The following is a 55,999-nucleotide window of genomic DNA, read 5'->3' as shown; positions in this document are numbered from 1 at the left end:
TGCGGCAGCCCGCCCGCGTTCTGCGCGTTGTACTTGGCGGTGTCCATCCGGTACGGCAGCATCGCGCCGCCGTCGCTGCGGCCGGCGTCGGGCTGACGGAACACGTCGGTGCCGTCGGGGAACTGCAGCGCCTGCCGGTCCCCGAAGCCGCGCACGCCGTTCAGGGTGCCGAAGTAGTGGTCGAAGCTGCGGTTCTCCTGCATCAGGACGACGACGTGCTTGACGTCGGCGATGGTGCCGGTGGCGCCGGCTGCGGCTGCGGCGGGGGTGGCCTCGGCGCGGGCGCCGGACAGGCCGGTGAGGGCGGTGGCGCCGGCGGCCGCGGTGGCGCCGACGAAGGTACGGCGGGAGAGCTCGGTCATCGCGAACTGGCCTCTCAGAGCTGGAAGGTGGCGACGGCGGCGGCGCAGTCCGAGGGCCAGCCGTTGCCGGCGGCGCTCGGCTCGGGCTGCGGCCAGCCGGTGGCGAGCGTGTGGGCCTCGACCAGGGTGAGCGGCCCGGCGAAGTGCACGGCGGCGATGCGGTCCTGCGGCTCGGCCTTCCCGGCGGCGCGCTGCTTGCGCGTCGGCGACCAGGTGGCGCCCGGGGAGGCGACCGGGTCCGGGTGGGCGGCGCGGTGGGCGTCGGTCAGGCCGGCGCCCTGGATCGCCACCGTGACGGGCCAGTTGAGCGGGCCGGCCCCGCTGTGGGCGGGCGCGGCGGCCGCCGTCCAGTCCAGGTGGGACGGCGAGGCGAGGTCCGCGCCGAGGACGACGGCGCGCCCGGCCGCCACGTCGGCCTGGACGGCCGCCGCCAGCGCCCTGGCCTGCTGGAGGCGGAGGGACGCGTTCTCGGTGGCCGTGATCTGCGCGGCGCTCTGGCCGTCCTGGGCCGCGTACGGGCCGTAGTTCGCCTCGTCCAGGTGGGCGGCCCAGACCCGGACGGCGCGGCCCCCGGGGAGCTGGACGGTGACCCCGGCGGCGGGGAGGGCGGCGGTCGGTGCGGTGGCGGAGGCCAGCGGGTGGCGGCTCAGGACGCCGACGCTGCCCGGGCTCTGGTAGGCGTACCAGCCGAGCGCGGTGGCGAGGGTCTGGGCGGCGCTGCCGGCGGTCTCCTGCAGGGCCAGCACGTCCAGGCCCTGGGTGAGCACGACGCGCAGCTGCTTCTCCACGGCGTCGGTGAAGGCGGCGCCGGCGTTGGCGAGGTTCCAGGTGGCGGCCTTCAGGCGCGGCGCGGCGGCCGGGTCGGTGACCGGAACGGTGAGGGTGAGCGCGTCGGCGGCGCCGGCCGCGTCCTTGACGCCGACCAGGAGCTGCACCTCGCCGGTGCTCGCGGGCGCCGTGCCGGTGACGGTGCCGTCGGCGGCGACGGAGAGCCAGGAGGGTCCGCTGATCTTGCGGAAGACGGGCGTGCCTGCCGGGCGGCACCAGAGCCCGCCGAGCCTGACGGTCACGGTGCCGCCGGGCGCGACGGCCGTGGCGGTGAGCGCGTCCACGGCCAGGTGCGGGCGGACCGGGGCGGGCTTGGCGCGGAAGGTGAACGGCGCGGTCTGCGCGAGGACGCCGTAGCCGTCCTTGGCCAGCAGGTACGCGGTGTACGGGCCGCCGGTGAGTGCGGAGGTGTCGAGCTGGACGTCACCGGAGGCGCCGGGCGTGTACTTCCAGAGCAGCGAGGCGCCGTTGCCGGGCTGCCGGGTGCCGTCGTAGACGCCGACCCAGTTCTTGGCGTCGGGGGCGGAGGTGGTCCAGTGGAAGGTGATCTTGTCCCCTTCGGTCGGACTGGTGGGGGACGAGAGGGCGAGGGTGCTTCCTGCGGCCACGGGGGTCCTTCGGGTCGGGGGTGGGCGTCGAGTTGGCTGGACAACTGGACGCCCCATTGACCCGGAGGGCGGAGTACGCGGCGTGAACGAGACATGACCGGTCGCCGGAAGGAGGGCCAACTCGCCGTTGAGCGTCGGTCGTTGGCGAACGGCGTCGGCGAACGGTCGCGTCGGACGGTCCCGGCGAACCGCATCGGCGAACGGTCGCGGTGAACGGTCCCGGCGAACCGCATCGGCGAACGGTCCGGGTGAAACGGCGTCGGAGCGCGCGGTCGACGGCCGTGGTGGTGGCGGGAGGGCGGCGGCCGTGGTGGTGGCGCGGGCGTCGGGAATCGTTCCGGACGTGAAACGCCGACCGTGAACCGGACGTTCTTCACCCGGCCAGAATGCGTGCAGGTCAGGCCGGGACAATCGGCCGAAATGCAGCGGCGGAACGGATCGTTCCCGCGAATTGCCGCCACGCGGCCGGCGTGGCCGGAATTCTTCCCTTTCCGGCCGCCGACAGGCCGTGGTACGAATGATCGGCCGGTTCGCGCATGCGGCGGCCGATCCGCCGACCGGTCGGGGGGCCCGGGCCGACGGTCGTCGTACCTCTGCCATTTGCGCTGGTCGGCCGCATCGGTGGGGTCGGCGGGGTCGGCGGGTCACGGGCCGGACACGCTTTTCGCCGGGACGCGGATGCTGCGGGAATGGGGGGAAGAATCGCCGTGGGGGAATTGTCCGAACCGGGCCTGGTGGGAGCGGCGGCGCTCACCGTCGCCGCTTTCGGCGGCCGCCGATACCGACGGGCCCGGGCTGTTCAGGGTGAAGGGTGAAATCGCTGCGGCACCCCCCGCCCCTCTGTCGAATGTCCGAATTTCCTCGACCAGCAAAGGCGGGAATCACCATGTCCCTTTCGCGTTCACGTGCCGCACGGCTGACCGCGCTGTTCGCGGCCGCCGCCGGTGTCCTGCTGGCGGCCCCCACCCGGGCCGGCGCCGTCGTCGGCGAGGCGGCGCCGAGCGGCTTCCACGCGTTCACCGCCAGGATCGACATCGGCGATGGCAAGCGCGCCTGCACCGGAGCCCTGGTCGACCCGTTCTGGGTGGTCACGGCAGCCGGCTGCTTCGCCGACGACCCGGAACAGCCGTCCACCGTCCCCGCGGGGAGGCCGGTACTGCCGACCACCGTCACCGTCGGCCGCACCGACCTGACCACCACCGCGGGTCAGGTGCGCGACGTCGTCGAGCTCGTCCCCCGCGCCGACCGCGACCTCGTCCTCGCCCGCCTGGTCAACCCGGTCACCGACGTCGCCCCGCTGGCCGTCGCCACCACCGCGCCCGCCCCCGGCGAGGAGCTCCGGGTGCCCGGCTACGGCCGCACCAGGACGGAGTGGGTGCCCGACAAGCTGCACAGCGCCGCGTTCACGGTCGGCGCCGTCCGGCCGACCGGCCTGGACCTCGCACCCAAGGCCGGCACCGACGCGGCCCTCTGCAAGGGTGACACCGGCAGTCCGGCCGTCCGCACGGTCGGCGGCAGGCCGGAGCTGGTCGGCATCGCCACCCGCTCCTGGCAGAACGGCTGCCTCGGCAGCACCGAGACCGCGCACAGCGGTGCCGCCGGCGTCCGCGTCGACGACCTCGGCACCTGGATCCGGCAGGTCCGTGCGACCGAATGGAAGACCCCGCTGGTCAACGCCAACAGCCACAAGTGCCTGGAGATCGAGGACTCGCAGCTGGTCGACGGTGCCAGGGCGCAGCAGTGGACCTGCTACGACATGGCCACCTCGCGCTGGATCTTCCGCTGGGCCGGAGACAGTTGGGAGATCGTCAACGCCAACAGCGGCAAGGCGCTGGAGATCGCGGACTTGCTGGTGACGGACGGCGCCCCGGCCCAGCAGTGGGCCTACGTCGGCATCGCCTCCCAGCAGTGGGAGCTCGTCAAGGGCACGGCCGGGTACGTCCTGAAGAACCGCGGTAGCGGCAAGGTGCTGGAGATCGACGACTCGCTCGCGACGGACGGCGCCGCCGCCCAGCAGTGGGGCTACGTCGGCATCCCGACCCAGCAGTGGGTGTTCTCCTACTGACGCCGTGCAGCAACCGAGGCCGACCGGTCCCCGACCGGTCGGCCTCGGCGCCGAGCGTTGGATCGCCGCGGAACGTCGGTCCGGCGATCCGACGCTCCGTCGGCCACGGCCACGGCCTCGTCCGGTGCAGGGCGTCGGCCCGGCCCCGGCCACGACGAGGAACACCCTCCTGACCACCGAGCCCTGCTGCACCCCCGGATGCGGCGCGGACGCCGGCGTGCCCGCCGCTGTGACCGTGCTGCCGCTCGCCGATCCCCGGGCGCTGCCGTCGTCCACGGGACCCGGCGTGACGTGCAGGCGTACCGCGCCCGGTCCGGCGGCTCGGCGGCTCAGAGCCCGAGGATCTCGCGGATCAGGCCGAGCTTGCGCTCGGGGGAGAGGTCTTGGGGGCGGTCGGCCAGCAGCCCGTTCAGGATGGTGGGGACGTCGGAGCCCTCGGGCGCCTGGATGGCGTCGATGACCTGGCACCGGAGGCCACCGTCCCGGAGGAACACCCACACCTCGTGCTCCTGGCGCGGTTCGCCGTTCTCCCTCGGCGAGAGCCGCCAGGCCGGAAACCAGCCGAGCCCCTCCTCGGTGAGGGTCTCGGCCACCTCGTCCAGGACGTACTTGCCGAGCCTTCGGTAGCCGAGTTCCTCGCGCAGGTCGCCGAGGGTGACTCTGAGCAGGCCACCTGCGAGACGGCAGCGCTCGGCCACGCTGCCGGCGTTGCCGTCGGTTGCGGCGAGGACCCCGCCCTGCGGATACGTTGGGTTGTTCATGCTCGGGCCAACGACTCCATCCCCCGAGCGATACGTCATTTCACCAGCCTGGACGAGGCCGAGAGAAGAAACGGTACTTCCCGGAGCCTTGGCGGCGATCCGCCAGGGTTGTGGTGCGGTCGGGCGGACGGCTCCTGCCGAGAGCGCTGCCGGGCTCCACGGGTCCGGCCGAATCCTCGGGAGCCGGCCGCAGCCGAAGCCCGGGGCTTCGCGTGCGGCCTTGAGTGCGTGGACAAACGACACGCCGGAGCCGGGGGGAATGTGCCCTGTTCGCGTCGGCACGTCACCCGAGTGCATCTTTATTATTCTTTCCTTTTCATGTTGTTGTTGCACGGTGTACTGAGTAGGTGACTGTGCATCACCACCCCTGGCGGGTGCCGCTCTGCGGCCCGCCGGAGTGGTGCCCGAGGCGCCTCGGCGCGTGCACGAGGGCTCGTGGTCCGACCAGAACTCACCATCGGCGCTCCGAAATCCTCTTTTCGAGTGACGGAGCTCAACGGCGACAAGAAAGGGTCCTGTCCTATGGCAGTCGATGCCATTCCGCCCGCCCCACCTGAGAGAGGGCGTAAACGCTCCCGGCTCACGGGCGCGCTCGTCCTGCTGTCCGGACTGACGTTGCTTGCGACGGCAGGTCTGGTCACGAGTCCCGCGCACGCCGCGGAGGCACCGGTGATGCTGGGGACCGACGCCAGCTATGCCATCCTGGCCGCCTCTACTGTCACCAACACCGGTCCCAGCGTGATCAACGGGGACCTGGGCCTCAGTCCGGGCACCAGTGTGACGGGCTTCCCGCCCGGAATCGTGAACGGCGTCCAGCACGTCAACGACGCCCAGGCCGCCCAGGCTCAGTCGGACCTGGTCATCGCCTACAACGACGCCGCAGGCCGGGCCCCCACCGCCAGCCTGACGTCTCCGGGCGACATCGGTGGACTGACGCTGACGCCCGGCGTCTACAAGGCCACGTCGTCGCTGAACCTCACCGGGACCGTCACCCTCGACGCCTTGGGCGATCCCAGCGCCGTCTTCATCTTCCAGATCGGCTCCACCCTGATCACGGCCCCGTCGAGCGTCGTCAGCCTGGTCAACGGGGCGCAGCCCTGCAATGTGTTCTGGCAGGTGGGCAGCTCGGCCACCATCGACGTCAACTCCTTCTTCAAGGGCAACATCCTGGCGATGACGTCCATCACGGTGAACACCAACTCGGTGATCGAAGGCCGTGCCCTGGCACGCACGGGGGCCGTCACGCTGGACGACAACACCATCACGAGGGCGGCCTGTACTGTCGGCCCGCCCGGACCGAGTGGGCCGCCCGGACCGAGTGGGCCGGCGGGGCCGAGTGGGCCGGCGGGTCCGAGCGGGCCGGCGGGGCCCGGCGGTCCGGCCGGCTCTCCCGGTGCTCCCGGCCCCAACGGTGCTCCCGGTCCGGCGGGCTCTCCCGGTGCTCCGGGTGCCCCGGGTCCCAACGGCGCTCCCGGCGTGCCCGGCGCGCCTGGCTCTCCGGGCGCCCCCGGCCCCAACGGTGCGCCCGGTGCTCCGGGTGCTCCGGGTGCTCCCGGCCCCAACGGCGCTCCCGGTGTGCCCGGCGCGCCTGGCTCTCCGGGCGCCCCCGGCCCCGACGGTGCTCCTGGTGCTCCGGGTGCTCCCGGCCCCAACGGCGCTCCTGGTGCCCCCGGCGTTCCTGGTGCCCCGGGTCCGAACGGCGCTCCCGGTGTGCCCGGCGCGCCCGGCTCTCCGGGCGCCCCGGGTCCGAATGGCGCCCCGGGAGCTCCCGGTGCCCCCGGGGCTCCCGGCGCCAACGGTTCACCCGGCGCTAACGGACTGCCTGGCACTAACGGCTCGCCCGGGGCCAATGGGCTGCCTGGCGCTAATGGTTCGCCCGGCGCCAACGGTTCACCCGGCGCTAACGGACTGCCTGGCACTAACGGCTCGCCCGGGGCCAATGGGCTGCCTGGCGCTAATGGCTCGCCCGGCGCCAACGGTTCACCCGGCGCTAACGGACTGCCTGGCACTAACGGCTCGCCCGGGGCCAATGGGCTGCCTGGTGCTAATGGCTCGCCCGGCGCCAACGGTTCACCCGGCGCCAACGGTTCGCCCGGTGCACCAGGCCCTGCGGGGCCTGCGGGACCTGCCGGACCTGCGGGGCCTGCCGGACCATCCCAGTCTCCAAGTGGTCACGGCGGCCAGGGCCACGGCGGCCATGAGCAAGATGATCACGGACATGGCCCGGGCAACCATGGCAATGTGCAGGCCGGTCCCGTTCACGGCGGCAATGCGCAGGGCGGCCCCGTTCAGGGCGGCAACGTGCAGGGTGGCCCCGTTCACGGTGGCAATGCGCAGGGCGGCCCTGTGCAGGCCGGTCCCGTTCACGGCGGCAACGTGCAGGGCGGCAACGTTCACGGCGGCAACGCGCAGGGCGGCCCTGTTCAGGGCGGCAACGTGCAAGGCAGCCCCGTTCAGCACCTGAACGAGTCGGGGCAGGCGCTCGCTGCCACCGGCGCGGGCGGATCGATCGGCATCGTGGCCGGCTCGGCGGCCGCCATTGCCCTGGGAGGCGCACTCGTCATCCTCGTGAGGCGAAGCGGACGAGCCGCAGCCCGCCGACGGCACTAGGCGCGTCTCTCCGGTGAGCTGAGCAGTCGATCGGATGCGTCTGTCCGGTTGGTGATCAGCGGGGGATGTGTGACCGGATCGGCCGTTGACACCGGCCGATCCGGTCCGCGTGCGGCGGTGGGCGGACTACCGTCGCACGCTTGAAAGCCTTGGCCGGCCCCGTCGTCCCCCAGGGGCCTCGTACACGTCGAGGCCCGGCTGTTCTCTCGCCGACCCGAGGGCGTCGCGCGCCAGTTGACTGGCCTGCCCGGCGGGCGGTTCCTGACGGGCCGTTCCGGACAGCTCAGGGCACGGTGACGAACGTCGCGTTCGCGACCTTCGCGAAGGCGACCGGCCCACCGGACCGAGGCCGAGTCCTTCGGCTTCTCCTACGTCTTCGAGGACGTCCTGCCCGGGGAGCCCGCCGCCTCCCCGCCCGCGGTGGCCGCCGTGTCGTGGTGGCGAGCGGGCAGGGCTCACGCCGAAGCCCCGGAATCCGCCCTACGAGGCGAACCCGGCCTCGCGTTCGGCGAATACGCCCATGGCGGCACCCAGGAATTCCACCATCCCGGGGTGGTAGGAGCTGTGGAACTCCCTCATGGCGTCGTCCTCCGCGTACAGGAGCGCCATGCCGAGATAGGCCTCCCTGGTGGGGACGAAGAATCGGGAGACTATGTCGAAGTGCCGGTGAACGAGCTCCTGGATCCCTTGGTCCCCGGGCAGGGAGTCGTCCAGGCGGGCCGCGATCTCCCGGTACAGCACGTCCCAGTCCTGGTGGACCCGGGTCCTGTCCACGTGCTCCCAGTCGTTGGTCTCGGCGAGGCTCTTCGCCTGCTCCTCAGCCAGCGACCGGCGACACTCGTCCTCGTGCTGATTGCCCATGGCACCAATTCCGATGGTTCTCATGCCTCTTCGGTGGATCCCTCAAGAGGCGTCCGACTTGCGGTCTTTGACCGACTGTCGATCCAGGCGGAACAGTGGCACACGTCCGATGGGTCGGCAAGCTGTTTATCGAGCCCCGGTCCGGGTCTTCGGAGCAGGAAGTCGGACCGGCCGACTTCCTGCTCCGCGCGGTCCTCTGCCCGTTCCGGCGGTCCGGTCGTCGGGGAGTGGCGCCGGATCGCCCTGTCGGTGGCAGTGGTGAGGAGCGTGCGAAGGCGATGTCGTCACCGGCACGTGGGTCGGGTAGACCGCGGTGGACGGGTACTGCCAGGGCGCCCGCTACCACGGGGCCAAGTGTGGCGGGGCGGGCCCGAGTTCGGCCCGCCCCGCCTCTCGCTCCCGGGTCAGCTCGCCGGGCCGTCGGCCTCGACCTCGTCCCAGTAGCCGTCCTCCTCGGGGAACGGGATCGGGAACGGCGACGGGAAGACGCCCTCCAGCCGGACCGCTCCGTTGTACTCCGCGACCTCCTTGATCGCCGCCGCCTCGCCGACGACGAACGCGTCCAGCACGGCGAACAGCGCGATCAGTTCCGGGAACGCCTCAAGAGCCTCGCTGAGCGCCCGGTCGAAGCCCGACGAAGCGGCTTCGAGCAGGGGGATCGCCTCCGGGCTCAGGTGGATCGTGTAGCAGAGGTCGAGGAAGCCGTGCACGTCGGCGGTGATCAGCGGCCAGTCGTCGAACTGCGCGGCGACCGCCTCCAGATGCTTCTCGTCCACCGCGACGCCCTGCTCCGCGGCCTTGGCCTCCCACTTCGGGCGGACCCGCTCCACGCGGGACCGGATCAGCGCCTCGGGGATCTCGGCCGCCGCCGTCCGCGCCTCCAGGTGCTTCCGGGTGGCGGTCTCCAGGTTGAAGCGCCCCTCCAGGTCGAGCTTCGGTCGGGCCCTGCGCTCGAACGCGGCCCGGATCTCCAGGGCCTTGGCCTCCACCTGCTCGGCCGTGACCTCGGCCGTTACCTCGGCCGTTACCTCGGCCGTGACCTCGGCCGTGACCTCGGCCGTTACCCCGGCCGTGGTCTCGGCATCGTTCTCGGTCATGTCGTGCTCCCTCCCACTGTCGCTACGACTGCTCCACCCCGCGTTCCATTAACTCCGGGCGAGGGGTCGCTCACCTAGCGTGTGATCGGCCAATCGGGGAGGTCCGGGTGTCGGGCACCGTGGGGCACGTCAGGAGCAGGAATCCCCGCGCTCCCGTGGCTTTCGGCGGGGGAGGCGGGGAGCGGGGCGCGGTGTGCCTGGGCGGGCGCACGGGGGTCGGCGGTGGCGGGTCCGGTGGCTCGTCCGGCCTCTCGTCCGGGCCGAAAGCGGAACGGAGCGGGAAGTCGGACCGGCCGACTTCCCACTCCGCGGGAGGCTGTGCGTCAGTGGCTGCCCTTCAGGTTGAGCACCACCACGCCGATGACGACCAGGGCGAGCCCCAGCCACTGCAGCCGCCCCAGCGATTCACCGAAGGCCACCACGCCGATGCCGGCGACCGCCGCCGTCCCCGCCCCGGACCACACCGCGTACGCGACCGACACCGGGATGTGCTTGAGCGCCTTCCCGAGCAGGTAGAACGAGAGCACGTAGCCGATGGCCACCCCCACGCTCGGCCAGAGTCTGGTGAAGCCCTCCGTCAGCTTCAGGCAGCTGGTGGCGCAGACTTCGCTGAGGATCGCCAGGGCGAGGAGTAGGTAGGGCACGGGAGCTCAAACCCCGGGCGCGGTGGTGAGCTTCCCGAGCAGCGCGACGTCGGCGTGCTCCAGGCTGTCCAGCAGCGTCACCCGCGAGCCGCCCGGGATGCGGGCGGCGCTGGACGGGACGGCGAGCACCGCGCAGCCGGCGGCGGTGGCGGAGGCGACGCCGGTCGGGGTGTCCTCGACGGCGACGCAGAGCGCCGGGTCGAGGCCGAGGCGTTCGGCGGCGGCGAGGTAGGGGTCGGGCGCGGGCTTGGTGCGCGGGGTGTCCTCGGCGGCCAGCGTGACGGCGAACCAGTCGCGGCCGATGGTGCCGAGCACCATGTCGACCACCCGGCGCGGCGAGGCCGACACCAGGGCGGTGGGCACGTGGGCGTCCCGGAGGGAGGCGAGCAGGGCGAGCGCGCCGGGCCGGGGGACGGTCTCGGCGGCGACCTTGCCGGCGAAGGAGTCGCCCAGCCGGTCGGCGAGTTCGGCCTCGCTCAGCGACGTCCCGCTGACGCGGTGGAGGTGGGCGGCGGTGTGCTCGATGGCCTGGCCGAGGACCTCGGGGGCGTCCTGGTCGGTGAGCGAGTGGTGGAGCTCGTCGGCGAGTTCGGCGGCGGCCTGCCACCAGAGGTGCTCGGTGTCGACCAGGGTGCCGTCCATGTCGAAGAGGACGGCGGCGGGAGTAACGGGAGCGACAGGTGCAGCAGGAGCAGCGGGAGCGGCGGCAACGGCGGCGGCGGGGACGACGGATTCAGCGGATGCAGGCATGGCGGTACCTTCGGTGGTTCAAGAAGAGGAAGCAGACGGGTCAGACCGCGCGGCGGTCGACCAGCACCGGGCGCTCCGGCAGGGTCAGCGCGGCGCGCGAGCCGACGGGCAGCTGGGCCGCGGCCTCGGTCGGCAGGTCGGCCTTGACCTCGGTGCCGTCGGCGAGCCGGACGGTGAGGCGGGTGACGGCGCCCAGGAAGGACGCGGAGACCACCTGCGCCGGGCCGTCCACCGCCGGGGTGAGGGCGACGTTCTCCGGGCGGACCAGCACCTCCAGCGAGCCGTCCGACGGCAGCGTGCCGTCCACGGCGTGCCGGCGGCCGAGGACCTCGACGCCGTCGCCGGTCCGGACGCACGGGATGCGGCTCATGGTGCCGACGAACTCGGCGACGAAGGCGGTGGCCGGGCGGGCGTACAGCTCGGCGGGCGCGGCGCACTGCTCCAGCCGGCCGGCGCGCAGCACCGCGACCCGGTCGGCCATCGACAGCGCCTCCTCCTGGTCGTGCGTGACGAACAGCGTGGTGATCCCCAGCTCCTGCTGGAGGCGCCGGATCTCCTCGCGCAGCGACAGCCGCACCTTGGCGTCCAGGGCGGAGAGCGGCTCGTCGAGCAGCAGCACGCGCGGCTGGAGGGCGAGCGCGCGGGCGAGCGCGATGCGCTGCTGCTGGCCGCCGGACAGCTGGTGCGGGTAGCGGTCGGCGTGCTGCGGCAGGCCGACCAGCTCCAGCAGCTCCTTGGCGCGCTTGAGGCGCTTGGCCTTGCCGGTGCCGCGCATCCGCAGGCCGAAGGCGACGTTGTCGGCGGCGGTCAGGTGCGGGAAGAGGCTGTACGACTGGAACACCATGCCGGCGTCGCGCTTGTGGGCCGGGATCGCGGTGATGTCCTGGCCGTCGACCAGGACCTGGCCGGAGTCGTGCTGCTCGAAGCCGGCGAGGATGCGCAGCGCGGTGGTCTTGCCGCAGCCGGACGGGCCGAGCAGGGCGAGGAGTTCGCCCGGCTGGACGGTCAGGTCGAGGCCGTCGAGTGCGGTGGTGGCGCCGAAGGTGCGGCGCAGCGAGCGGAATTCGACGGTGGCGCCGCCCGAGCGGGTGGCGGTCTTCTCAACGGCGAGGGAGGTCACGGGAGTTCTCCGGAGGTGCGGGGGAGGCCGGCGGGGCGTTCGGGGGGTGGTCAGGACGTGGTCTTGGCGTGGCGCTCGCGGCCGAGGGTGGCCAGCAGGAGCAGCAGCAGCCAGGTGATCAGCAGGCTCAGGATGGAGACCGCGACCGACATGTGGGCCTGGCTGTTGCCGACCGTGTAGATCCAGACCGGGAAGGGCTGGTAGCCGAGGATCGAGGCGGCGGTGAACTCGCCGAGGACCAGGGCCAGGGTGAGGAAGGAGGCGTTGAGCAGTGCCCCGCGCAGATTGGGCAGGACGACGGTGAACACCGCGCGCGGCCAGCTCGCGCCGCAGTTGCGGGCGGCCTCGACCAGGGTGCGGACGTCGACGGCGCGCAGGCCGGCGTCGAGCGCGCGGTAGGCGAGCGGCAGGCCCATCAGCACGTAGGCGATGACCAGGACGAGCGGGAAGTCCGGGTCCTGGACGAACACGAAGGTCTGGAAGAACGGCGTGTCCATCAGGTAGTCCGGGCCCCAGCGCAGCACGCCGATCAGGCCGGCGGTGAGCGCGACGGGCGGGACGACCAGCGGCAGGGTGCAGAGCACGTCGATCACCGGGCGCAGCTTCGGGGCGCCGAGCCGGACCGCGATCAGGGCGGGCACCAGCAGGAGCAGCAGCACCAGGACGGTGACGACGGCGAGTCCGAGGGTGAGCCAGAGGCTGTCGAGGAAGCCGGGGGCGGAGAGCAGTCCGGTGTACGCCTCGAAGGAGTAGCCCTTGGGGTCGTCGATCGAGAAGTAGCCGGCGGCCGCGAGCGGGACGACGAAGTAGACGGCGGCGATCCCCAGGACGGCGCCGCGCCACCAGCGCACCTTGGTGCGGTCGGTACGGGCGGGGGTCAGCTGAGCCATCGGGCGCTCCGGCGCTGGAGGGGGAGGTACACGGCCATCACGAGGACGGCCACGACGATCATGTTGAGGCTGAGGGCGAGGGCGAGGTTGCCCTGGCCGACCAGCACGTTGCCGGAGAGCGCGTCGGCGATCGAGCGGCTGACCAGCGGGACGGTCGCGCCGACCATCGCGGCGGCGGTGGCGTACGCGGCGAAGGCGCTGCCGAACAGCAGCACGAAGCCGCCGAGCAGGGAGGGCAGCAGGATCGGCAGGGCGACGTGGCGCCAGTACTGGACGGTGGTGGCCCGGTTGTTCTGCGCGGCCTCGCGCCACTGCACCCGCAGGCCGTCCAGGGCCGGGGTGATGGTGAGGACCATCAGGGGGATGAGGAAGTACAGGTAGACGATGGTGAGGCCGGTGAACGAGTAGAGCGACCAGCCGTGGTCGGTGAGGTTCAGCAGCTTGGTGACCTCGCCCGCGTTGCCGAGGGTGGCGACGAACGCGAACGCGAGCGGCAGGCCGCCGAAGTTGGCGAGCACGCCGGAGGCGGTGAGCACGGCCTGGCGCAGCCAGGTGTGCCGGGAGGTGACCACGGCCTGGGCGATCGGCAGGCCGATCAGGGTGGAGAGCAGCGCGGTCAGTGCGGAGAGCTTGAGGCTGCTCAGCATGGCCGTCCAGTAGGCGCCCTGGACGGAGGCGGTGACGTTGTCGAACGTGAACTGTCCGCCGCCGCCCTCCGCGTCGGTGGAGGTGGTGAACGCGCCGATCACGATGGCGACGGCGGGGAGGCCGAAGCCGATCAGGAAGAAGAGCAGGAGCGGCACGGTGGCGAGCCAGGAGGCGCCGCCGAGCCGGGCGAGCGGGCGCCGCCGGGGGGTGGGGGTGGTCGTCGTGGCGGTGCGGGACGCCCCCGCGCCGCCACCGAGGTCGGTGGCGGCGGGGGAGGTCGGCACCGGGGTGGGAGCCGTGGTCATGAGTGCCTTTTCGCGGTGTGGCGGTTTCGCGGTGGGTCGGCCCGAACTGCGGTGCTCGGCCGGGGTGTCAGCCCGCGATGGCCTTGGTCCAGTTCTCGGTCACGACCTTCTTGGCGGCCGTGATCTGGTCCTGGGTCGGGAAGGTGGTGAAGGGCTTCTCGACGGTCGGCAGCTTGGCGGCGGCCGCGGCGTCGAGGGTGCCGTCCTTCTTCAGGGCCTCGAAGGTGGACGGGGTGGCGTAGCCGCCGAGGAAGAGGTTCTGGCCCTCGGCGCTGAACAGGTACTCCTGCCACAGGCGCGCGGCGGCCGGGTGCGGGGCCCACTTGTTGATGCCCTGGTTGTAGAACTGGGCGTAGCTGCCGTCGGAGGGGATGGAGACCTTCCAGTCGACGCCCTTGTCCTTGAACTGGTCGCTGTAGCCGGCGTTCAGGTAGGACCAGTCGATCGAGATCGGGGTCTCGCCCTTCTCGATGGTGGCCGGGGTCGACTCGACCGGGTTGAAGTTGCCGGACTGCTTGAGCTTGCCGAAGTAGTCGATGCCGGGCTGGATGTTGTCCAGCGAGCCGCCGTTGGCGAGCGCGGCCGCGTAGACGCCGCCGAAGGCCGAGCCGGACTTGGTCGGGTTGCCGTTGAGCGCGACCTGGCCCTTGTACTCGGGCTTCAGCAGGTCGGCGAAGGTCTTCGGGCAGTTGGCGATCTTCTTGGCGTCGCAGCCGATCGAGATGTAGCCGCCGTAGTCGTTGACGCGGGCGCCGCTCGGGTCCTTCATGGTCTCCGGCACCTTGTCGAAGGTGGCGACCTTGTAGGGGGCGAGCAGGCCGTCCTTGACCGCCTGGAGCGCGAAGGCGCTGCCGAGGTCGACGACGTCGGGGGCGCGGTCCTGGCCCTTGCGGGAGGTGATCGCGTTGATCTCGTCCTGGCTGGAGCCGTCCGGGTTCTCCTCCTCGACCTCCAGGCCGTACTTGGCCTTGAAGCCGTCGATGATCTTGCCGTAGTTCGCCCAGTCCCGGGGCAGCGTGATGACGTGCAGCTTGCCCTCCTTCTTGGCGGCGGCGACCAGGCCGTCGATGCCGCCGAGGTCGGCGGCGGAGGTGGCCTCCTTGGCGTCCTTGGCGCCGGCCTTGGCGGCGTCGCCGGCCTTGGTGGTCGAACCGGCGGAGCCGCAGGCGGTGAGGGAGAGCGCGGCGGCGGTCAGTACGGCCGCGAAGGCGGCGGCGCGGGCACGGTGCACGGTCACGGGTCAGTCTCCTGAATCAGGGCGTACTGCGAGGGGTGCGTATCGAGGGGATGCGTCGGGCGAGTGGGGTGGCCGGGGGCGGCCGGGCCGGGTGAGCGGTCGGTCATCGGCGCCCGAGTTGACTAGCCAACTTCGCTGACGGGGGTAAGTACGCCGGAGTCCGGTGACGGGAAGGTGAACGGATGACCCAGTCCCGGGGTCGGCTGCGGGAACGGTCGAATCAGGTCGCCGGCGGATGATCGGCGGAGTGCGATGCTTCGGGAGCGCAGCGGGATAAGGTCGGGCTGTCCGCGCCGGTACGGCTGCGCAGGACACCGCCCCTGGAGGGACATTGACTGACGTGGCAGTTGAGTCGGGCCGTCCGGCCACCGAGGACCGCGCCACCGGAGCGCTCTACCGCAAGGTCGCCGCAGACCTGCGCGAGGCGATCACCACCGGCGCGTTCGGCGAGGCCGGCCGGCTGCCCGCCGAGGGCGCGCTCGCCGAGCAGTACGGCGTCTCGCGCGGCACCGTCCGCCAGGCGCTCGCCGTGCTGCGCTCGGACGGGCTGGTCACCTCGCGGCGCGGCACCCGCCGGGTGGTGCTGGGCACGGCCCGGGTGCAGAGCTTCTCCGAACTGCTCAGCTTCACGCACTGGGCGTACTCGATGGGCGAGGAGCCCGGCGGCATACTCGACTCGCTGGTCCGCCGCCCGGCCGACGCCGCCGAGCGCGAGCAGCTCCGCCTGGAGGCCGGCGCCGACGTCTACGTGACGGTCCGGCTGCGCACCCTCTCCGGGAAGCCGGTGATGGTCGAGCGCACGGTCTACCCGCCGCGGGTCGGCGAGATCGTCGCCGAGCTGCCGCCGGACGTCGTCTCGCACACCGAAGTCCTGCGCGAGCACGGCATCCTGTTCACCGACGCCGACCACACCATCGACATCGTCGCCGCCAACGCGGACGACGCCCGGCTGCTCGGCTGCCGCCGGGGCGGCCCGCTGCTGCGCGAGCGGCGCCGGACCACCGACCCGACCGGTACGCCGGTGGAGTGGTCCCAGGACCGCTACCTGCCCGGCACGGTGGCGTTCAGCGTGCACAACTCCCTCGCCACCTCGGCGCTTTCGCGCCACGCCCGGGAGCTGGACTGAACCCCTGGCGGGGGGAGGCGGATTCGGAGAGCGGGCGGGGGAGCGCGCCCGCCGGGGGCGGGGCGCAGCACCGCGGGGCGGGAGGCCGGCAGGCCTCCCGCCCCGCTTCGTGTGCGCCGGTCGCCGGCCGCCCCCTCGTCCGGGGTCAGTGCATCAGGGCGGCCAGCAGTGGGCGGAAGTGGTCGAAGCCCGGGGTGTCCGCGTCGGCCTCCTTGGCCTGCTCGTCCCAGCGGCGGACGGCCACCGCGTCCCCGGCGCCCGGGTGCGCGGCGAAGGCCGCCGCCTGCTCGGCGGACATCGGGCCGCCCTGCACCTGCAGCGTGAACTCGGAGGCCTCGGACAGCCGCGCCCGGTAGTCCGGCTCGACCGCGCACAGGTAGCGCTTGGCGGCCACGTGCAGGCGGACCGGTTCGGTGACCTCCGGGCCGAACCAGCGGGCCAGCCAGTCCGCGCCCGTGTCGCTGTGCCGGTTGTCCTGACCCTCCATCAGATCCCGTCCGTGCAGGGCGCCCTGGAAGTGCCCGACGTCGTGCAGCAGTGCCGCGGCGACCAGGTGCGGCTCCGCCCCGGCGGCCTCGGCGAGTGCGCCGGCCTGGAGCATGTGCTCGGCCATCGTCACCGCCTCGCCCAGGTACTCCCCGGCGCCCTCGCCCTCGAACAGTGCGGCGATCGCGTCCAGCGCGGCCGCGCGGCGCTGCAGCACGGCTAGGGTGCTGGTCAGCGAGTCCAGGTCGGCGTAGCAGCCCTGGAGGTGGCGGTGGCCGTCCTTCTCGAAGGCCGTCCGGGCGTGCAGCAGGCGGACGTTGTCGAAGATCAGGCAGTCGCCCCGGTCCAGCCGGAACTCCAGCCGCAGCTCCGGGCGGAGGGTGATCGCGGCGAACCGGCGGTAGGCGGCGTAGAACGCCTCCAGCTCGGCGGCGCCCCCGCGCAGGGTGCCGATCGAGCGGTTGTTGAACCGCACCTCGCGGATCCGGCCCAGCGGGTCCACGTCGATCAGCGGCCGCTCGGCGCGCAGTTCGGTGCCCCGGTCGCGGAACACGAACGGGACGGGCGTGCGGGTCAGGACGGCGAAGTCCTCCGGCGCCTCCTCGCGCAGCACCGCCGCCGCCTTGAACCCGTCCACCAGGCCGGAGTCCCCGCCGGTCGCCGAGTTGTCGAGGCAGTGCAGCAGCTGGAGGGTGGGGACCGGGTCCCGGTACGGGTTGTCGGTGTGCGGGGTGATCGCGACGCTGGTGAACGCCAGGTTGTTGGGGTCCGGCTCCACCCGGACGTCGAACAGCTCGCCGTAGTTGGTGACGCGTACGTACCCGAAGGTCCCGGCGACGGCGAGCACCTGCCGCTCGACCGCCGGCACCCCGCGCAGCACGGCGAAGCCGGAGCGGAGCACCGCCCCCAGGACGGCGGCCTGCTCCGCCGGGTCGGCCAGGTAGGCCTCCCACCGGGCCTCCGGGATGCCGTGCGCGAAGTCCGCCGCCGCCCAGAGCCGCTTGTCGGCCTCCGTCCGCCCGTCGCCCTCCGCCGCCCCGGCCAGCCACTCCAGCGGGTAGCGCGACCGGTGCCCGTCCGACCAGAGCACCTCCAGGTGCCCGTTCAGCTCGGCCTGCGCGGCGACCGCGAGGTCGTCCGGCAGCTCGGTGATCTGGAACAGCTTCTGCCCGTTCCGCTGGTCGCGGCAGTCGGCGCAGGGGCAGTTGTCGCGCAGCCAGTACGGCGGCAGGTGGGTGGTCATGGGCTCCTCCTCGGCGGGGCGATGGGCGCCAAGTTGTATAGCCAACTTGGCGCTGTGGGGAGCCTTGCGGGTGGTGGTGAGATCCGGGTGGCGAAACGATGAACCCCTCGGGAACAGAAGCTCCCGAGGGGTTGCGAGGGTTGCGGCGGCGGGGCGGCGCCGGGCCGGGCCGGGGTGCGGCGCGGCGGCGACCGGGTGGCCGCGGCGGTCAGCGGCCCGCTGTCGTCCAGGCCTCGTCCGCGGCCTTGAGGGCCGGGGCGGCGTCGGCGCCGGTGGCGGTGGCGAGGGCGGTGAGGGTGGCGCGGACCGTCTCCGGGGAGGCCGCCGGGCCGTAGTGGTTGACCCGGAGCATCCCGGCGGCCAGCGCGCCGCCGCCGGCCTGGACGGGGAGGGACGGGTCGAGGCGGCGGAGTTCGGCGGCCAGTCCGGCGGCGTCCAGGCCGGCCGGGGTGCGCAGGGTGGTGGCCACGGGCGCGGCGTGGGCGTCCTCCGGGACGAACGGGCTGAGGGTGCCGAGCGCGCGGACACCGGCCCGGGTGGCGGCGGAGGCCGCGCGGTGGCGGGCGATCACCGCGGGCAGGCCGTCCGCCTCGATCCGGTCCAGGCAGGCGCCGAGCGCGAGCATCTCCAGCTGGGCCGGCGCGTGCGGCAGGACCGCCCGGCCGGCGTCCGTCCAGCGCTCCTTCCAGTCCAGCAGGGAGAGGTAGGAGCGGCGCGGGGCGGCCGGGTTGGCGGCGATCCGCTCCCAGGCCCGCTCGGAGACCGAGACGGCGGAGACGCCGGCCGGCCCGCCCATCGCCTTCTGCCCGCCGATCACGCACAGGTCGACGCCCCACGCGTCGGTGAGCAGCGGCTCGGCGGCCACCGAGGCGACGGCGTCCAGCATCAGCAGCGCCCCGTGCTCGCGCACCACGGCGGCGATCTCCGCGACCGGGTTGGTGTTGCCGGTGGCCGCCTCGGCGTGCACCAGGGAGACGAAGTCGACGGCCGGGTTCGCGGCCAGCGCCTCGGCGACCTGCCGGGCGGTGACGGCGCTGTCGAACGGCACGGCGAGGTCGACGACGTCCGCTCCGCAGTCGCGCAGCCAGTTGCCGAAGGTCTGCCCGTACGGCCCGGTGACGATGTTGAGCGCGGTCGAACCCGGGTGCGCGGCGCCCCGGATCGCGGCCTCCAGCGGGAGCAGCGCCTCGCCCTGGGTGACGATCACGTCGGCGGTGGTGTGCAGCAGCGCGGCCACCTGGTCCTCGATGGCCGCGAAGTCGGCGGCGCTGAGCGGGGGCAGGTCGAGGAAGGGGCTCACGGGCTGGGCCTTTCACGGTGCGGGAAGGGTGGCCGGACGGGGTCCGGAACGAGTCTGCCCCATCGGTGGTCCTTACAAGGAATGCCGCCGTCGGTAGAGTGCGGGCCATGAGCGATGGCACGGTGCTGCACGTCCGGGGTCGGGTGCTGGTCGGTCCGGAGGACGTCCGGGACGAACTCTGGGTGGTGGACGGCCGGGTGACCTTCGACCGCCCGGCGGCCGCGGACGCCGCCGGCGACGTCCGGACGGTGGACGGCTGGGTGCTGCCCGGCCTGGTGGACGCGCACTGCCACGTCGGACTGGACGCGCACGGCGCCGTCGACGCCGCCACCAGCGAGAAGCAGGCGCTCACCGACCGCGACGCCGGCACCCTGCTGATCCGCGACGCCGGATCGGCCGCCGACACCCGGTGGATCGACGACCGGGAGGATCTGCCCCGGATCATCCGGGCCGGCCGGCACATTGCCCGCACCCGCCGCTACATCCGCAACTACGCGCACGAGATCGAGCCCGGCGACCTCGCCGCGTACGTGCGGGCCGAGGCGCGGCGCGGCGACGGCTGGGTGAAGCTGGTCGGCGACTGGATCGACCGCGAGCGCGGCGACCTCGCCGCCTGCTGGCCCGGCGACGCGCTGGCCGAGGCGATCGCGGCGGCGCACGAGGAGGGCGCGCGGGTCACCGCGCACTGTTTCGCCGCCGAGTCGCTGCCGGACCTGCTGGCGGCCGGGATCGACTGCGTCGAGCACGCCACCGGACTGACCGAGGAGCTGATCCCGGCCTTCGCCGAGCGCGGCGTCGCGATCGTCCCGACGCTCGTCAACATCGCCACCTTCCCGGGCCTGGCGGACGGCGGGGAGTCCAAGTTCCCGGCCTGGTCCGCCCACATGCGCCGGCTGCACGCCCGCCGCTACGACACGGTGGGCGCCGCGCACGACGCCGGCATCCCGGTCTTCGTCGGGACGGACGCGGGCGGCTCGCTCGCCCACGGCCTGGTCGCGGAGGAGGTCGCCGAGCTGGTCAAGGCCGGGCTGAGCCCCGCCGAGGCGCTCTCGGCGGCCACCTGGTCGGCGCGGGAGTGGCTGGGCCGCCCGGGCCTGGAGGAGGGCGCGTCGGCCGACTTCGTGGTGTACGCGGAGGACCCGCGGGCGGACGTGCGGGTGCTCGCCGACCCGCGGCAGGTGGTGCTGCGCGGGCGCCCGGTGGTGGGGTGAGGCCCGGGGTGGCGGGCCCCCGGGGCGGCCGGGTGCGGGCGGGGCGGCGAGTGGCGCGGTGAGTGGTGCGGGCGGGGCGGTGAGTGGCGCGGGCTGAAGATCATCCGGGTGAACGGGCTGTCCGTGTAGGCCGATAGGGTTACGCCCATGGCACCGCGTCCACTGAATGAGATCGTCGAGCCCGGGTGGGCCACCGCGCTGGAGCCGGTGGCCGGGCGGGTCGCCGCGATGGGTGACTTCCTCCGCGCCGAACTGGCGGCCGGCCGCACGTACCTGCCCTCCGGGCCGAACGTGCTGCGCGCCTTCCAGCAGCCCTTCGCCGACGTGCGGGTGCTGATCGTCGGGCAGGACCCCTACCCCACCCCCGGCCACGCCGTCGGCCTCAGCTTCTCGGTGGGGGCGGACGTCCGCCCGATCCCGGCCAGCCTGATCAACATCTTCCAGGAGTACGGGAACGACCTCGGCCTCCCGCAGCCCTCCAACGGCGACCTCACCCCCTGGACGCAGCAGGGCGTCCTGCTGCTGAACCGCGCCCTCACCACCGCGCCGCGCAAGCCCGCCGCGCACCGGGGCAAGGGCTGGGAGGAGGTCACCGAGCAGGCGATCCGCGCCCTGGCGGCGCGCGGCGGCCCGCTGGTGGCGATCCTCTGGGGCCGTGACGCGCGCAACCTGCGCCCGCTGCTGGGGGAGATCCCGGCGATCGAGTCCGCGCACCCGAGCCCGTACTCGGCGAACGGCGGGTTCTTCGGTTCGCGCCCGTTCAGCCGGGCCAACGAGCTGCTGGTGCGGCAGGGCGCACAGCCGGTGGACTGGCGCCTGCCGTAGGTACCGTGCGGCGCGTTGTCCCGTGTCGCCGCAGGGCGTCAACCTCACCCGAATGAGTGAAATGACGTTCTGTGTGACTCATGTGACGGATTGTTCGAGAAGACTGGCGGCTCGTCGTTCGGAGCGCCAGCCCCTTTGCCCCGCCCCTGCGGGTGGGTGATGTCGGAGGCGCGCTCCGCCTCGCCAGCACCCGTGGGGGTACCGCCATGTCCTCGTCCCGTTCCGTGTCCGTCCCCGCCGTCGGCGCCGCCGCCCTCGCGGTGGCGGCGCTGATAGTGCCGCCGTCCGCCGCCCACGCCACCGCGCCGACGGCCTCACCCTCCTCCTCCCCGGCGCCGTCGGCCGGCAAGGCCCGCGCCGTCACCGTCGAACTCGACCTGGACGTCAGCCTGTTGAACAAGGCCGTGGACGTCCCCGTGAACATCGCGCTCAACAAGGTCGAGACCCCCGCGCAGCGGGACGGCTCCGTCCTGACCGCCACCGTCGACGGCGTCGACCAGCAGGGCCCGGTCACCCTGGTCAAGGCCGACATCGGCAAGTCCGTGACCAGGGCCGACGCCGAGGGCGCCGCGGCCTCCGTCCGACTGGTCAACGCCGACGTCCACGCCCCCGGCCTCCCGGCCACCACCCTGCTCGGCCTGGAGGCGCTCAGCGCCACCGCGACCTGTCCGGTCGACGGGCAGCCGACCGCCGACGTGGTCGCGCCCGCCAGGCTGACCGTCCTCGGCAAGCCCGTCACCGTCGGCCTGTACGGGCCGACCAAGGTGGACGTGCCGCTGGTCGGCAGCGTGTCGGTGGAGTTCTCCAAGAAGACCACCACGTCGACGACGGCCGCCGCCTCGGCCCTGGAGGTCCGGGTCGAGGTCAACCCGCTCAACCTGAACGTCGCCAAGGTGACGGGCACCGTCACGGTCGCCTCGGTGAGCTGCGAGAAGCCGGTGCCGGCTCCCACCACCGCCCCGGCCGTGGCCCCGTCGAGCGGGGTCCCGACCACCGGGGCCCCGGCCACCGCGCCGCCGTCGGCGCAGCCGGTCGTGGACAGCACGCCCACCGGCGCCCCCGGCACCGGCCGCGCCGCCGCCCCGCAGGCCGCCGCCGGCACCCCGGCCGCCCGCCGCACCGCCGCCGGAGCCGCCCCGGCCTCCGCCCCCGGCGACCACCTCGCCGCGACCGGCGGCAGCGACTCCACCGCCCCGCTCGCCGCCGGTGCCACCGCCCTGGTCGCGGCCGGCGCCTGCGCCCTCTGGGCCACCCGCCGCCGCCGGGCCGCGACCGCCGCCCACGCCCGCCGGCACTGACCCCGCCCCTCCCCGGTGCGGGAGTGCCACCCGCGGCACTCCCGCACCGTGACCGTGCCGACGCGGACGGTTGGTTCACATGGGCGTTACATGAGAGGAACAACCGGGAAACGGCGGCTTGCGACGCTACGCGGGCACCCACCACTCAGTTTGCGAGGTACACCGCCGTGGCAATCAAGGCCGAGTACATCTGGATCGACGGCACCAAGCCGACCGCCAAGCTCCGCTCCAAGACTCGGGTCCTGCCGAACGCCGACAAGATCCCCACCTGGGGCTTCGACGGTTCCTCGACCAACCAGGCCGAAGGCCACGCCTCGGACCGAGTGCTGGAGCCGGTCAAGGTCACCAAGGACCCGATCCGCGGCGGCGACAACATCCTCGTCCTCTGCGAGGTCCACGAGACCGACGGCACCCCGCACGAGTCGAACACCCGCGCCCTGCTGCGCACCGTCGCCGAGCAGTACGCGGCGCAGGAGTCGATCTTCGGCATCGAGCAGGAGTACACCTTCTTCAAGGGCTCCCGCCCGCTCGGCTTCCCCGAGGGCGGCTTCCCGGCCCCGCAGGGCGGCTACTACTGCGGCGTCGGCGCCGAGGAGGTCTTCGGCCGCGAGATCGTCGAGCTGCACCTCGACCGCTGCATCGACGCCGGCCTCGCCATCTGCGGCATCAACGCCGAGGTCATGCCCGGCCAGTGGGAGTTCCAGATCGGCCCGGTCGACGCCCTGACCGTCTCCGACGACATGTGGATCGCCCGCTACCTGCTCTACCGCACCGCCGAGGAGTTCGGCATCGACGCCACCCTCGACGCCAAGCCGGCCAGGGGCGACTGGAACGGTGCGGGCGCGCACACCAACTTCTCCACCCGGGCGATGCGCGAGGGCTACGACGCGATCATCACCGCCTGCGAGTCGCTCGGCGCCTCCCAGGAGATCGTCCTGGAGCACGTCAGCCAGTACGGCGACGACATCCAGTCCCGCCTCACCGGCAAGCACGAGACCGCCCCGTGGAACGTCTACTCCTACGGCGTCTCCAACCGCGGCGCGTCGGTCCGCATCCCGTGGCAGGTCGAGGTGGAGCAGAAGGGCTACATCGAGGACCGCCGCCCGAACGCCAACGTCGACCCGTACGTGGTCACCCGCCTGCTGATCAACACCTGCTGCGCCGCCCTGGAGAAGGCCGGCCAGGTCTGAGCCACCGCTCGCCGGTGACGGCGAAGCGCCCGCCGGGCCTCCCCCTGCTGCACGGGGGAGGCCCGGCGGGCTTTCGTGTGCCCGGGGTCAGTCGGGGTGGATGACGTCGGCCAGTTCGTGGGCGAGGGGGGCCAGTTCGGGGATGCGCCGGGCCAGGTTGCGCAGGTGGACGGCGTACGCCTCGCGCTGGACGTCGGCGCCGTGCTCGATGATCACCGCGGCGATCTCCCGGGTGGCGTCGGCTCTGCCCAGGCCGAGCAGGATGACCAGGGCGAACAGTCCGCCGTGGGTGTGGTCCAGTAGACCCGGACAGGCGGCTTCGACGGCGCCGAGACGGTCGAGGTCTGCGGCTTCGACGGCCGCGAGGGCCTCGTCGACCGCGAGATCGGGGTCGGCGACGATCCCGTAGACCTGCCGCAGCGGCATGACCCGGGCCAGGCGGACGATCGCGAGGTGCCGGCGGACCTCCGGGTCGTCCACCTGCGAGAGCACCTCGGAGAACCGGGGGTCGTGCAGTTCCGACCGGTGCGCGGCGTGGAACGCCTGGGACTCGGGCCAGGAGGGGACGGCCGTCCACGCGGCCGCGAGGGCCAGCGCGTCGTGCTCGCGCCGGCCGGCGGCGAGGACTGCCGGGAGGCCGAGGGCGTCGACGTCGTCGAGCACCCGGGTGAGGTCGGTGATGTCCGCGTCCTCGGGGAACATCTCGCCGGCCAGCCGCAGGTGCTCCCGGCCGGCGGGCGTCCGGAGCCGGTCGGCATGGTCGTGCAGGAACCGCTCGACGTCGGGCCAGCCCTCCTGGCCGCCCCAAACGTCGAGCAGGCCGATGAAGTCCTTCGGAAGGGGGTCGGTGGCCCAGCCGGGCAGGCCGCCGATGGTCAGGGTGGCGGGGAGGTTCGAAACCAGCGTGCGGATCTCCAGCCGGGCGGCGCCCAACTGCTGCGGCTCGCCGTGGGCGGCGGCGCCAGTGGCTTCGACGAGCAGTTCGAGGGCGCGCCGGTGGTCGCCCCGTCCGGCGAGCCAGTAGGCGTAGTGGGCCCGCAGGACGGCCTGGGGGAGGGGGTGGCCGCGGAGCGCGGCCAGGGCGTCCTGCCAGGCGGTGTGCACCGGATCGCGGTCGGTGTGCAGCGCGGCGAGGGAGTGTAGGGCTCTGGTGAGGCCGGTGAGGAAGACGGCGGGATCGGCTTCGGAGAGTCGGAGGTGGTGGCCGACGGCTTCGGCGGTGGAGTCGAGGGCCCCGGCCCGGTTCCCGCTGTCGAACTGCTGGAGGGCCAGGTTGTCGAGGGCGCGGGCGAGGTTGGGGAGGTGGGCGACGGGGTCGGCTCCGGCGAGTCGGCGGTAGTAGGTGACGGCCTCGGTGACGGAGGCCAGGGCCGCCGCGTGGTCGCCCATCCTGGATTGACGGATGGCCAGGTTGTTGAGGGCGCCGGCGAGGTGGGGGAGGTGGGCGGCGGGGTCGGCTTCGGCGAGTCGGCGGTAGTGGGTGACGGCCTCGGTGGCGGAGGTCAGGGCCGCTTCGTCGCTGCCAGTCCTGGATTCCTCGGTGTCGAGGGTGGCGAGCTTGTTGAGGGCTTCGGCGAGGTGGGGGGCGAAGGCGGCCGGGTCGGCTTCGGCGAGTCGGCGGTAGTGGGTGACGGCCTCGGTGACGGAGGCCAGAGCCGCCGCGTCATCGCCGGACCTTCGCTGATGGATGCCCAGGTTGCTCAGCGAGTAGGCGAGGTGGGGGAGGAAGGCCTCCGGTTCGGCGTCGGCTAGCTGACGGCAGATCGCGGTGGCCTCCGAGCCGGTGGCGAGTGCGGCTGCCCGGTTGCCGTTGTCGGCCTGCCTGCCGGCGAGGCCGTTGAGGGCGTCGGCGAGCAGGGGGAGGAAAGCGGCGGGGTTGGTGTCGGCGAGATCGAGGTAGTGATCGACGGCCTCGGTGGCGGTGGTGAGTGCGGCCTCCCGGTCGCCGTTGTCGGCCTGTCCGGTGGCGAGGTTGGTGAGGGCACCGGCGAGGTGGGGGGCGAAGGCGTCGGGGTCGGCTTCGGCGAGAACGCGGTAGTGGGTGACGGCCTCGGCGACGGTGGTGAGTGCGGCCGCCCGGTCGCCGTTGTCGGCCTGCCTGCCGGCGAGGTTGTTGAGGGCGTCCGCGAGGTCGGGGAGGTGGGCGGCGGGGTCGGTTCCGGCGAGCCTTCGGACGAGGACGACGGCCTCGGTGGCGGAGGCGAGGGCCGAGCTCAGGTCCCCGCAGGCGGACTGGTGGACGGCGAGGTTGTTGAGGGAGCGGGCGAGGACGGGGAGGTGGATGGCGGGGTCGGTTCCGGCGAGCCTTCGGACGAGGACGACGGCCTCGGTGACGTCGGCGAGGGCACCCGCCCGGTCGCCCTGGTCGGAGCGGCGGTTGGCGAGGGTGTGGAGGGAGCGGACGAGGCCGGGGAGGTGGGCGATGGGGTCGGCTTCGGCGAGTCGGCGGGAGAGGGTGACGGCCTCGGTGGCGGAGGCGAGGGCCGAGGCCCGGTCCCCGAGCCCGGACTGGTGGACGGCGAGGTTGTTGAGGGCGTTCGCGAGGCCGGTGAGCTGGGTGGCCCGGTCGGCTTCGGCGAGTCGGCGGGCGAGGGTGACGGCCTCGGTGGCGGCGGCGAGGGCACCGGTCCGGTCGCCGATGTCGGAGCGGTGGACGGCGAGGTTGTCGAGGCCGGCGGCGAGGTCCGCGAGGAAGACGGCAGGGTTGGCGCGGACGAGCCGGCGGATGAGGGTGACGGCCTCGTTGGCGGCGGAGAGGGCGCCGGTCCGGTCGCCTTGGCCGGAGCGGTGCTTGGCGAGGTTGCGGAGGCTGGTGGCGAGGCGGGGGAGGTGGGCGGCGGGGTCGGCTTCGGCGAGTCGGCGGGCGAGGGTGACGGCCTCGGTGGCGGTGGTGAGTGCGGCCGCCCGGTCGCCGTTGTCGGCCTGGTCGGCGGCGAGATTGGTCAGGGCACCGGCCAGGTCGGGGAGGTGGGCGGCGGGGTCGGCTTCGGCGAGTCGGCGGGAGAGCGTGACGGCCTCGGTGACGGAGGCCAGGGCGCCCGGCTTGTCACCGGCCGTCGACTGCTGGACGGCGAGGTTGCTGAGGGAGCCGGCGAGGGCGGGACGGTAGGCGGGGTCGGCTTCTGCGAGTCGGCGGTAGTGGGTGACGGCTTCGGTGACGCTGGCGAGTGCGGCCGCCCGGTCGCCGACTTCGAACTGCTGGACGGCGAGGTTGTTGAGGGCGGCGGTGAGGTTGTCGAGGAAGGCGGGGTCGACGACCGCGAGTCGGCGGTAGATGCCGACGGCTCGGGTGAAGGCGGTCAGCCCCGCGGCCTGGTCCCCGGTGTGGTGCCGGCGCTGCCCCAGGCGGTTGAGGAGGACGCCGATCTGGTGGTCCGTCGTTCCGGCGGCCGCGAGGGCCGCGTCCAACCGGCGCTGTTCCGCCCGGAGCGCCAGGTGCGGCAGGCCGAAGGAGGTGAACGGGATCGCCTCGGCGAGTTCCTCCAGCCAGACCGGTGCCTCCGGCGCGTCGACGAGTCGTTCGAGCGCCTCCAGGAGCGCTCCGCCCTGTTCCGAGGCCACCGCCAGGGCGGGACGCCAGCGTTCCGCCCCGTCGGCGGTCCATGCGGCGGCCATGCGCGCGGCGGCGGCCTGGTCGGCCGCCGCCGCGCGGTTGAACTGGCGCAGTGCACCCAGGATCTGCTTCTCGTCCAGGCCGTCCAGCGCCGCCGTCAGCAGCTCCTCGTCCTCCCGGAGCGTGCGCAGCGTCAGGTGGTCGGCGATCGGGTCGGGTCGGAGGGCGAGCGGTTCGCCGGGGGCCGGCTGGAGGCAGTCGGTGAGCGCGCCGCGGATCTGTTCCCGCCATCGTGCGTCGTCCGCGAGCTCCTCGACCGCGCGCAGGGCGGCGGCGGTCGCCTTCCGGCCGGTCGGCGCGCGCAGGGTGAGGCAGGTGACGGCGCGGTCCAGGACGTCGAGCGGGACGTCCCCGGTCGTGCCGGTGGCCCGCCGGTAGACCTGGGCCCAGTACGAGCGTTCGTGGTCGAGCACCTCCTCGTACAGTTCGGCTCGGGTGGTGGGGAGCCGGTCCCGGTCCGGGGTGCGGGAGGCGAGGAAGGCGAGCAGCAGGCGGTCCAGGGTGGTCCACTCCTGCGGTGCGGCGTCGGCCAGGTCCTCCGGGGCGAGCGGTCGGCCGCCCGGCAGGAACGCCTCGACGGCGCGCCGTGCCAGCGCCCGCCCGTCGGGGTGCTCGGGAGGCAGCAGCATCGGCGGGCGTTCGCGGCAGAGGTGGCCGTCGCCGTGCCACGCCCGGCGCAGCTCGGGCAGCCACTGCCCGTCGGTGGAGCGGGCGGTCATGAGGACCACGGCGGGAGCGGCGCCGCGTTCGGCGCGGCGGCGCAGCACCCTGAGCAGCTCGCGGGACTCGGCGGGCCGGGCGTCGGCGTAGTCGAGGACGACGAGCGTGGGCGAGGTGACGACACCCAGCCAGTCGAGGCCGGGCGTGTCCTTGCGCAGGTAGCCGGCGTACCAGCCGTGCTGCTCGGAGAGCCGGTGGGCGACTTCGAGGGCGAGCCGGGTCTTGCCCGCGCCGCCGACGCCGTGGACGACGGCGACGCCGGTGTGCTGCCCCTCGGCGACCGAGCGGCACCAGTCGGTCAGGACGGTGAGTTCGTCGCGGGCCTGGAACCGCACCGCGTTGTGCTCGGGTCTCAGCAGCCGCAGCGGGCGGTGGACCTGCGGGTCGAACGGCAGGTACGGCGCGCGCAGCGGGTCGTCGGCCCGGTGCACCGCCGGGGTGTGGGCGTCGTCGGCGCGCCAGAGCCGTGCGATGTCGACGGCGGTGCGCCACTGCCAGTCCGCCGCGTACCGGGCGCCGGTGCGGGCGGCGTCCTCGAAGGCGGCGCCGGTGCCGGTGATCGGCGAGGTGGGCAGGGCGTGGGCGAGGCCGACCGGGTCGAGGACCAGCAGGGGTCGGGCCGGGCCCCGGACCTCGCTGCGGACGAGGTCGTCCCAGTCCTCCGGCCGGTCGGTCCACAGGTCGGTGTCCGGCGGGCGCGGCTCGCCGGGCTCGGGGTCGTCGACGCGGATGCCGAGCAGGGCGTGGCCGGCGCCGCCGTTTCCGGGCGGGTCGACGAGGAGCACGAACGGGTGCAGGCCGGCGTGCAGGCAGGCGGCGGCGAGGGTGACCGCGAGGTCGAGGCAGGTGGCGTGCCGGGGGCTCCACAGAACCTCGGCCGGCTGCCGGACGACCTGCCGTCCGGCCTCGTCGCTCGGTGCCTCGTACGAGTAGGTGATGCCGGCGCCCGCCAGGGCCTCGTACACGGCGCGGGCCTGGTCGAGGCGGCTGCCGCCGGCCGGTCCGGGGAGGCGGACGAGGGCGGCGACCTCGTCGGGGCGGACGTACTTGGCGAGGGCGGCGTCCTCGCCCTCCTGGTTCCAGCGGGGCCAGCTGTTCACGGGCTCACCACGGCGAGGCTGTCCGTCACGGTGAGGTCGCCGGCGCCGGGGACGGCGCTCGCCGTCACCTTGAGGTCGTACAGGCCGGGCGACTGACCGGGCAGGTGGGCGCGGTAGCAGCCCTCGGCGGTGTCCCAGTCCAGCTTCACCTCGGCGGTCCGCTTCCCCGGGGCCTCGGCCTGCCGGAGGGCCGCCCACACCTCGGGCGGCTCGCCGTCGGGGAGGGCGTCGCCGCGCAGCCGGACCCGCAGGGGGACGGGCGCGTCGGCGGGGTGGAGCTCGTCGAGGTCGATGCCCAGGGAGGTCTGCCGTTCCTCGCCGCGGACGGCGGTGAGCGCGGCGCGCTGCTCGTAGGCCTCGACCAGGGCGGGGATCCAGGGGGCGGAGCCGATCGGGCCGTGCCGGTCGCGGGCGCGCCAGCCGGTGGTGTCGTGGCCGCTCATCTCCAGGGGGACGGCGGAGAAGGCGGGGACGGTGCCGTCGCCGTGGTCGTTCTCCCAGCCGTCGAGGTCGAGCCAGCCGGGTGCGGCCTTCCGGACCGTGAGGCGGGTGCCGTCCCAGTGGGCGGCGCCGGGGGTGTCGTGGCTCCAGCCGAGCAGCGGCCGGACCTCGGGCGCGTCGGGGCCGCGCGGGATGACCCGCCAGCCGTCCTCGATGTCCTGGTGCAGGACGAACCCGGCCTCCGCGTCCGCGCCGAGTCCGGGGATCGCCAGCTTGTGCGGGTGGCGGGCGGTGCCGGTGGTGGCGTCCCAGACGGCGGGGTAGCGGGGCAGCAGATCGGCGACGCCGGGCCAGGACCGGAGCAGGTCGCTGACGTCGTCGAGCCGGATCCCGGCCAACCGGACGCCGTTGGCCAGCATGTCGAGTGCCTTGGGGGCGCCGCGGTGCGGGGTGCCGAGGGTGATCAGGGCGCGGCAGAGCGGCCAGCCCTCCAGCGGGCCGAGCCAGTGGCGGGCGACCAGGCCGCCCATCGAGTGGCCCACCACGACGACGCGGCCGGCGCGTTCGGCCTCGCTGTAGTCCTGGAGGCGTTCGTGGACGTCGGCGGCGAGCAGCCCGGCGGCGTGGGCGACGCCGAGCCGGAAGTCGTAGGGGAAGACGACCACGTTGGCGGCCGGGTCGCGCCGGTCGGGGTGGCCCTCGTCGAGCCGGACGCCGGGCAGGGCGCGCAGCCCGTCGAGGAGCCGCTCGTAGCCGGGGACGACCGTCCAGCCGGGCAGCAGCCGGCGGGAGCGGATCAGCCCGGTCGGCCGGAGCGGCTGGTCGGGGGTGAGGCGGCCGGGTCTGGCGAGCAGTCCGGCGATGTCGCCGAATCCCGCGTCCCAGACGGTCTTCCCCGGCCGTCCGCCCGCCCCCGGACGTTCCAGTACGCTGCCGCCGATGCCTGGCAGGACGTACACGAGATGCCTGCGTGCCACGCTCGCTCCACTCGACTCGGTGTGGTGGTGTCGTGGCGTCGTGGTGCCGTCGACCCGACCCCCCTGGTCAGGACCGCACTTCCGACGCCGTGGTGTCGAGGCCCATGGTCCGGTGCCGGCGGGCCGGGGGTGCACGGTTCCGGCCGTATGGTGGCCAAGTTGAGACACGTGCCCGGGGCGGGGTGGATCGGGAGTGCCCGGACCGTTCCGGCGTTCGGTCGGGGCGGTTGGTTCGGTCGGGTCGGGTCGGGTCGGGTCGGTTGGTTCGGTCGGTTGGGTTTCGGTCGGTGGCGGTGGCGGGGTGGGCGCGTGCCCCGGGGCGGGGCGGGCGGACGCCCGGACGGGCGGTCTCTTGATCGGCGCTGGTCGGGGGCGGATAATCGCCCGCATGACCGCCTCCGCCGCTGCCTCCGGGTGCCTCGTGCGACGCCTGCACGTCGACCTGGCGCGGGTGTGCGCGGCCGCCTGTCGACGGTGAGTGCTCCAACCTCCCCTCCCCTCAGGCGTTCTCGGCACCGGAGTGTGTGTTCATGTCCCTGACCTTCCACTGGTTCCTGCCCACCAACGGCGACAGCCGGCACGTCGTCGGCGGCGGGCACGGCTCGACGCCCGGCACGGCGGGGACGGACCGGCCGCCGTCCGTCGCCTACCTGGGGCAGATCGCCCGCAGCGCCGAGCAGTTGGGCTTCGAGGGGGTGCTGACGCCGACCGGCGCGTGGTGCGAGGACGCCTGGCTGACGACGGCGATGCTCACCCAGGTGACGGAGCGGCTCAAGTACCTGGTGGCGTTCCGGCCGGGGCAGATCAGTCCGACGCTGGCCGCGCAGATGGCGGCGACGTACCAACGGCAGTCCGGCGGAAGGCTGTTGCTCAACGTGGTGACGGGCGGCGAGTCGGCGGAGCAGCGCGCGTACGGGGACTTCCTCGACAAGGACGCACGGTACGCCCGGACCGGCGAGTTCCTGTCGATCACGCGCAGGCTCTGGGCGGGGGAGACCGTCGACCACGACGGGCCTCATCTCCGGGTGGAGCGTGCGAAGTTGAACCGCCTGCCGGATCCGGTGCCGACCGTCTACTTCGGCGGCTCGTCCCCGGCCGCGGGCGACGTCGCCGCCCGGTACGCGGACGTCTACCTCACCTGGGGCGAACCGCCCGCCCAGGTACGGGAGAAGCTCGCGTGGGTCCGTGAACTGGCCGCCGCACAGGGGCGGGTGGTGCGGTTCGGGATCCGGCTGCACGTGATCACCCGGGACACCTCGGCGCAGGCGTGGGCGGAGACCGAGCGGCTGCTGGCGGCGATGGACCCGAAGCGGATCCGGGAGACCCAGCGGGCGCTGGCGGAGAGCGAGTCGGAGGGGCAGCGCAGGATGCTGGCGCTGCACGGCGGTTCGGCGGCGCGCCTGGAGGTCCACCCGGGTCTGTGGGCGGGCATCGGGCTGCTGCGGGGCGGCGCGGGGACGGCGCTGGTCGGCAGTCACCGGGAGGTCGCCGACCTGATCACCGAGTACCACGAGCTGGGCATCGACGAGTTCGTGCTCAGCGGGATGCCGCACCTGGAGGAGGCGTACTGGTTCGGCGAGGGGGTGCTGCCGCTGCTCGCGGAGCGCCACCTGTGGCAGCGGCCGGTGTAGACGGCCGGTGTAGACGGGCGGTGAGCGCGGCTGGGTGGTCACGGGCCGCCCGGTCGGCGCCTTTTGCCCGAAAGGGAACGTGAAGGGTGGGGATGTCCCCCGAGCGGATCCGGGGGTGTGCTGTCGTGAACTCCGGGCGCCCGGTTCCTAGCGTTGGAGGCATGACACCACCTCACATACCGCTGCGCGACCACACCCTGGGCTCGCGCCGCCCGGCGCTGCGGGCGACGGCGCTCGCCGTTGCCCTGGCCGCTTCGGCGCTCGCGGGCACCCCCGCCGCGTCGGCCGCCTCCGCCTCCGCCGAGGCCTCGACCTCCTCGTCCGCCCGCGGCCTGGACCGCTACTACGGCCAGCGCCTCGACTGGCGCAGCTGCGTCCAGGGACCGGACGACCAGGTGGGCGCCGAGCTGGAGGGGGCGGGCGCGCGCTGCGCGGACGTGACCGTGCCGCTCGACTACGGCGACCCCCGGGGCCGCACGATCACCGTCGCGATCTCCCGGATCGAGGCCACCGACACCCGCCACCGGATCGGCCCGCTGCTGCTCAACGACGGCGGCCCGGGCGCCCAGACCCTCGGCGCCCCGCCGCGCATCCACACGGCGCTCAAGGAGACCGCCGCGCGCTACGACATCATCGGCATGGACCCGCGCTTCGTCGGCCGCAGCACCCCGCTGGACTGCGGCTGGCCGGTCGGCACCAGCCTCGTCTCCGCGGGCCTCGACCGGGCGAGCTTCGACCGGCAGGTGGCCTTCCAGAAGGACCTGGCGGCCAAGTGCCGCGCGGCTGCCGGACCGCTGCTGCCGCACGTGAGCACCCGCAACACGGCCCGCGACATGGACGTCGTCCGGGGCGCGCTCGGCGAGCGGAGGATCTCCTACCTGGGGTTCTCGTACGGCACTTACCTCGGCACGGTGTACACCCAGATGTTCCCCGGCCGCTACGACCGGGTGGTCCTCGACGGGGCGCTCGACCCGCGCACGTACGGACCGGTGCTGCTGCCGAACCTGCTGGCCGAGAACGAGCAGGCGCTCGCCGACTGGGCGGTCTGGGCGGCGGCCCGCCACGACACCTACGGGCTCGGCCGGACCGGGGAGGAGGTGACCGCCGGGATCCTGCGGACCGTCGAGGCCTCGGCGCGCGCTCCGCTGAGCGTCGGGAGCGGCGCCGACACCTTCCTGATCGACGACACCCGGGTGCCGTTCCTGCTCTTCGCCGGGCTCGCGGACGACACGGACGAGGCGCGCGCGGGCCTCGCCGAGCAGATGGCCGTGCTCGCCGAGGCGGCCGCGGGCAGGCCGGCCGTGCCGTCGGCGGCGTTCACCGCCACGCTGCGGTTCGGGTTCACCGGGGACGCGTCGCCGACCGGCAGCGCGCAGCAGGCGGTCATGTGCGGGGACGCCGCCGCGCCGCGCGACCCCGAGGCGTACTGGCGGAAGATCGAGCGAAGCCGCGCCGAGCACCCGCTGTTCGGCCCGATGGTCGACAACATCAACCCGTGTGCGTTCTGGGACCGCCCGCGCGAGGCGCGCACCGAGGTGCGGAGCGACGCCAAGGTGCTGATCGTCGCCGCCACCGGGGACCCGCGCACCACCTACCGGGACAGCGTCGCGCTGCACGGGCTGCTGCCCGGCTCCCGGCTGGTGACGCTGGAGGGCGCCAACCGGCACGCGCTCTACGGGCTGTACGGAAACGCGTGCGTGGACGACACGGTCAACGCGTACCTGGCCGGCGGCCGGCTGCCGAAGGGGGACCGGACCTGCGCCAAGTAGCGGACGGTGCCCCGGCGGTCCGACCGCCAGGCCGTCCGACCGCCCGGCCGCCCGGCGGCACTGCCGTCGGGCGGCCGGGGGCGTCAGGTGCGCGCGCGGCCGGCGGGTACGGACAGCGCGGCGTCGGCGGCGGCGAGGATGTTCCGGAACGTGCGGGTGATGATCGGCCGGGCGAGCCGGCGGGTGAGCACGGCGCCGAGCAGGGGGACGCCGACCTCCGCGCGGGTGGTCCATTCGACGTGGGTCCCGCCGTCGACCTCCGTGAAGGTCATCCGGCCCAGCTCGTGGCGGGACGGCGGCAGGCTCCGGTCGACGACGTACTCGGTGACGTACGGCGGCTCGTACCGTGTGATGCGCTCGCTGAACCACCCGATGAGCCAGAGGTGGCTGCGGACGGCGCCGACACCGTACGGCGCGCCGTCGCCGCGCCGGGTGAGGCGGCAGCGCAGCACCAGGGGCGAGGCCGTGTAGTTGGTCGTCGTGGTGAGCCAGGCGAACACGTCGTCGACGGGTGCGCCGATGACGCGTTCGACGGTCATGGTTTCCATGGCGGGCGTCCTCTCGGTCGAGTGGGCGCAGCTGTCGGCTGCGTCCTCGCGCGCCAGGGAGACGACCCGTGCCGGTGGACCGTGACAGCCCCCGGATGTGACGCGCGTCACGGCATGGCCCCGTGTCCCGTGTCCCGTGCCCGGTGGCTCGCCGGCCCACCGGCTCGCCGCCCGCCGGGTCACTGCTCGCCGAGGGCCATCCACTTCTCCGGCGTCGTCAGCGGCGCGAACCCGACCTTGGCGTAGACCTCGTGGGCGTCCGCCGTGGCCAGCAGGACGCGGCGCAGGCCGTACGGGGCGAGGTGGTCGCGGACGGCGGCGGCCAGCGCCGTGCCCAGGCCCTTGCCGCGGGCGGCGGGCTCGATGTACACGTCGCAGAGCCAGGCGAAGGTGGCCCGGTCGGTGACGACGCGGGCGTAGCCGAGCTGGGTGCCGGCGGCCCGGTCGTAGACGCCGAAGTTGAGCGAGCCCGCGATGGCGGTGTCCTGCTTCTCCCGGGGGCGGCCCTTCGCCCAGTAGGAGTCCTGCGACAGCCACCGGTGGACCAACCCGGTGTCGAGGCGCGCGGGGTCGGTGGAGATCTCGTAGCCGTCGGGGAGGGCGCCGGGGAGGGCGCCGGGGAGGTCCTCGGGGAGGCCGTCGGGGTGGCCGTCGGAGAGGTCAAGGTCACTGGTCATGGCGGGATCCAAGCAGAGCGGCCCCACGGGGATCCATCGGATATCCGCGGGGCCGGTGCGCCCGGGCCGTGTCAGATCCGGCGCAGCGAGAAGGTGTCGCCCGGCGCGCCCGCGAAGGCGAGGTCCAGTCGGCCGGAGAGCGCGTACACGCCGCCGCCGGGGCCGGGCGTGACGGCCGTCGGCGCGAGGTCGGCCGAGGGCCGGACGGCGGTGAGCCGGGCGGTGCGCCAGCCGTCGGAGGAGCGGAGCTCGACCGAGGCGTCACGGCCCGCGCCGGCCAGCCCGTTGGTCACGCCGACGATGCTGCCGTCGGGGCGTCCGAGCAGGCCGTCCAGGTGCAGCAGGGCACCGGACGCACCCGCCCCGCCCGTACCCTGCCCGCCCGTACCAGCCCCGCCTGCGCCCGCCCCGCCCGTGACCGGGATCGGGCGGACGTCCGCCGGGCGGCGCACCGGCACCTGCCAGAGCGTCCCGTCGTCCCACTTGCCGATGATCAGCCGGCCGTCCCGGAAGACGATCCCGTTCAGCCCGTAGCCGCCCGGCGCCGGGGCGAGCCGGGCGTCGCGGACCAGCACGGAGGCCGTGCCGTCCACGCCGATCCGGTACACCACCGGGGCCAGCGAGTCGGTGACGTACGCGGTGCCGTCCGGTCCGAAGGCCACGTCGTTGGCGATGTGCGGGCCGCCGTCGCCGGCCACCGCGGCCAGGTCGGCGTAGAACAGCCGGCGGCCGGTCTCCAGGTCGTAGGCGCCGAGGCCGGCGAGCCGGCCGGTGGTCGCGGCGGAGCTGCGTTCGCCGAGGCCGTTGTCGCCGTTGGCCAGCAGGACCCGGTCGCGCGCCCGGTCGACGTGCAGGCCGATCACGGAGACCAGCGTGTCCGGCTCGTCGACCAGGGTGCGGACGCCGCCGTCGGGGCGGACCACGGAGACCGTGCCGTGGCGCAGCGAGCCGACCAGGAAGCGCTGCCGGTCCTGGTCCCAGGTGGCGCCCTCCGGGACGAGGGTCGGGGCGTGGCCCTGGATGACGGCCGGGCCCCGGCCCGCGTGGCCGCCGTGGGCCGCGGCGGGCAGTGCCCCGCTCGCGCTGAACAGGACGCCGGCCGCGGCGGCGGTGACGGCGGCCCGGAGGAGCTGACGGTTCATCGGGGTTCTCCCTGCGAAGTGGCGCGTTCGGCTGGTGGCACCAGCCTCGCGGGGCGGCGCGGGCTTCAGCAGTGCCTGTGGATACTGGCAGTGCGACTACCAGGAAGGGCGGGGGGAATGGGTGACGCGGAGGACCGCCGCAAGGCGCTGTCGAGCTTCCTGCGCAGCCGGCGTGCCCGGCTGACGCCGGAGGAGGTCGGCATGGCGCCGGGGGTGCGGCGGCGTACCCCGGGGCTGCGGCGTGAGGAGTTGGCGCTGCTCGCGGGCGTCGGGGTGACCTGGTACACGTGGCTGGAGCAGGGGCGGGCGATCAATCCGTCGCCGGAGGTGCTGGCGAGCCTGGCCCGGACGCTGCGGCTGGACCGGGCGGAGACGGCGTACCTGTTCCGGCTGGCGGGGGGCCGTCCCGGGGAGCCGGGCGTCGACGTGGCCGACGAGGTGCCGGCGCCGTTGCTGCGGCTGATGCACGCGCAGTGGCCGGCGCCGGCGTTCGTGATGGACGCGGACTGGGCGATCCGGGCCTGGAACCCGGGTGCGGACGCGCTGTTCGGACTGTCCGGCTGGGATCCGGCCGACTGCAACCTGGGCTGGGTGGTGTTCGCCAACTCCGTTCACCGGGCGCGGACGGTGGAGTGGGAGTACCACGCCCGCCGGACCCTGGCGCAGTTGCGCTCCGCCTACGCCGAGCGCGGTGGTGACGGTGCGCCGGCGGCGCGGCCGCTGGCCCGGCTGATCGAGCGGCTGCGGGCGGCGTACCCGGAAGCGGACCGCTGGCTGGACGAGCACCAGGTGCTGGAGCGGGTCGGGGCGGAGAAGGAGTTGGTGCACGAGGAGCTGGGGGTGCTGCGGATCGACCAGGTGGTACTCCAGGCTTCGGGCGGGCTGCAGTTGGTGGTGCTGACGGCGCGTGACGCGGAGACCGGTGACCGGCTGCGCCGCCTCGCTCCGGCCGCCGTCCGGGTCTGACGGGCGGGCCCGGGGCCGGTTCTCCAGGGGGATTGTCCGTATGCGTCACCCCTTGTCCGGGGGCGACGAATCCGGTGTCCCTGGCTGCGACGATGGCCCGCAAACTAATGGTGATATGACAGGCGTGTAAGAACATTATGCTGGCCGCGTTCACGGCTTCTCCCCGTGTTCTCCGCTCAAGAAAACAGGTCTGCTTGATGAAGTTGCCCAAGGTGTCCGCCGTCATCGCCGCGGCCGCACTGGCGCCCACCGTCCTGTTCCCGTCGATGGCCTCCGCCGCCGACCAGCCGAAGCCCGCCGGGGTGTCCGGCCCGGACGCGGCCTCCGACGCCGCCGATGACTCCCAGGAGGCGGCGGACCGCGCCGAGGTGCAGCGGATCCTGGCCGACAAGTCCACCGGGCGCGGTGTCCGGGAGGCCGCCGAGAAGGCCCTCGCCGGCACCGCCGCCGACCTGCGCCACTTCCTCACGGTCGAGCTGGGCGAGCAGCGCCAGGTCGACGACCGGGTCGAGGCGTTCAGGCTCATCGCCACCGGCGGACCCGCCGTCAAGAAGGCCGCCGCCGCCGCGCTCGAAGGCTCCTACGCGGACCTCGTCAAGTTCCTCAAGGAGGGCCGGTTCGCGGCCCGGGCCGAGGACGACGACCGCGCCGAGGTGCAGCGGATCCTGGCCGACAAGGACTCCGGCGTCAGCGTCCGCGAGGCCGCCCAGAAGGTCGTCAACGGCACCGCCGCCGAGCTGCGCCACTTCCTGGAGGTCGACCTCGCGAACGCGCGCGTCATCGACGACCGGGTCAAGGCCACCCAGCTCCTGAGCACCGGCGGGCGGGCCGTCAAGGCGGCCGCCGAGAAGGCCCTCCGGTCCGGCAGCCCGGAGGCGGTCCGCAAGTTCCTCACCGAGGGCCAGCACATCGCCCGCGCCGAGGACGACCGGGTCGAGATCCTGACCCTGCTCGCCGACAAGGAGATCAGCCCGGCCGTCTTCGAGGCGGCCCAGAAGGCCCTCGGCGGGACGCCCGCCGACCTGCGCCGCTTCCTGGAGGTCGGTCTCCCGAGCCTGCGCGAGGGCGAGGACCGGTTGCTGCTCACGCAGATCATGCACAAGGGCGGCCCGGCCGTCCGCAAGGCCGCCGGCGCCGCCATGAGCGGCACCCACGCGGACGTCGTCAAGTTCCTCAAGGAGGGCCAGTTCACGGCCCGCGCCGAGGACGAGGCCGCCGAGGCCGCTGCTGCTGCCGCCGCTGCCGCCGCTGCTGCCAAGCCGACCACCCCGCCGGTCGAGCAGGCGGGCCAGGCGCAGAACACCGGTGCCGGGCAGGTCCAGCCGGCGGTCCAGACCGGTCGGACCGGCCAGGCGGCCCAGACCGCGCAGACCGCCGACGTCGCGGGCACGCAGGCGAACCCGGCCACGGCCGTGACCCCGGCCCCGGCCGTGGCGCCCGCACGGGCGGCCGGCACCACCGGCACCACGGCTGCCGCCTCCGGCCAGCTCGCCGCCACCGGCGTGGACGAGGGCCTCGGCTGGGAGGCCGGCGGCGCCGCCGCGGCCGTCGCCGCCGGTGCGGCGCTGGTCGCCGTGTCCCGCCGCCGTCGCTCCGCCGAGGGCTGACGGCGCCGCCCGCGGTAGGACCAGGTGCCCCGGCCGACCGGCCGGGGCACCTCGCGTCCGCCACGCGCCGCAAGGGCGCCCGTCAGGTGGCCGTCAGGCGGCCGTCAGATGCCGGGAACGGCGTCCTTCGGAACGGTGTGCCAGTTGGTGACCACCGGCTTGTCCACCTTGGTCGGGCCGACCGGGAGGCCGGCCGGGTCCGGGTCGGCCTTGCCGATGCCGACGATGACGTCGGTGAACTCGACCGCCTGGTTCCCCTTGGTGGTCTTGGGGTTGACGCCCGCGTACGCGGTCTTGCCGCCGCTGAGGACGATCGGCTCGCCGACGGCCTGCTCGGCGTTGGCGGCCTCGATGCCGCCGGAGCCGAAGGCGATGGTCGCGTGCACGCCCGGGAGCGTGCAGGTGACGCCCGGCTTGGCCCGGGCGGTGATCAGGATGTACCCGCCGGCCTGGGACTCGGTCCTGGCGGTGAGGGCGAGGTCCTTGGCGCCGCAGTTCCGGTCCGCGGAGGCGGACGATCCGGCGGGCGGCGCGGCCTTCGTGACCGACGCGGCCGGGGTGGCCGGGGTGGCCGAGGTGGTCGACGGGGCGCTCGGGGCACTCGGGGCGGCGCCCGGGGCGGTCGGCGCCGCCGTGGCCGCGGACGTGGCCGCCGGACCCGCCGCGCCGGGAGCGGAGTCGCCGTTCTCCGGACCGCAGGCGGTGGCGGCGGCGGCGAACGCCGCGAGGGCGGCGGCGGTGAGGACGAGGCGGCGCGTACGCATGCGGGGCTCCCGGGTCGTTCCGCCGGTGCGGTTCACCGGCGGAACCACGGTAGGCCGGGCCCGTCGACGACCCGGTCCGCGAGATATCCCGATCCTGTCCCAGAAACGCAGCCGCCGGGAACAGGCCGCCAACCCCCTTCCGCCGTCCGCCGATCCACCCTGACACCAGGCCGAGCCGGGGCCTCGGCCTGGCGTCAGACCAGGTGCCGGGATGGGCCCTAGGGTCGCCGGAGGACGTAGGTCTCGAACCCGGCGACCCTGCCGGCCGTGACGAAGCCCGCCTTGGTGAGGACACGGCCTGAGGCCGGGTTGTCCGGGTGGTGCCGGGCACGGACCGAGTGCAGGTCCAGGTGCCCGAGGGCCCATTCGAGGAGCGCCCTCAGGGCCTCGGTGGCGTGGCCGCGGCCCCAGGCGTCGGCCCGCAGGATGTAGCTGACGGTGGCGTCCGGACCGTCCAGGCGCAGCTTGACGACGCCCAGGAGGTCGGCCTCCTCCGTGATGCCGAGGATGTACAGCGCGCGAGGGTGCCGCCCGGCGGAGGCGATCGCCCTGCCCGTGTAGAGCCGTGCCTCCGTCTCGTCCATCGGTCCCCGCCCGAGCAGCCTGGTCGACTCGGGGCCGTAGATCCGCCTCAGCGCTTCGGCGTCCCCAGCCGTGAGTTCACGCAGTTCGATCACCCGCACGCCCCCGCGAGGAGGCCGGCGAGCTCTCCGGCGGAGGGCCGGTCCGCGGGGCCGGCGAGCAGTGCCGAGCGCAGCACCCGCTGCAACTCGGGCCAGGGCGTCGTCGGTGCGAGGGGAACGCCTCCGGCGGCGATGGCCTGGCGGAGCCCCGCCGGTCCGATCCGTCGGGGGTCGATCCCGGCCGCCGCGTAGTCGAGGGGCCAGGCACCGGTTGCGCAGGTCCAGATGACCCCGGCGAGGGCGTACACGTCGGTGGCCCGGGTCGTCCTGACGGGTTGCGGCCCCTCGGAGATCCGGGAGGCCAACTCGGGCGCGGTGAGGTGGATCATGGTCCCGCCGAAGGCGGGCCAGGGAACGGTACCGAGCTCGCGGGACCACGCGAAGTCGAGGAGCCTGACGCCCTGTTCGGTGTGGATCCCGTGCTGCGGCTGGAGGTCGCCGTGCACCCACCCGGCGGCGTGGAAGTCGGCGACCACCCGGCAGAGGTCGACCGCACCGGCCACTGCCCGGTCCCGGCCGGCCCCGCCTCGTCGTACCGGCTGGAAGACCTGCCAGGTGGACGGCCCCTCCAGCCACGGGGTGACGTACCAGAAGCCGTCTCCGAAACGGACGGCCGTCACCGTGTACCCGGGGAGCCGGTCCAGGACGGCGGCTTCGCGGGCGGTGGTCCCGGCGGCGTCACCCGTGCCGATCTTGATGCTCACGGCCGAGAGCGGACCGGTGGCCCTCCATACGGCCGAGCCCCGGCGGTCGCTGATCTCCTCCAGCTCGACCGGCCCGCAGACCGCCTCCGCGGCGCTCAGCGCTTCTGCGGCATCGGAAGCGAACTCGCCCATTCTCGTACTGCCTTCCATTCGCAAGGGATGTGCTCGAAGACGTCCCGGCCGTCGTCCACCGCCACGGACAGCGCCGTGGCAAGGTCGGGAGTTGCTTCCAGGAACTTCGGGTCCAGCGGCCGGACGCCCGCCCGCACCGGGAGGAACGAGAACGGGGGCGGCGGGATGCTCTGCCCGCGCCGGCCGGTCTCGACCGCTCCCTGGGCGAACTTCCCGAACATCACGCCGACCGGGGCGTAGAGGTTCTTCAGCGCCCAGTGCGGCCAGGTCAGCAGTTCCCGGTGGTCCGCCCCCTCGCAGTGCCCGACGAGCACCACGTTCTCGCACGCGAGGACACCGTACGGCCTGCCCATCAGGGGACGGACCCACTCCGCGGCCTGGACCCCGGCGTAGAACAACTCCGCTTCTACGGCGTAGCGGTGGCTGCCCGGGGTGATCTCGTAGACGGTCCAGCCGGTCATGTCCCGCCGCACGGAAGGGCGCAGGAACGGGCAGTGCTCGGTGAGGTCGGCGAGGTAGCCGTTCACGTCCACGCTGGCGGGGTTCTCCGTGCGGGCCTCGGTGAGGCGGAGCGCCCCGGTTGTGGGCCGGGACGCTCCGTCGAGTGGTGCGGTGATCACAGGTAGGACGCCGCCGGGGTGAGGTCGTCGCCGTCGCCGGGGCCGGGCTTGGGGCCGCAGTCCCACTCGGCGGTGACGGTGCCGGTCTCGCGGTACTGGGCGAGGGCTTCGGTGTTCACCGTGCCGTCGGCGTTGGTGAACCAGATCTCCGGCAGCGGCCCGTACGCCTCCTCGTACGCGTCCACCCACGAGATCGGGCCGAAGCCCTTCATCTCGACGTGGAACAGCTTGCGGCCGGCGTGGCGGAGGGTGAACGCCTCGTGCGCGGCCGGGTCCGCGACGAGGGTGTGCCACGCCGCGTCGATCGCGCCGGAGAACATCTGCGGGGCGGTGTCGCCCGCGTCGATCCGGCGGGCGGTGATGGTGAAGAACTTGCCCAGCTCGTCCAGTTCCACGGTGGAGCTGGGGGTGGTGGCGGTGCTCACGTGCCTCTCCAATCGGGTTGGCTCTGCTCGCCCGGGTGCGGGCGGGCAGTCGTGCGTGGTGCCCCGGCCCGTCATGGGGTTCACGACGAGCCGGGAGTTCATGGGGCGCCCGGGGGCGCGGGTCGACGGTCAGTAGCGGCTGGAGGCGATGAGCGCGGTGGCCACGACCGCGAGCAGGACCAGCGCGACCGTCTGCGCGATGGCCACCGGCAGCGGGGTCGGGAGTCCTCGGGCGGCCCGGTCGGCGGCCTCGCGGTACTCCTCCTGTCCGTTGTCCACGGCGGCCTACGCCGGGCGCTTGTCGAGCGCGGCCCGCATCGCGGCGCGGCGGCGGGGCCGGCGGGCGCGGGCGATGCAGTCGTCGCAGATCGAGTGGCAGGTGCTCTCGGTGTCACCGGGGGCCTGGAGCGTGGTGCCCGCGCAGACCAGCGTTTCGCGGTGGCAGACCCAGCAGGTTCCCTGCCGGTAGCCGTCGGGGCAGTCCACGACCACCCCCTCGCCCACGATCCGTACCGGCGTTGGCGGGGGGATGTCCCCTCGGACGGGGAGCGGCGGGGTCACGCGGACGGGTAGCGGTTGGGCGCTCATTCCGCGGGCTCCAAGTCGGTCAGGAGGACCATCTGCGGGTAGGGGTCGCTGGAGCTGTCCGGGTTCACCCAGGCGTGGTTGGCGCGCTTGCTCGGGGTCTCGGCGACGGTGCCCGTCCAGCCGGCCGTCCGGTGCCGGACCGGGTCTCCCTGGATCACACTGTTCACAGTTGCGCCTCTCCATCGGGTCGGGGCGTGCGGTGTGGTGGTGCTCGTTGCCGGTCAGGCCGCGCGGCCGGCGGGGTGGCGGTCGACTCCCACGACGACCACCGCGTCGGTGCCGGGGTGGGTCCTGATGTAGTCGGCCGACAGGAGGAAGCCGAACCGCCCGCAGATGTCGCAGCTCCAGGTGTCGTCAGCGGGTGACGGGGAGTCGTACAACGTCTGGAGGAAGCAGAACGGGCACAGCGGCGGCGGTTCCATGCGCTGGCCGGCGGCCGTGGACATGGTGGCTACGCCGCCGCTCTGCGGGCCTTGCAGTCCCGGCAGGGGCAGGTGGAGAGCACGGCGTCCCGTTGGAGCAGGGAGCCCACCGAGGGGGCGCGGCCGGCCGGGTTCTGCGCCACGTAGTCGTCCAGCGGGCTCCAACCGGCGGGGGCCTGGCTCAACTCGTGCTTCGCGGGGCCGGCCACGACCTCGTGGTACTCATGCGGGGGGTTGCGTCTTGCCATCGGTCTGGCCTCCTTCGCCGTGGCGGTGGGGGGTGCGTGATAGACCGTAGGGAGTCGGCTACAGACGGTGCCAGGAAGTTGCACGTGGTTGCACAGCAATCACCCGAGAGAGCCAATTGCCTCTGTGATCAGGGTGCGAGCGGCAGCGCCGTGCACGGCATCTGCGGACAGCTCCGCGAACCGGCTGACATACATCGCCACCTCGGAGGGCTGCGTGATCTGGAGGTACCCGGAGACGAGTTCGACGTTGGCCTGCGCCGAGTCGTAGAGCGAGAAGGCTTCGACGTGCATCGAGTGACGCAGATAGCCCCTCGGAATGATCCCCAGGCTCACGTTCGCCAGGGACGCGACGGCGATCAGGTGGGTGAGTTGGCCGGCGGCAACCTCCGTGCCGCCGAGGCCGTGGTGCAGACATGCCTCTTCGATGATGAAGGCGAAGGTCTTCCCGTGGTCTCTCAGAATCTCCTGTCGCTCCATACGCACCTGCACGGCCTCCTCCACGTCGTCCACGGCAACACGGCGGCGTTGGGTGGCCTGGAGTACCGAGCGGGTGTAGTCCCGGGTCTGGAGGAGACCGTGCAGGATGCCAGGTGTGTACGCCCGGAACCGCGTGGTTCGCTCGTACAACGGGAGGACCATCTCTTGGGCACGCTTGAGCCCGCTCCGCTCCATGCGTCGCCACTCGGTGAACATGGTCTCTACCGAGCGGAGGGAAGCCACCAGGTCCGCGGCCTGGTCGTCTGCTCCGCAGGCCCGACACCAATCTCTGATGTCCCGCTCGGACGGTGCGGTGATCGCGTTCTCGATGCGGGAGCACTTCGATTTGCTCCAACCGCACGCGAGGGCAAGAGCAGGCCCGGTGAGCCCGGAGTCCTTACGGATCTCCTTAAGCCGTTCGGCGAGAGCCTTCCGGGCCTGCTGAACGCTCGATGAGCGAGAGGTGCGCATCTCGATCGACTACTTGAGCACGTAGTCCTTGTGCGGAGTCGCCCTATGCCACACGGTCTCGAAGGCTTTCTTCACGAGCTGAACGACGGTGGGCTCGGTCATCCACTCCCGGTCTACGACGTCCCCGTCACCCGAGAAGAAGGTGAACATGACCTTGGAGTCATCGAACATCCACAGGTCAGTTCCGGGCAGTGCGATGTCTGCTGCCAACCGGCGCGGAAGCCAACGGACCTGCTCGCCGATAGCCTCGTTCAGGAACGTCACATGGTGCTCGTAGCGGATGTACTCCGTGACCGGTTCTGAGACGATCCGAGCCCGGCGCATGACCACGCCACGGTCAATCGCTTCTCCAGCGAAGGCAGTCCAGCCTTGGAACCACTCCGGCCGGTCATCCGGACCGTAGCGAAGACCCTCCCGATAGCGCTGGAACTGCGGGTCGTTCGGCGTGTAGTTGTCGCGCATCTCCAAGTGCACAGCGGAGAACTCGGCCTCCGCCATAGCCTTGGCGATTGGGTTGGCCACGCTACTACCTCTCGTCCTCATGAGTGGCCAGCCTCGCGGCGAGGTCCACGATGAACTTGATCATTTCTTCGGGGAGGCGAATCACGGTCTCGTGGTCGGGCACATCAGTCGAGTGCCCGGGGACCGAACCAACCTCCTTGCAGCGGCTCAAGTCCTCATCGCTGGCCTTGTAGGACTGGATGAGCAGGTCGCCGTTCTCTGGATCGCGCCAGATCGTCGGCGAGTCGACCTCTGGCGTGTTGGAGATGATCCCGATGAACTGTAGGGGCTCCACGATGCTCCCTGTGTCTCTGGTTCCGCGTAGTTGCACAATCGGTGGGCACATCCTGGCGGGTACACGACCGACCTGTCAGGAGTATTCGTTTCTGACGACCAGCCAGCTTAGTCACCCGAAGTTGGGCGAAGGCGCAAGTAGCCCCGTGGGTACGGGGGATGCTCCGTTCGGCCTGGCGCTCGATACCTCCGAGGTCGCAGAAGGCCGCTACGAGGGGCGAGGGTGGGGCCTGGTACCAGCGGTCGGCGGGGCTGGTGGAGCGGCGGTGGGTCGAGGCCGCGGGGGTGGGGCCTGGTGCCAGCGGCCCGATTTCGACGCCGTCGGCGAGGAGCTGCTGCACGGCGGCGGCGGCCTGGTGGCGGTAGGGGTGGCGGGGTGGGGTCGGGCCGGGCTTCCGCCGTCACGCCAGGTGCGGCGCCGGGTGGGCGACGCCTCGCGCGGTGGTGCGGAGCGGGGGACACTGCGAAGCATGGGACAGCGTGATGTTTCGGTGGCTCGTGAGGTGGCGGCTCCGGCGGCGCGGGTCTGGGAGTCGATGACGAACCTGGAGTCGATGCCGCGGGTGCTGAGCGGCGTGGACTCGGTGGAGGTGCTCACACCCGGCCCGTTCGCCGTGGGGACCCGCTGGCGGGAGACCCGGCGGATGCTCGGGAAGTCGGCCACCGAGGAGATGTGGGTGACGGTCTGCGACGCTCCGGCGCGGTACGTCACCGAGGCGGACAACTCGGGCATGCACTACGTGTCGGAGTTCCGGCTGGTGGAGCACTCGCCGGGGCGGACGACCGTGACCATGACCTTCTCCGCCCGGCCGCAGCACGGCGACAAGCTGCCGCTCGTGGCGCGGCTGCTCGGCGGCCTGGGGGCGAAGGCGGTGGCGAAGGCGATCGCCAAGGACCTGGCGGACGTGGCCGCCGCGGTGGAACGCGACCCCCGGGGTAGCTCGGACGGGTCCTGAGCCGGGCCACCCTGCCGGCGTCGGTGGGGCCGTCTGGCGGCCGTCGGGCCTCGAACGCGGCCGGTGCGGTGGCCGTCTGACGTCCGGACAGGACTTTGATCAAGGTCCTGTCGGTGCGTACACTCCGCTGTGATCGGGGGGTCGGCTGTCTCCCCGTGTGCCGAAACACATCAGGGGGAAAACATGGGGGCTGTATCTCGTCCCGGCAGGTTCGTCGGTCGACTGGCGTCGGTGGTGGTGGCCGCGTCCGCCGTGGTGGGGGTGACGGGCGGAAGCGCCCACGCGACGATCGGCACCTTCGTCATCTCGGAGGGGATGCAGGGGGAGCGGGTCAAGTGCGTCCAGCGAGGGGTCAAGGCGGTGGCCCTCGGCACCGCGAGTGACATCGTCGTGGTCGACGGGATCTTCGGGCCGAAGACCCGCAACGCCGTGGAGGAACTGCAGTACCGCCTGCGTCTCGACGTCGACGGGGTGGTCGGGCCGGACACCGGCCAGGTGCTCTGGAACGCGATAAAGCAGCGCCACGGGCGCGAGGACCCGTGCTTCTACCAGCTGCCCACGCACTCCGTCTTCAAGTAGGGCTTCAAGTAGCGCGGAAGCGGCCCGCACCGTCCGGCACGCCGGACGGTGCGGGCCGCGTCGTGATCGCCGTCCGCGTCCGCGGCAGCGGTCACAGGGAGGGCGCCGGCCCGGTCGCGGGCCCGTCGGCCGCCTCGATGGCCGCCCCGAGTGCGGCGAGGAACCGGTCCGTCGTCGGCTCGTCCCGGACGGCGATGCGGAGCCAGTCCGGGCCGAGACCGGGGAAGGTGTCGCCCCGGCGGACGGCGAAGCCGTGCTCGCGCAGCCGGGTCCGGACGGCGTCGGCGCCGGGCAGTTCGATCAGGACGAAGGACGCGGCCGGCTCGCCGTGCACCCGGACGGCGGGCAGGGCCGCGAGGCCCTTGAGCAGGTGGTCGCGCCGGAGGGCCAGCTCGTGCGACGCCTCCTCGGCCTCCGCGAGGGCGGCCGGGGCGGAGCACGCCTCGGCGGCGGCCAGCGCGGGGGTGGAGACCGGCCAGAGCGGCTGCGCGGCGGCGAGGGCGGCGATCAGCGGGGCCGGGCCGAGCGCGTACCCGATCCGCAGGCCGGCCAGGCCCCAGGTCTTGGTGAGGCTGCGCAGGACGACCACCCGGCCGGGCAGCTCCCGCGCCGACGCCAGGGACTCGGTCTCGCCGGGGACGGTGTCCATGAACGCCTCGTCGATCACCAGGGTGCGGCCGGGCCGGGCGAGGGCGGCGACGTCGGCGGCCGGGTGGAGGACGGACGTCGGGTTGGTGGGGTTGCCGATGACGACCAGGTCGGCCTCCTCCGGTACCGCTCCGGGGGCGAGCCGGAAGCCGTCGGCGGGGGAGAGCAGGACGCGGTGCACGGCGTGCCCGGCGTCCCGCAGTGCGGCCTCCGGTTCGGTGAACTGCGGATGCACGACCGTCACATGACGTGCCGTCAGGGTGCGTGCCAGCAGGACGAACGCCTCCGCCGCCCCTGCGGTGAGCAGCACCTCGTCGACCGGCCGCCCGTGCCGGGCCGCGACGGCGGCGCGTGCGGACGTGCCGTCGGGGTAGGCGGCGAGGTCGGCGAGCGTGGCGGCGAGGTGCTCGCGCAGCCACGGCGGGGGCGTGCCGGTGCGGACGTTGACGGCGAGGTCGACCAGGCCGGCCCCGTCGGCGCGCACCTCGGCGTCCCCGTGGTGACGGAGGTCGGGCTCGGGGGCCCCGGCGTCCCCGGCCTGCGAAGCGGCGCGCGCGGGGTGCGCGGGGGAGGTGGGGGACGCGGGGAGTACGGGGGGCACGGGGGTCATGGGCGGGTCTCCTGCGGGGGCGGGCGGGGGAGCGGGGTGGTGCGGCAGCCGGGCGACGGCGACGGTCGCGGCCGGGGACTTCCGCTTCGGTACGACGAGTTCCCCGCCGGGCGCGCTCGCCAGCGCCGCCGCCTCGGCCACGCCCGCCGTCCCGACCGCCGCGCCGACGGCGGCGGACGGATGCGGCACGGGGACGGCCGCCAGAGCGTCGGCCGGGTGCTCGGCCACCGGAACGCCGAGTTCGGCGGCGGCCCGGCGGACGGCGGGGTGGGCGGCCTTTCCGGCGAGGGTGGCGATCAGGGCGACGGGCGTGCCGGGCGGACCGGCCTCGGCCAGCGCCCGGCGGATCAGCCCGAGCAGCTCCGGCGCCGTGGCCGAGCCGCGGGCGCCCACCCCGACGACCAGGCGCCCGGGGCCGTCCGAGTCCGGACGGTCCGCGCCCTGACCGTCCAGGCCGGAACCGTCGACGCCGGAACCGTCGACACTCGAACCGCCCGGGTCGGAACCACCCACGCCGGAACCGTCGACGCCCGAACCGCCCACGCCGGAACCGTCGACGCCCGAATCGCCCACGCCCGAACCGTTCCCGTCCGGACCGCTCACGCCCAGCTCACGTCCATCTCACGCCCTGCTCACGTCCGACTTCTCCGCGTCACCCGCCCGACATCCGGCCGTGGTGCCGTGCGGTCCGGTCCGCGCCGGTCCGCCCCGGCCACGGGCGGCGACCGTCCGTGGCGGTCGGTGACCGCCCGGCCGGCGTCGGCCCGAATGCCCACGTCAGAGCGGTCCGGGCCCCGGAAATCCCACCACGGTCGTCACGGACGGGTCAATCGGGCGGGCTGTGACCTGCGCTTGACTTTCGGCCGAGGGGCGCGGGTGCTGTTCGCCTTCTCTTCATGTCGGGGTCGGGGCACGCGCCACCGTTCCGCTCCTACTGTTTGCGGCGCTCCGACCCGGTGGTTCCCCGCCGGGCAGTTCCCCGCCGGTAGTTCCCCCTCGCGGCCGGGTCGCCTCCCCGGCCCGGCCGCCATCCGATGCACGGAGGACACCCATGTCCGAGACGTCCCTGGCTCACGAGTCGGTTGACATGAGCGCTACCACGGCGAAGCCCCGCCGCCGCACCCTGACCGCCCTGGCCGCCGGCCTCGGCCTGGTCGCCGGCTCCCTCGGCCTCTGGGCCGCCACCGGCACCGCCGCGCAGGCCGCCGCCCTCCCGGCGCCGGACCACGTGGTGGTCGTCGTCCTGGAGAACCACGCGTACTCGCAGATCATCGGCAGCTCCAGCGCGCCGTACATCAACAACACCCTGAAGGCCGGCGGCGCCACCCTCACCCAGTCGTTCGGGCTCACCCACCCCAGCGAGCCCAACTACTACCAGCTGTTCTCCGGTTCCAACCAGGGCCGCACGGACGACAGTTGCGTGCCGGTCGGCTCGATCGACAAGCCGAACCTCGCGTCCGAGCTGATCGCGGCCGGCAAGACCTGGGGCAGCTACAACGAGGGCCTGCCGAGCCAGGGTTCGACCGTCTGCTCCAGCGGCAAGTACGCGCAGAAGCACAACCCGTGGTTCGGCTTCGGCAACGTGCCGACCAACACCGCGTACACCATGACGCAGTTCCCGACGAACTTCGCGAGCCTGCCGAAGGTCTCCTTCGTCGTTCCGGACCTCTGCAACGACATGCACGACTGCTCGGTCTCCACCGGCGACACCTGGATCAAGAACAAGCTCGGCGCCTACGCCACCTGGGCCAAGAGCAACAACAGCATCCTCGTCGTCACCTTCGACGAGGACAACCGGCTCTCCGGCAACCGCATCCCCACCGTCTTCTACGGCGCGCACGTCACGCCGGGCGCCACCACCGCCACCACCTACAACCACTACAACGTGCTGCGCACGCTGGAGGACCTCGCCGGGCTGACCGCCCACGCGGGCAACGCCGCCACCGCCGCCACCATCACCGGCATCTGGAACTGACACCCGTGTACGTCGCGGACTCCCGCAGCTCCAAGGCCCCCGTCGCCCCGGCCGCCTCCCGGCCGGGGCGGCGGGAGGCCGCCGCCGAACCCGCACCCGGCGCCGAACCCGTACCCGGCGCCGCCACCGCCACCCCGGCCGCCGCACCCGGTGCCGCCACCGCCACCCCCGCCTCGCCCGGGGCCCGCGCGGTCCGCGCCGCCGTACCCGGCACCGTCCTGGCGCTGGGCACCGTCAGCCTGGTCACCGACGTCTCCTCCGAGATGGTCAGCGCCGTCCTGCCGCTGTACCTCCTCACCGGGCTCGGCCTCTCCCCGCTCGGCTTCGGCCTGCTGGACGGCATCCAGAACGGCTTCAGCGCCCTCGTCCGCCTCGCCGGCGGCCACCTCGCCGACCGGCGCGGCCGGGACGGCGCGCCCCGGCACAAGGCGGTCGCCGCGATCGGGTACGGGCTGTCGGCGCTGTGCAAGCCGCTCCTGCTGCTCGTCCACACCGTGCCGCTGATCGGCGCGGTGCTCGCCGTGGACCGCACCGGCAAGGGCCTGCGCACCGCGCCGCGCGACGCGATGATCTCGCTCGCCACCGAACCGGCCCACCGAGGGAGGGCGTTCGGCGTGCACCGGGCGATGGACACGGCCGGTGCGCTGCTCGGACCGCTCACCGCCTTCCTGGTGCTCCGGACGGCGGGCGGCCCGCTGCTCGCCGACGGCGGCGGCCAACAACACGGCTACCAGGCGGTGTTCGCGGTCAGCGCGTGCGTCGCGGTGCTGGGCGTGCTGGTGCTGCTGCTCTTCGTGCCGAGCCGCCTGGCCGCCACCGGGCCGCGGGCGGACGCGCCCCCGGGACCGCGGGACGGCCTCGCGCTGCTCCGCCTGCCCGGTCTGCGCCGCCTCACCCTCTGCGCCGTCCTGCTCGGCCTCACCACCGTCAGCGACTCCTTCCTCTACCTGCTGGTGCAGCGCCGGCTCGGCCTCGCCACGGAGTACTTCCCGCTGCTCCCCCTCGGCACCGCCGCCACCTTCCTCCTCCTCGCCGTCCCGCTCGGCGCCCTCGCGGACCGGATCGGCCGCCGCCGGCTGTTCCTGGCGGGCCACGGGGTCCTGCTGCTGGCCTACGGGCTGCTGCTCTCGCCGCTCGGCGGGCTGCCGGCGGTGGTCTGCGTGCTGGTGCTGCACGGCGCGTTCTACGCCTCGACGGACGGGGTGCTCGCGGCCGCCGCGGCCGACGCCGTCCCCGCGGAGCAGCGCGGCGCCGGGCTCGCCCTGGTCGGCACCGGCCAGGCGCTCGCCCGGTTCGCCTGCTCGCTGGCGTTCGGCGCGCTGTGGAGCGTGGTCGGCGGCACCGCCGCGCTGGCCTGGTCGGCGGGCGCGCTGGCCTGCTGCGCGGCCGGGGCGGCGCTCGTCCTCCGCGAGCAGCCTGGCACGCCGGGCCCGCCGACCGCCACCCCTAAGGCCCCCGGACCGACCGCCACCCCCAAGGCCCCCGCTGCCCCCGCCGCCCCCGCCACGCCCGGACCGACCGACCCCGAGGTGCCCTCGTGACCGCCACCCCCCTCCGGAACCGCACCAGGGTGCTGATCCTGCTGGCCGCCGTCCTCCTCCTCGGCGCGGTCGGTACCGGTGCCGTCCGCTACGCCGCCGGCCGCTCCGCCGAACGCGACCAGGCCCAGCCCGGCGGCCCGGCCGTCACCCGCGGCGCGGTCTCGCTCCAGGCGCCCGCCTCCCGGCGGCTCGTCTTCCGCAACATGGCCTGGGGCCCGTACCGCGACGAGATCGCCACCGTCCCCGCCGAGCACCCGGACGGCCCGCGCACCGCCTCCGGCGTCCGCTGCCTGCGCTTCCACGCCGCCGCCGGCACCGGCATCTGCCTCCAGGCCGAGCACGGCGCCCTCCAGGACACCTACCGGGCGGTCGTCCTCGACGACCACCTCCGCGAGCTGCGCTCCTTCCCCGCCGCCGGGATCCCGACCCGGTCCCGGGTCTCGCCGTCCGGCCACCTCGCCGCCTGGACGGTCTTCGTCAGCGGCGACTCCTACGCGGGCACCGACTTCTCCACCCGCACCTCGATCGTCGACGTCCGCGACGGGAACCTCCGGGACAACCTGGAGACCTTCGACGTGATCAAGGACGGCAAGCCGTACCGCGCACCCGACGTCAACATCTGGGGCGTGACCTTCGCCGACGACACCTCGTTCTACGCGACCGTGGCCACGGGGGGCCGGACCCACCTGGTCCGCGGCGACCTCGGCGCCCGCACCCTCACCACGCTCCACCAGAACGTCGAGTGCCCGTCGCTGTCCCCGGACGGCACCCGGATCGCCTACAAGAAGCGCGTCCCCGGCCTGCCCGAGGACGCCCCGTGGCGGCTCTACGTGCTCGATCTCGCCACCATGACCGAGACCGCCACCGCCGAGCAGCGCAACATCGACGACCAGGCCGTCTGGGCCGACGGCGCCGACCTCCTCTACGCCCTGCCCGGCGACTTCGGCGCCGACCTGTGGACCGTCCCCGCCGACGGCACGGGCGCCGCCCGGCGCCTCCTCGACGCGGCGGTGGCCCCGGCCTATCTGGGCTGATCAGGCTGGTTGGTCCGACTCGGAACTTCGAGCGTAGGGTCCACGTCGAGCACTACGAGTGGCGGTGCGACGTCGCGACGCCACGCCGACTGACCGGGGGAGCAGGAACAGTGAGCCAACGAGGGCCCGACGGCGGGCTGTCGCCGGAGCAGCGCATGTCCGGCGAATCGTGGCCGGCCCTGCACGGCCGCCCGGTGCTGCGCCGGACGATCGCGATGGGGCTGGTCCTGTTCGTCGCGGTCATGGCGGCGCTCGCCGTCCGCGGCATCAACGCCCTCACCGTCGGCCGCGGTGTGGTGGAGACCGACCGCGACCGGGCCGAGCTGCTCGCCGGCCTGCACCCCTCCCAGCACCCCGGCGCCGGGCGGTACTACGTGCCGGTCGGCGCCGTGTACACGCGGACGCCGGAGGGCGTTCCCGTCGCGTACCTGCACTACCGGCTCGGCGGGGGGCGCGAGGTCGGCGTCGGTGACTTCCTGCGCACCTACGACCTGCCCGCCCCCGGGACCACCACCGTGCTGCCGCCGGACCTCACGGAGGCGCTGGGAGGTGACGAGCCGGAGCTGGCCGTCGAGCTCTCGGAGCCCCGCACCGAGCCGTCCGCCGAGCCGTCCGTCGGGATCTCCGCGGGCCCGGGCCCGGGCTCGGAACCGGGCCCCGGCCCGACCCACACCCCCGACGGCACGGAGCCGGGCCCCGTGCCCGTACCCTCACCCACCACCATGGCCACGGCCGCGGGCACGGCGACACCCGAGGGCACCGCCGACCCCGGCTCCGCCGCAGGACCCGCCGCCGGCCCCGCCGCAGGACCGGAGGAGGAGCAGGAGGACTACGGACCGGCGTTCCCGGCCGACGTCCCCGGCCCGGACCGGGCGTCCTCCACCTCCTCCGAGCCGTCCCCGACGCCCGAGCCGTCCCCGACGCCCGGTCCCGAGCAGTCCCCGACGGCCCCCGCCGCGACCGCCACCACGGTCCGCCCGTCCACGGCCCGCCGGATCTACGTCGCCACCGTGCCGGGCGGGCTCCCCGGGGCGGCCGACATCTACGTTCGCGCAACGGGCTGACCGCGCCGAGCCGCGGCAGGCGCGCCCCGCCCGCGCCCTGCCCGTGTCCCGCCGTGCCCGCGCCCCGCCGGCTCCCCTGGTGCGCCCCGCCCGCCGTCCTCAGTCCTGGATGCGGCCGCTGGTGTCGCCGGGGCCGTCGGGGCGGTCGGCGGACCCGCTGATCAGCAGGTCGCCGCCCTGGGTGTTGCGCGGCGTCAGGGTGAACGACACCCGGTGCGTGCGGCCGCGCGACACCCCGGCCTCGGTCTCCGCGCCGACCGCCCACAGCTTGAAGCCGGCCTTCGCCTTGGCGTCGGCCCTCAGCTCGACCTCGAACTCCATCTCCACGGGGCCGACGGAGAACACCACGTCCTGTCCCGCCCCGCGCGCCACCGCCTCCAACAGTTCGTCGCGCACCGCCGCGACCGCATCCACCAGCGGAATGTCCATCAGGCCCACCTCGTCCCACGTTTCCGGTGCCGGGTCAACGCTCCTGCCGTGGAGCCGAGTTCCCGGCCGGACCGGTCCCGGCCGGGATTCCGCCGCGAAGTCCCCCGGCCGTGCTGCTGGAGACGTACCCGGACGTCGGCGGGACCCTGGCGGAGCTGAGCCGCCGGGGTGTGCGGATGGCCGTGGTGTCGGACGCCCGGCCCGACCTGCCCGCCCTCCACGACGCGCTCGGGACCGACCGGTTCTTCGAGGCGTGTGCGATCTCGGCCGTCCTCGGCCGCACCAAGCCGGACCCGCGCATGTACCGGCACGCCGGCGACGCGCTGGGCCTCGCTCCCGCGGAGTGCCTGTTCGTCGACGACGGTCCGGACCTGGTCGCGGCGGCGATCCGGCTCGGCTGTGCGGGGCGCGCGCTGTGCCGGGACTCGGCCGTCCCGGAGCCGGAGGTGCCCTCCGTCACCTCCCTGACGGAGCTCCTGGACCTCTTCTGACGGGCTCGGACGCTCTCCCTCGTCGGGGCCGGTCGGGGCCGGAGGGCAGAGGATCCGCCCGCGCCCGGAGGGCGGAGTGACCGCCCTCCGGGGGCCTCCGTCAGGCGGACGCGACGATGTAGACCCCCGCGCCGGCCGCGATGACGATCGTGACGAGGATCCCGAGCACCGTGGGTGTCACCCGGTCCCGGAGGCGCTTCGGCGGCCGGACCCGCGCGGCCTCGTCGGTGCTCAGCTCCCACCAGTTGACGACGCGCCGGAAGTCGACCTCGAAGTCCGGGTCGGGGTACAGGTCGCTGTAGTACAGCCCGGGGAGCGCGCGGCGCCGCCCGCTCGTGAGGAACATCCGGGCCGCGAGCGACTCGTCGCCCCGGTTCCTGGTCGTCCGCACGTCGATCCACTGGATCTCGTGCCACGGGTACGTGCGGCCGCGTCCGAAGCCCCAGCAGATGGTTATCCCGGCGGGTCCGACCGTGGACCAGCACCGGAACGTGGAGTAGGCGAAGGGGGCCAGGAAGACGATCGTGCCGCCGATCAGCCAGACGGCCCCCTCGGGGCCGAGCCTGTAGGCGGCGAAGACGCCTTGGGCGACGAAGACGGCGAGCAGCAGCGCGAAGTGCGCCTTGGACGGACGGTACCGGTCTTTCCCCCGGAAGATCAGTTCGTTCACGGTTCGCACACTACTGCGAGGAGCGTCGGACGGGACAGTGGCGATACGGCCTCTTTGCGTCAACGGCCTTTCGGGGCCGGGTCGTTCCGAGTGCCGGCCCGGTCCTGGGTGCCGGCCCGGTCCTGGGTGCCGGCCCGGTCCTGAGTACCGGTCCGGCGGGCGCGCAGGGTCCGCGCCAGCCGGGTGAGGCCGTAGCCGAGCAGCCAGGGGAGCACGGTGAGGGCGCCGACGTACACGGCGGCGTAGCCGAGGAAGTCGCCCACTCGGCCCGGCTCGTCCCAGGTGTCGGTGGGGAGGATCATCGCGGTCGCCGAGACCGTGACCGGGACCACCGGGAGCAGCAGCGCCCAGAGCCGCGGCGCCCACCGCCCGGGCCGCCGGGCGCACCACACGCCCGCGGCCCCCATGGCGAAGGGCCCGAACGGCACCCACAGCAGCACGGGGATGAACAGCACCACCCACCACTCGTCCGAAGACCCGAACATCATCGACGTTCCCCCAGCCGTCGCACCCGCCCCTCCCGGGTTCCTGCCCGGCCGCGCGTCTCCGTGAACCGGCCTGCCGGTGGAGCGGGAAGTCGGACCGGCCGACTTCCTGTGCGGTCGTTCCCCGCCTGCGCCCCCCGTCCCGCCCCGCCCCGCCAGGAAACGCCCTACGCCGTCCGCTGTGCGAACCGGCGCACGGCCTGCTCCAGGAAGTCCGCGTGCGGCCCGCGCAGCGCCGCCGACCCGGCCGGGCCGCCGACGAACACGATCTCGACCAGCTCCCGCTCCGACGCCGCCAGCGTGGCGTACCGCTCGCGCAGCACCGCCTCCGGCAGCGGCGGTGCGCCGAACACCACGCCCACGCTCCCGTACTGCCCGCGCGTGATCGCCCGGAGCGTCAGTTCACCGGGCGCCGCCACGACGCCGGTCTCCTCGGCGAGCTCCCGTACGGCGTTGCGGCGCAGCGCGGCCGTGTCGAGCGGTGCGCCCGGGGGCGGCGGTTCGACGGCCCCGCCCGGCGGCTGCCAGCGTC

At 73.9% G+C, this 55,999-nt stretch carries 54 protein-coding genes and 1 pseudogene (1 of these 55 running past the window's edge); 19 read left to right on the top strand and 36 right to left on the bottom strand.

From position 1 onward, the window contains the following. Together AC067J_RS30510 and AC067J_RS30505 are read right to left on the bottom strand one after the other, a co-directional pair. On the bottom strand, positions 1 to 362 hold a 362-nt coding region (locus AC067J_RS30510), incomplete at its 3' end, for an alkaline phosphatase family protein (RefSeq protein ID WP_478304607.1). 14 nt (positions 363 to 376) lie between these two features. Next, positions 377 to 1,798, bottom strand: coding sequence for an endonuclease/exonuclease/phosphatase family protein (locus AC067J_RS30505; RefSeq protein WP_478304605.1), 1,422 nt, complete (start codon positions 1,796 to 1,798; stop codon positions 377 to 379). An 886-nt stretch (positions 1,799 to 2,684) separates the two neighbouring features. Between AC067J_RS30505 and AC067J_RS30500 the strand changes: the two genes are divergently transcribed. Further along, complete coding sequence (locus AC067J_RS30500) at positions 2,685 to 3,863, top strand: RICIN domain-containing protein (RefSeq protein ID WP_478304603.1); 1,179 nt, start codon at positions 2,685 to 2,687, stop codon at positions 3,861 to 3,863. A 329-nt stretch (positions 3,864 to 4,192) separates the two neighbouring features. Here AC067J_RS30500 and AC067J_RS30495 read toward each other — a convergent pair whose 3' ends face one another. Then, the gene (locus AC067J_RS30495) at positions 4,193 to 4,624 is read right to left on the bottom strand and encodes a hypothetical protein (RefSeq protein WP_478304601.1); all 432 of its coding nucleotides are present in this window, start codon (positions 4,622 to 4,624) and stop codon (positions 4,193 to 4,195) included. 522 nt (positions 4,625 to 5,146) lie between these two features. On the opposite strand from AC067J_RS30495, the pseudogene AC067J_RS30490 reads away from it, so the two are divergent. Continuing rightward, a pseudogene (locus AC067J_RS30490) lies at positions 5,147 to 5,830 on the top strand (ice-binding family protein); the annotation flags it as partial. Positions 5,831 to 6,865: 1,035 nt separating this feature from the next. Further along, complete coding sequence (locus AC067J_RS30485) at positions 6,866 to 7,234, top strand: hypothetical protein (RefSeq protein ID WP_478304626.1); 369 nt, start codon at positions 6,866 to 6,868, stop codon at positions 7,232 to 7,234. Between the two features lie 480 nt (positions 7,235 to 7,714). Here AC067J_RS30485 and AC067J_RS30480 read toward each other — a convergent pair whose 3' ends face one another. The 8 genes from AC067J_RS30480 to AC067J_RS30445 all read right to left on the bottom strand — a co-directional run bounded on the left by AC067J_RS30480 (position 7,715) and on the right by AC067J_RS30445 (position 14,786). Next, positions 7,715 to 8,095: a TipAS antibiotic-recognition domain-containing protein gene (locus AC067J_RS30480; RefSeq protein WP_478304599.1), complete on the bottom strand. Its 381-nt coding sequence runs from the start codon at positions 8,093 to 8,095 to the stop codon at positions 7,715 to 7,717. A gap of 404 nt (positions 8,096 to 8,499) precedes the next feature. Beyond that, positions 8,500 to 9,192: a hypothetical protein gene (locus AC067J_RS30475; RefSeq protein ID WP_478304598.1), complete on the bottom strand. Its 693-nt coding sequence runs from the start codon at positions 9,190 to 9,192 to the stop codon at positions 8,500 to 8,502. 323 nt (positions 9,193 to 9,515) lie between these two features. Continuing rightward, a complete protein-coding gene (locus AC067J_RS30470; protein WP_478304596.1) occupies positions 9,516 to 9,836 on the bottom strand; it encodes a DMT family transporter in 321 nt (106 codons plus the stop codon). Positions 9,837 to 9,842: 6 nt separating this feature from the next. Next, a complete protein-coding gene (locus tag AC067J_RS30465) occupies positions 9,843 to 10,586 on the bottom strand; it encodes an HAD family hydrolase (RefSeq protein WP_478304594.1) in 744 nt (247 codons plus the stop codon). A 40-nt stretch (positions 10,587 to 10,626) separates the two neighbouring features. Beyond that, positions 10,627 to 11,706 carry an ABC transporter ATP-binding protein gene (locus tag AC067J_RS30460; RefSeq protein ID WP_478304592.1) on the bottom strand — a complete coding sequence of 360 codons (1,080 nt, stop codon included), beginning with the start codon at positions 11,704 to 11,706 and terminating at the stop codon, positions 10,627 to 10,629. Between the two features lie 50 nt (positions 11,707 to 11,756). Continuing rightward, positions 11,757 to 12,596, bottom strand: a complete 840-nt coding sequence (locus AC067J_RS30455; RefSeq protein WP_478304590.1) for an ABC transporter permease — start codon at positions 12,594 to 12,596, stop codon at positions 11,757 to 11,759. Further along, positions 12,584 to 13,549, bottom strand: a complete 966-nt coding sequence (locus tag AC067J_RS30450) for an ABC transporter permease (protein ID WP_478304588.1) — start codon at positions 13,547 to 13,549, stop codon at positions 12,584 to 12,586. The genes AC067J_RS30455 and AC067J_RS30450 overlap by 13 nt, the downstream gene beginning before the upstream one ends. 67 nt (positions 13,550 to 13,616) lie before the next feature. Then, positions 13,617 to 14,786 (bottom strand): ABC transporter substrate-binding protein, encoded by a 1,170-nt coding sequence (locus tag AC067J_RS30445; protein WP_478304586.1) that lies wholly within the window; start codon positions 14,784 to 14,786, stop codon positions 13,617 to 13,619. Between the two features lie 340 nt (positions 14,787 to 15,126). Here AC067J_RS30445 and AC067J_RS30440 point away from each other — a divergent pair, with 340 nt between their 5' ends. Continuing rightward, on the top strand, positions 15,127 to 15,912 hold the full coding sequence (locus AC067J_RS30440) for a GntR family transcriptional regulator (RefSeq protein WP_478304584.1): 786 nt from the start codon (positions 15,127 to 15,129) through the stop codon (positions 15,910 to 15,912). 145 nt (positions 15,913 to 16,057) lie between these two features. On the opposite strand, the gene tmpA is transcribed toward AC067J_RS30440, so the two are convergent. After that, entirely contained in the window at positions 16,058 to 17,641 is a 1,584-nt protein-coding gene (gene tmpA, locus AC067J_RS30435) for a 2-trimethylaminoethylphosphonate dioxygenase (RefSeq protein WP_478304580.1), read from the bottom strand. 208 nt (positions 17,642 to 17,849) lie between these two features. Continuing rightward, positions 17,850 to 18,941: a pyridoxal-phosphate-dependent aminotransferase family protein gene (locus AC067J_RS30430; protein ID WP_478304578.1), complete on the bottom strand. Its 1,092-nt coding sequence runs from the start codon at positions 18,939 to 18,941 to the stop codon at positions 17,850 to 17,852. A 107-nt stretch (positions 18,942 to 19,048) separates the two neighbouring features. Here AC067J_RS30430 and AC067J_RS30425 point away from each other — a divergent pair, with 107 nt between their 5' ends. From AC067J_RS30425 to glnII, 4 genes are all read left to right on the top strand, one after another. Next, entirely contained in the window at positions 19,049 to 20,152 is a 1,104-nt protein-coding gene (locus tag AC067J_RS30425; protein WP_478304576.1) for an amidohydrolase family protein, read from the top strand. 147 nt (positions 20,153 to 20,299) lie between these two features. Next, complete coding sequence (locus AC067J_RS30420; protein WP_478304574.1) at positions 20,300 to 20,977, top strand: uracil-DNA glycosylase; 678 nt, start codon at positions 20,300 to 20,302, stop codon at positions 20,975 to 20,977. Positions 20,978 to 21,183: 206 nt separating this feature from the next. Beyond that, entirely contained in the window at positions 21,184 to 22,275 is a 1,092-nt protein-coding gene (locus AC067J_RS30415; protein ID WP_478304573.1) for an SCO1860 family LAETG-anchored protein, read from the top strand. A gap of 167 nt (positions 22,276 to 22,442) precedes the next feature. After that, positions 22,443 to 23,465: a glutamine synthetase GlnII gene (glnII, locus tag AC067J_RS30410; protein WP_478304571.1), complete on the top strand. Its 1,023-nt coding sequence runs from the start codon at positions 22,443 to 22,445 to the stop codon at positions 23,463 to 23,465. An 87-nt stretch (positions 23,466 to 23,552) separates the two neighbouring features. On the opposite strand, the gene AC067J_RS30405 is transcribed toward glnII, so the two are convergent. Together AC067J_RS30405 and AC067J_RS30400 are read right to left on the bottom strand one after the other, a co-directional pair. Continuing rightward, on the bottom strand, positions 23,553 to 28,898 hold the full coding sequence (locus AC067J_RS30405; RefSeq protein WP_478304569.1) for a hypothetical protein: 5,346 nt from the start codon (positions 28,896 to 28,898) through the stop codon (positions 23,553 to 23,555). After that, positions 28,895 to 30,316, bottom strand: a complete 1,422-nt coding sequence (locus AC067J_RS30400) for an esterase/lipase family protein (protein ID WP_478304567.1) — start codon at positions 30,314 to 30,316, stop codon at positions 28,895 to 28,897. The genes AC067J_RS30405 and AC067J_RS30400 overlap by 4 nt, the downstream gene beginning before the upstream one ends. A gap of 530 nt (positions 30,317 to 30,846) precedes the next feature. On the opposite strand from AC067J_RS30400, the gene AC067J_RS30395 reads away from it, so the two are divergent. Both AC067J_RS30395 and AC067J_RS30390 read left to right on the top strand, forming a co-directional pair. Further along, entirely contained in the window at positions 30,847 to 31,947 is a 1,101-nt protein-coding gene (locus tag AC067J_RS30395; RefSeq protein ID WP_478304565.1) for an LLM class flavin-dependent oxidoreductase, read from the top strand. A gap of 161 nt (positions 31,948 to 32,108) precedes the next feature. Next, positions 32,109 to 33,716 (top strand): alpha/beta fold hydrolase, encoded by a 1,608-nt coding sequence (locus AC067J_RS30390; protein WP_478304563.1) that lies wholly within the window; start codon positions 32,109 to 32,111, stop codon positions 33,714 to 33,716. Positions 33,717 to 33,799: 83 nt separating this feature from the next. On the opposite strand, the gene AC067J_RS30385 is transcribed toward AC067J_RS30390, so the two are convergent. The 3 genes from AC067J_RS30385 to AC067J_RS30375 form a co-directional block, all read right to left on the bottom strand. After that, positions 33,800 to 34,264, bottom strand: a complete 465-nt coding sequence (locus AC067J_RS30385) for an SRPBCC family protein (RefSeq protein ID WP_478304561.1) — start codon at positions 34,262 to 34,264, stop codon at positions 33,800 to 33,802. 179 nt (positions 34,265 to 34,443) lie between these two features. Continuing rightward, on the bottom strand, positions 34,444 to 34,941 hold the full coding sequence (locus tag AC067J_RS30380) for a GNAT family N-acetyltransferase (protein ID WP_478304559.1): 498 nt from the start codon (positions 34,939 to 34,941) through the stop codon (positions 34,444 to 34,446). Between the two features lie 71 nt (positions 34,942 to 35,012). Next, complete coding sequence (locus AC067J_RS30375) at positions 35,013 to 36,083, bottom strand: hypothetical protein (RefSeq protein ID WP_478304557.1); 1,071 nt, start codon at positions 36,081 to 36,083, stop codon at positions 35,013 to 35,015. A gap of 117 nt (positions 36,084 to 36,200) precedes the next feature. Between AC067J_RS30375 and AC067J_RS30370 the strand changes: the two genes are divergently transcribed. Then, positions 36,201 to 37,049: a helix-turn-helix transcriptional regulator gene (locus AC067J_RS30370; protein WP_478304556.1), complete on the top strand. Its 849-nt coding sequence runs from the start codon at positions 36,201 to 36,203 to the stop codon at positions 37,047 to 37,049. 197 nt (positions 37,050 to 37,246) lie between these two features. After that, entirely contained in the window at positions 37,247 to 38,656 is a 1,410-nt protein-coding gene (locus AC067J_RS30365) for an ALF repeat-containing protein (RefSeq protein ID WP_478304554.1), read from the top strand. A 104-nt stretch (positions 38,657 to 38,760) separates the two neighbouring features. On the opposite strand, the gene AC067J_RS30360 is transcribed toward AC067J_RS30365, so the two are convergent. The 13 genes from AC067J_RS30360 to AC067J_RS30300 form a co-directional block, all read right to left on the bottom strand. Beyond that, positions 38,761 to 39,420, bottom strand: coding sequence for a DUF4232 domain-containing protein (locus tag AC067J_RS30360; protein WP_478304552.1), 660 nt, complete (start codon positions 39,418 to 39,420; stop codon positions 38,761 to 38,763). A 218-nt stretch (positions 39,421 to 39,638) separates the two neighbouring features. Then, complete coding sequence (locus AC067J_RS30355) at positions 39,639 to 40,097, bottom strand: GNAT family N-acetyltransferase (RefSeq protein ID WP_478304550.1); 459 nt, start codon at positions 40,095 to 40,097, stop codon at positions 39,639 to 39,641. Beyond that, positions 40,094 to 40,939, bottom strand: a complete 846-nt coding sequence (locus AC067J_RS30350; protein WP_478304548.1) for a protein kinase family protein — start codon at positions 40,937 to 40,939, stop codon at positions 40,094 to 40,096. Before AC067J_RS30350 ends, AC067J_RS30355 begins: the two co-directional genes overlap by 4 nt. After that, positions 40,903 to 41,559, bottom strand: coding sequence for a hypothetical protein (locus tag AC067J_RS30345; protein ID WP_478304546.1), 657 nt, complete (start codon positions 41,557 to 41,559; stop codon positions 40,903 to 40,905). The genes AC067J_RS30350 and AC067J_RS30345 overlap by 37 nt, the downstream gene beginning before the upstream one ends. Further along, on the bottom strand, positions 41,556 to 41,984 hold the full coding sequence (locus tag AC067J_RS30340; protein ID WP_478304545.1) for a hypothetical protein: 429 nt from the start codon (positions 41,982 to 41,984) through the stop codon (positions 41,556 to 41,558). The genes AC067J_RS30345 and AC067J_RS30340 overlap by 4 nt, the downstream gene beginning before the upstream one ends. Positions 41,985 to 42,113: 129 nt before the next feature. Further along, complete coding sequence (locus tag AC067J_RS30335) at positions 42,114 to 42,263, bottom strand: hypothetical protein (RefSeq protein WP_478304543.1); 150 nt, start codon at positions 42,261 to 42,263, stop codon at positions 42,114 to 42,116. Positions 42,264 to 42,269: 6 nt separating this feature from the next. Further along, entirely contained in the window at positions 42,270 to 42,470 is a 201-nt protein-coding gene (locus AC067J_RS30330; protein WP_478304541.1) for a hypothetical protein, read from the bottom strand. Between the two features lie 98 nt (positions 42,471 to 42,568). Then, the gene (locus AC067J_RS30325; RefSeq protein WP_478304539.1) at positions 42,569 to 42,739 is read right to left on the bottom strand and encodes a hypothetical protein; all 171 of its coding nucleotides are present in this window, start codon (positions 42,737 to 42,739) and stop codon (positions 42,569 to 42,571) included. 54 nt (positions 42,740 to 42,793) lie between these two features. Beyond that, positions 42,794 to 43,018, bottom strand: a complete 225-nt coding sequence (locus tag AC067J_RS30320; RefSeq protein WP_478304537.1) for a hypothetical protein — start codon at positions 43,016 to 43,018, stop codon at positions 42,794 to 42,796. A 5-nt stretch (positions 43,019 to 43,023) separates the two neighbouring features. Next, positions 43,024 to 43,242 carry a hypothetical protein gene (locus AC067J_RS30315; RefSeq protein WP_478304535.1) on the bottom strand — a complete coding sequence of 73 codons (219 nt, stop codon included), beginning with the start codon at positions 43,240 to 43,242 and terminating at the stop codon, positions 43,024 to 43,026. Positions 43,243 to 43,341: 99 nt separating this feature from the next. Next, entirely contained in the window at positions 43,342 to 44,190 is an 849-nt protein-coding gene (locus AC067J_RS30310) for a helix-turn-helix domain-containing protein (RefSeq protein ID WP_478304534.1), read from the bottom strand. A gap of 9 nt (positions 44,191 to 44,199) precedes the next feature. Next, the gene (locus AC067J_RS30305) at positions 44,200 to 44,712 is read right to left on the bottom strand and encodes a DUF6879 family protein (protein WP_478304532.1); all 513 of its coding nucleotides are present in this window, start codon (positions 44,710 to 44,712) and stop codon (positions 44,200 to 44,202) included. 4 nt (positions 44,713 to 44,716) lie between these two features. After that, positions 44,717 to 45,037, bottom strand: a complete 321-nt coding sequence (locus AC067J_RS30300) for a hypothetical protein (RefSeq protein ID WP_478304530.1) — start codon at positions 45,035 to 45,037, stop codon at positions 44,717 to 44,719. Between the two features lie 418 nt (positions 45,038 to 45,455). Here AC067J_RS30300 and AC067J_RS30295 point away from each other — a divergent pair, with 418 nt between their 5' ends. Both AC067J_RS30295 and AC067J_RS30290 read left to right on the top strand, forming a co-directional pair. After that, positions 45,456 to 45,941 (top strand): SRPBCC family protein, encoded by a 486-nt coding sequence (locus tag AC067J_RS30295; RefSeq protein ID WP_478304528.1) that lies wholly within the window; start codon positions 45,456 to 45,458, stop codon positions 45,939 to 45,941. 183 nt (positions 45,942 to 46,124) lie between these two features. Next, entirely contained in the window at positions 46,125 to 46,520 is a 396-nt protein-coding gene (locus AC067J_RS30290) for a peptidoglycan-binding domain-containing protein (protein ID WP_478304526.1), read from the top strand. Positions 46,521 to 46,611: 91 nt separating this feature from the next. Here AC067J_RS30290 and cobC read toward each other — a convergent pair whose 3' ends face one another. Continuing rightward, a complete protein-coding gene (gene cobC / locus AC067J_RS30285) occupies positions 46,612 to 48,231 on the bottom strand; it encodes an Rv2231c family pyridoxal phosphate-dependent protein CobC (RefSeq protein WP_478304624.1) in 1,620 nt (539 codons plus the stop codon). 634 nt (positions 48,232 to 48,865) lie between these two features. Here cobC and AC067J_RS30280 point away from each other — a divergent pair. The 4 genes from AC067J_RS30280 (at position 48,866) to AC067J_RS30265 (ending at position 53,392) form a co-directional block, all read left to right on the top strand. After that, the gene (locus AC067J_RS30280) at positions 48,866 to 49,753 is read left to right on the top strand and encodes an alkaline phosphatase family protein (protein ID WP_478304622.1); all 888 of its coding nucleotides are present in this window, start codon (positions 48,866 to 48,868) and stop codon (positions 49,751 to 49,753) included. 5 nt (positions 49,754 to 49,758) lie between these two features. Beyond that, positions 49,759 to 51,294: an MFS transporter gene (locus AC067J_RS30275; protein WP_478304524.1), complete on the top strand. Its 1,536-nt coding sequence runs from the start codon at positions 49,759 to 49,761 to the stop codon at positions 51,292 to 51,294. After that, on the top strand, positions 51,291 to 52,328 hold the full coding sequence (locus tag AC067J_RS30270) for a TolB family protein (protein ID WP_478304522.1): 1,038 nt from the start codon (positions 51,291 to 51,293) through the stop codon (positions 52,326 to 52,328). The genes AC067J_RS30275 and AC067J_RS30270 overlap by 4 nt, the downstream gene beginning before the upstream one ends. A 155-nt stretch (positions 52,329 to 52,483) precedes the next feature. Continuing rightward, positions 52,484 to 53,392, top strand: coding sequence for a hypothetical protein (locus tag AC067J_RS30265; RefSeq protein WP_478304520.1), 909 nt, complete (start codon positions 52,484 to 52,486; stop codon positions 53,390 to 53,392). Positions 53,393 to 53,491: 99 nt separating this feature from the next. Here the strand turns inward: AC067J_RS30265 and AC067J_RS30260 are convergent, their stop codons facing one another. Further along, positions 53,492 to 53,821 (bottom strand): trypco2 family protein, encoded by a 330-nt coding sequence (locus tag AC067J_RS30260; RefSeq protein WP_478304518.1) that lies wholly within the window; start codon positions 53,819 to 53,821, stop codon positions 53,492 to 53,494. A gap of 110 nt (positions 53,822 to 53,931) precedes the next feature. Here AC067J_RS30260 and AC067J_RS30255 point away from each other — a divergent pair, with 110 nt between their 5' ends. Further along, entirely contained in the window at positions 53,932 to 54,312 is a 381-nt protein-coding gene (locus AC067J_RS30255) for an HAD family hydrolase (RefSeq protein ID WP_478304516.1), read from the top strand. Positions 54,313 to 54,412: 100 nt separating this feature from the next. Here the strand turns inward: AC067J_RS30255 and AC067J_RS30250 are convergent, their stop codons facing one another. The 3 genes from AC067J_RS30250 to AC067J_RS30240 all read right to left on the bottom strand — a co-directional run. Further along, a complete protein-coding gene (locus tag AC067J_RS30250; RefSeq protein WP_478304514.1) occupies positions 54,413 to 54,982 on the bottom strand; it encodes a hypothetical protein in 570 nt (189 codons plus the stop codon). Between the two features lie 59 nt (positions 54,983 to 55,041). Beyond that, the gene (locus AC067J_RS30245) at positions 55,042 to 55,470 is read right to left on the bottom strand and encodes a hypothetical protein (RefSeq protein WP_478304513.1); all 429 of its coding nucleotides are present in this window, start codon (positions 55,468 to 55,470) and stop codon (positions 55,042 to 55,044) included. 164 nt (positions 55,471 to 55,634) lie between these two features. Beyond that, on the bottom strand, positions 55,635 to 55,999 hold the 3' portion of the coding sequence (locus AC067J_RS30240; protein ID WP_478304512.1) for an NUDIX hydrolase. The gene runs 361 nt beyond the window's last position; the window shows 365 of its 726 coding nt (coding positions 362-726); the start codon falls outside the window, past its right edge; its stop codon occupies positions 55,635 to 55,637.

The sequence above is a fragment of the Kitasatospora sp. NPDC042419 genome (assembly GCF_056437345.1).
The sequence above is the reverse complement of the archived record's forward strand: the minus strand, read 5'-3'. Positions and strand labels throughout refer to the sequence as shown.

Excerpts from the sequence above, each read along its gene's own strand:
- AC067J_RS30500 (WP_478304603.1), top strand. The coding sequence starts at position 2,685 with ATGTCCCTTTCGCGTTCACGTGCCGCACGGCTGACCGCGCTGTTCGCG.
- AC067J_RS30495 (WP_478304601.1), bottom strand. The coding sequence starts at position 4,624 with ATGAACAACCCAACGTATCCGCAGGGCGGGGTCCTCGCCGCAACCGAC.
- AC067J_RS30480 (WP_478304599.1), bottom strand. The coding sequence starts at position 8,095 with ATGGGCAATCAGCACGAGGACGAGTGTCGCCGGTCGCTGGCTGAGGAG.
- AC067J_RS30475 (WP_478304598.1), bottom strand. The coding sequence starts at position 9,192 with ATGACCGAGAACGATGCCGAGACCACGGCCGGGGTAACGGCCGAGGTC.
- AC067J_RS30465 (WP_478304594.1), bottom strand. The coding sequence starts at position 10,586 with ATGCCTGCATCCGCTGAATCCGTCGTCCCCGCCGCCGCCGTTGCCGCC.
- AC067J_RS30455 (WP_478304590.1), bottom strand. The coding sequence starts at position 12,596 with ATGGCTCAGCTGACCCCCGCCCGTACCGACCGCACCAAGGTGCGCTGG.
- AC067J_RS30450 (WP_478304588.1), bottom strand. The coding sequence starts at position 13,549 with ATGACCACGGCTCCCACCCCGGTGCCGACCTCCCCCGCCGCCACCGAC.
- tmpA (WP_478304580.1), bottom strand. The coding sequence starts at position 17,641 with ATGACCACCCACCTGCCGCCGTACTGGCTGCGCGACAACTGCCCCTGC.
- AC067J_RS30425 (WP_478304576.1), top strand. The coding sequence starts at position 19,049 with ATGAGCGATGGCACGGTGCTGCACGTCCGGGGTCGGGTGCTGGTCGGT.
- AC067J_RS30420 (WP_478304574.1), top strand. The coding sequence starts at position 20,300 with ATGGCACCGCGTCCACTGAATGAGATCGTCGAGCCCGGGTGGGCCACC.
- AC067J_RS30415 (WP_478304573.1), top strand. The coding sequence starts at position 21,184 with ATGTCCTCGTCCCGTTCCGTGTCCGTCCCCGCCGTCGGCGCCGCCGCC.
- AC067J_RS30395 (WP_478304565.1), top strand. The coding sequence starts at position 30,847 with ATGTCCCTGACCTTCCACTGGTTCCTGCCCACCAACGGCGACAGCCGG.
- AC067J_RS30390 (WP_478304563.1), top strand. The coding sequence starts at position 32,109 with ATGACACCACCTCACATACCGCTGCGCGACCACACCCTGGGCTCGCGC.
- AC067J_RS30385 (WP_478304561.1), bottom strand. The coding sequence starts at position 34,264 with ATGGAAACCATGACCGTCGAACGCGTCATCGGCGCACCCGTCGACGAC.
- AC067J_RS30380 (WP_478304559.1), bottom strand. The coding sequence starts at position 34,941 with ATGACCAGTGACCTTGACCTCTCCGACGGCCACCCCGACGGCCTCCCC.
- AC067J_RS30375 (WP_478304557.1), bottom strand. The coding sequence starts at position 36,083 with ATGAACCGTCAGCTCCTCCGGGCCGCCGTCACCGCCGCCGCGGCCGGC.
- AC067J_RS30370 (WP_478304556.1), top strand. The coding sequence starts at position 36,201 with ATGGGTGACGCGGAGGACCGCCGCAAGGCGCTGTCGAGCTTCCTGCGC.
- AC067J_RS30365 (WP_478304554.1), top strand. The coding sequence starts at position 37,247 with ATGAAGTTGCCCAAGGTGTCCGCCGTCATCGCCGCGGCCGCACTGGCG.
- AC067J_RS30360 (WP_478304552.1), bottom strand. The coding sequence starts at position 39,420 with ATGCGTACGCGCCGCCTCGTCCTCACCGCCGCCGCCCTCGCGGCGTTC.
- AC067J_RS30350 (WP_478304548.1), bottom strand. The coding sequence starts at position 40,939 with ATGGGCGAGTTCGCTTCCGATGCCGCAGAAGCGCTGAGCGCCGCGGAG.
- AC067J_RS30320 (WP_478304537.1), bottom strand. The coding sequence starts at position 43,018 with ATGTCCACGGCCGCCGGCCAGCGCATGGAACCGCCGCCGCTGTGCCCG.
- AC067J_RS30315 (WP_478304535.1), bottom strand. The coding sequence starts at position 43,242 with ATGGCAAGACGCAACCCCCCGCATGAGTACCACGAGGTCGTGGCCGGC.
- AC067J_RS30310 (WP_478304534.1), bottom strand. The coding sequence starts at position 44,190 with ATGCGCACCTCTCGCTCATCGAGCGTTCAGCAGGCCCGGAAGGCTCTC.
- AC067J_RS30300 (WP_478304530.1), bottom strand. The coding sequence starts at position 45,037 with ATGTGCCCACCGATTGTGCAACTACGCGGAACCAGAGACACAGGGAGC.
- AC067J_RS30295 (WP_478304528.1), top strand. The coding sequence starts at position 45,456 with ATGGGACAGCGTGATGTTTCGGTGGCTCGTGAGGTGGCGGCTCCGGCG.
- AC067J_RS30290 (WP_478304526.1), top strand. The coding sequence starts at position 46,125 with ATGGGGGCTGTATCTCGTCCCGGCAGGTTCGTCGGTCGACTGGCGTCG.
- AC067J_RS30280 (WP_478304622.1), top strand. The coding sequence starts at position 48,866 with ATGAGCGCTACCACGGCGAAGCCCCGCCGCCGCACCCTGACCGCCCTG.
- AC067J_RS30265 (WP_478304520.1), top strand. The coding sequence starts at position 52,484 with ATGTCCGGCGAATCGTGGCCGGCCCTGCACGGCCGCCCGGTGCTGCGC.
- AC067J_RS30260 (WP_478304518.1), bottom strand. The coding sequence starts at position 53,821 with ATGGACATTCCGCTGGTGGATGCGGTCGCGGCGGTGCGCGACGAACTG.
- AC067J_RS30245 (WP_478304513.1), bottom strand. The coding sequence starts at position 55,470 with ATGATGTTCGGGTCTTCGGACGAGTGGTGGGTGGTGCTGTTCATCCCC.